Origin of the sequence: Pseudoclavibacter sp. CFCC 14310 (genome assembly GCF_008831165.1) — a bacterium.
Classification (GTDB): domain Bacteria; phylum Actinomycetota; class Actinomycetes; order Actinomycetales; family Microbacteriaceae; genus Pseudoclavibacter_A.
Window position 1 is genome coordinate 230687 of record NZ_WBKC01000001.1, and the last position, 57036, is coordinate 287722.

The 57036-nt window shown below is 66.6% G+C and carries 50 protein-coding genes and 5 tRNA genes (2 of these 55 only partly in view); 33 read left to right on the plus strand and 22 right to left on the minus strand.

All coding sequences use genetic code 11. From position 1 onward, the window contains the following. Positions 1–695: the 3' portion of an IspD/TarI family cytidylyltransferase gene (locus F8O06_RS01015; protein WP_192496785.1), read on the plus strand. Its footprint begins 73 nt before the window's first position; the window shows 695 of its 768 coding nt (coding positions 74–768); its start codon lies off the left edge, out of view; the stop codon is at positions 693–695. Positions 696–701: 6 nt separating this feature from the next. On the opposite strand, the gene F8O06_RS01020 is transcribed toward F8O06_RS01015, so the two are convergent. After that, positions 702–1991: an isochorismate synthase MenF gene (locus F8O06_RS01020; protein WP_158037070.1), complete on the minus strand. Its 1290-nt coding sequence runs from the start codon at positions 1989–1991 to the stop codon at positions 702–704. A gap of 92 nt (positions 1992–2083) precedes the next feature. Here F8O06_RS01020 and F8O06_RS01025 point away from each other — a divergent pair, with 92 nt between their 5' ends. From F8O06_RS01025 to F8O06_RS01035, 3 genes are read left to right on the plus strand one after another with little or no spacing between them, the layout of a single operon-like run. Then, entirely contained in the window at positions 2084–2794 is a 711-nt protein-coding gene (locus F8O06_RS01025; RefSeq protein ID WP_158037071.1) for a demethylmenaquinone methyltransferase, read from the plus strand. Continuing rightward, positions 2794–3828: a polyprenyl synthetase family protein gene (locus F8O06_RS01030; RefSeq protein WP_158037072.1), complete on the plus strand. Its 1035-nt coding sequence runs from the start codon at positions 2794–2796 to the stop codon at positions 3826–3828. The genes F8O06_RS01025 and F8O06_RS01030 overlap by 1 nt, the downstream gene beginning before the upstream one ends. A gap of 29 nt (positions 3829–3857) precedes the next feature. Beyond that, positions 3858–5255, plus strand: coding sequence for an FAD-dependent oxidoreductase (locus F8O06_RS01035; protein ID WP_158037073.1), 1398 nt, complete (start codon positions 3858–3860; stop codon positions 5253–5255). A 9-nt stretch (positions 5256–5264) separates the two neighbouring features. Here the strand turns inward: F8O06_RS01035 and F8O06_RS12320 are convergent, their stop codons facing one another. Beyond that, positions 5265–5741, minus strand: coding sequence for a DUF4190 domain-containing protein (locus tag F8O06_RS12320; protein ID WP_225733311.1), 477 nt, complete (start codon positions 5739–5741; stop codon positions 5265–5267). A 146-nt stretch (positions 5742–5887) separates the two neighbouring features. Between F8O06_RS12320 and F8O06_RS01045 the strand changes: the two genes are divergently transcribed. After that, entirely contained in the window at positions 5888–7087 is a 1200-nt protein-coding gene (locus tag F8O06_RS01045; RefSeq protein ID WP_158037074.1) for a hypothetical protein, read from the plus strand. Positions 7088–7115: 28 nt separating this feature from the next. Here F8O06_RS01045 and F8O06_RS01050 read toward each other — a convergent pair whose 3' ends face one another. Genes F8O06_RS01050 through F8O06_RS01060 form a run of 3 tightly spaced genes read right to left on the minus strand, consistent with a single transcriptional unit; the run spans position 7116 to position 8662 of the window. Further along, positions 7116–7370, minus strand: coding sequence for a hypothetical protein (locus F8O06_RS01050; RefSeq protein WP_158037075.1), 255 nt, complete (start codon positions 7368–7370; stop codon positions 7116–7118). Further along, on the minus strand, positions 7367–8161 hold the full coding sequence (locus F8O06_RS01055; protein WP_158037076.1) for a tetratricopeptide repeat protein: 795 nt from the start codon (positions 8159–8161) through the stop codon (positions 7367–7369). Before F8O06_RS01055 ends, F8O06_RS01050 begins: the two co-directional genes overlap by 4 nt. A 12-nt stretch (positions 8162–8173) precedes the next feature. Then, complete coding sequence (locus F8O06_RS01060; RefSeq protein ID WP_192496786.1) at positions 8174–8662, minus strand: YajQ family cyclic di-GMP-binding protein; 489 nt, start codon at positions 8660–8662, stop codon at positions 8174–8176. Positions 8663–8762: 100 nt separating this feature from the next. Between F8O06_RS01060 and F8O06_RS01065 the strand changes: the two genes are divergently transcribed. The 4 genes from F8O06_RS01065 to F8O06_RS01080 all read left to right on the plus strand — a co-directional run bounded on the left by F8O06_RS01065 (position 8763) and on the right by F8O06_RS01080 (position 15318). After that, positions 8763–8844, plus strand: a tRNA-Tyr gene (locus F8O06_RS01065). 130 nt (positions 8845–8974) lie between these two features. Beyond that, positions 8975–9046, plus strand: a tRNA-Thr gene (locus F8O06_RS01070). A gap of 282 nt (positions 9047–9328) precedes the next feature. After that, positions 9329–14998, plus strand: a complete 5670-nt coding sequence (locus F8O06_RS01075; RefSeq protein WP_192496787.1) for an SdrD B-like domain-containing protein — start codon at positions 9329–9331, stop codon at positions 14996–14998. A gap of 246 nt (positions 14999–15244) precedes the next feature. Next, positions 15245–15318, plus strand: a tRNA-Met gene (locus tag F8O06_RS01080). Positions 15319–15435: 117 nt separating this feature from the next. Here F8O06_RS01080 and F8O06_RS01085 read toward each other — a convergent pair. Then, positions 15436–18264, minus strand: a complete 2829-nt coding sequence (locus F8O06_RS01085; protein WP_192496788.1) for a cation-translocating P-type ATPase — start codon at positions 18262–18264, stop codon at positions 15436–15438. Positions 18265–18331: 67 nt separating this feature from the next. Here F8O06_RS01085 and F8O06_RS01090 point away from each other — a divergent pair, with 67 nt between their 5' ends. The 4 genes from F8O06_RS01090 (at position 18332) to F8O06_RS01105 (ending at position 23266) form a co-directional block, all read left to right on the plus strand. After that, positions 18332–19186: a helix-turn-helix transcriptional regulator gene (locus F8O06_RS01090; RefSeq protein WP_158037080.1), complete on the plus strand. Its 855-nt coding sequence runs from the start codon at positions 18332–18334 to the stop codon at positions 19184–19186. Positions 19187–19287: 101 nt separating this feature from the next. Continuing rightward, positions 19288–20145: an ABC transporter ATP-binding protein gene (locus F8O06_RS01095; protein WP_158037081.1), complete on the plus strand. Its 858-nt coding sequence runs from the start codon at positions 19288–19290 to the stop codon at positions 20143–20145. Then, positions 20142–21197, plus strand: a complete 1056-nt coding sequence (locus F8O06_RS01100; RefSeq protein ID WP_158037082.1) for an iron-siderophore ABC transporter substrate-binding protein — start codon at positions 20142–20144, stop codon at positions 21195–21197. Before F8O06_RS01095 ends, F8O06_RS01100 begins: the two co-directional genes overlap by 4 nt. After that, a complete protein-coding gene (locus tag F8O06_RS01105; protein WP_158037083.1) occupies positions 21194–23266 on the plus strand; it encodes an iron ABC transporter permease in 2073 nt (690 codons plus the stop codon). The genes F8O06_RS01100 and F8O06_RS01105 overlap by 4 nt, the downstream gene beginning before the upstream one ends. Before the next feature lie 34 nt (positions 23267–23300). On the opposite strand, the gene F8O06_RS01110 is transcribed toward F8O06_RS01105, so the two are convergent. From F8O06_RS01110 to F8O06_RS01120, 3 genes are read right to left on the minus strand one after another with little or no spacing between them, the layout of a single operon-like run. Then, positions 23301–24176 (minus strand): alpha/beta fold hydrolase, encoded by an 876-nt coding sequence (locus F8O06_RS01110; protein WP_225733312.1) that lies wholly within the window; start codon positions 24174–24176, stop codon positions 23301–23303. Between the two features lie 17 nt (positions 24177–24193). Then, a complete protein-coding gene (locus F8O06_RS01115; RefSeq protein WP_158030303.1) occupies positions 24194–24508 on the minus strand; it encodes an AzlD domain-containing protein in 315 nt (104 codons plus the stop codon). Beyond that, positions 24505–25284 (minus strand): AzlC family ABC transporter permease, encoded by a 780-nt coding sequence (locus F8O06_RS01120; RefSeq protein WP_158037084.1) that lies wholly within the window; start codon positions 25282–25284, stop codon positions 24505–24507. The genes F8O06_RS01115 and F8O06_RS01120 overlap by 4 nt, the downstream gene beginning before the upstream one ends. Positions 25285–25329: 45 nt before the next feature. Here F8O06_RS01120 and F8O06_RS01125 point away from each other — a divergent pair, with 45 nt between their 5' ends. Genes F8O06_RS01125 through F8O06_RS01135 form a run of 3 tightly spaced genes read left to right on the plus strand, consistent with a single transcriptional unit; the run spans position 25330 to position 27529 of the window. After that, positions 25330–25845: a MaoC family dehydratase N-terminal domain-containing protein gene (locus tag F8O06_RS01125; RefSeq protein WP_158037085.1), complete on the plus strand. Its 516-nt coding sequence runs from the start codon at positions 25330–25332 to the stop codon at positions 25843–25845. Then, positions 25842–26348 (plus strand): MaoC/PaaZ C-terminal domain-containing protein, encoded by a 507-nt coding sequence (locus F8O06_RS01130; protein ID WP_158037086.1) that lies wholly within the window; start codon positions 25842–25844, stop codon positions 26346–26348. Before F8O06_RS01125 ends, F8O06_RS01130 begins: the two co-directional genes overlap by 4 nt. Continuing rightward, a complete protein-coding gene (locus F8O06_RS01135) occupies positions 26345–27529 on the plus strand; it encodes a UDP-N-acetylmuramate dehydrogenase (protein ID WP_225733313.1) in 1185 nt (394 codons plus the stop codon). Before F8O06_RS01130 ends, F8O06_RS01135 begins: the two co-directional genes overlap by 4 nt. 7 nt (positions 27530–27536) lie before the next feature. On the opposite strand, the gene F8O06_RS01140 is transcribed toward F8O06_RS01135, so the two are convergent. Genes F8O06_RS01140 through F8O06_RS01150 form a run of 3 tightly spaced genes read right to left on the minus strand, consistent with a single transcriptional unit; the run spans position 27537 to position 29379 of the window. After that, positions 27537–27761 carry a DUF3618 domain-containing protein gene (locus F8O06_RS01140; RefSeq protein ID WP_158037087.1) on the minus strand — a complete coding sequence of 75 codons (225 nt, stop codon included), beginning with the start codon at positions 27759–27761 and terminating at the stop codon, positions 27537–27539. Then, positions 27758–28144, minus strand: a complete 387-nt coding sequence (locus tag F8O06_RS01145) for a phage holin family protein (RefSeq protein WP_158037088.1) — start codon at positions 28142–28144, stop codon at positions 27758–27760. Before F8O06_RS01145 ends, F8O06_RS01140 begins: the two co-directional genes overlap by 4 nt. 29 nt (positions 28145–28173) lie before the next feature. After that, entirely contained in the window at positions 28174–29379 is a 1206-nt protein-coding gene (locus F8O06_RS01150; RefSeq protein WP_225733314.1) for a pyridoxal phosphate-dependent aminotransferase, read from the minus strand. A 291-nt stretch (positions 29380–29670) separates the two neighbouring features. Here F8O06_RS01150 and F8O06_RS01155 point away from each other — a divergent pair, with 291 nt between their 5' ends. The 7 genes from F8O06_RS01155 to aqpZ all read left to right on the plus strand — a co-directional run bounded on the left by F8O06_RS01155 (position 29671) and on the right by aqpZ (position 33986). Then, positions 29671–30117 carry a hypothetical protein gene (locus F8O06_RS01155; protein WP_158037090.1) on the plus strand — a complete coding sequence of 149 codons (447 nt, stop codon included), beginning with the start codon at positions 29671–29673 and terminating at the stop codon, positions 30115–30117. A 207-nt stretch (positions 30118–30324) separates the two neighbouring features. After that, a tRNA-Trp gene (locus tag F8O06_RS01160) sits at positions 30325–30397 on the plus strand. 62 nt (positions 30398–30459) lie between these two features. After that, positions 30460–30732 (plus strand): preprotein translocase subunit SecE, encoded by a 273-nt coding sequence (gene secE, locus F8O06_RS01165; RefSeq protein WP_158030296.1) that lies wholly within the window; start codon positions 30460–30462, stop codon positions 30730–30732. A 57-nt stretch (positions 30733–30789) separates the two neighbouring features. Further along, the gene (gene nusG, locus F8O06_RS01170) at positions 30790–31605 is read left to right on the plus strand and encodes a transcription termination/antitermination protein NusG (protein WP_225733315.1); all 816 of its coding nucleotides are present in this window, start codon (positions 30790–30792) and stop codon (positions 31603–31605) included. Positions 31606–31702: 97 nt separating this feature from the next. Next, complete coding sequence (gene rplK, locus F8O06_RS01175; RefSeq protein WP_158030294.1) at positions 31703–32134, plus strand: 50S ribosomal protein L11; 432 nt, start codon at positions 31703–31705, stop codon at positions 32132–32134. 126 nt (positions 32135–32260) lie between these two features. After that, positions 32261–32965: a 50S ribosomal protein L1 gene (gene rplA, locus F8O06_RS01180; protein ID WP_158030293.1), complete on the plus strand. Its 705-nt coding sequence runs from the start codon at positions 32261–32263 to the stop codon at positions 32963–32965. A gap of 298 nt (positions 32966–33263) precedes the next feature. Further along, positions 33264–33986, plus strand: a complete 723-nt coding sequence (gene aqpZ / locus F8O06_RS01185; protein WP_158037092.1) for an aquaporin Z — start codon at positions 33264–33266, stop codon at positions 33984–33986. Between the two features lie 3 nt (positions 33987–33989). On the opposite strand, the gene F8O06_RS01190 is transcribed toward aqpZ, so the two are convergent. Both F8O06_RS01190 and F8O06_RS01195 read right to left on the minus strand, forming a co-directional pair. Then, complete coding sequence (locus F8O06_RS01190; RefSeq protein ID WP_158037093.1) at positions 33990–34592, minus strand: YqaJ viral recombinase family protein; 603 nt, start codon at positions 34590–34592, stop codon at positions 33990–33992. A gap of 101 nt (positions 34593–34693) precedes the next feature. Beyond that, positions 34694–35143, minus strand: coding sequence for a DUF6882 domain-containing protein (locus F8O06_RS01195; protein ID WP_158037094.1), 450 nt, complete (start codon positions 35141–35143; stop codon positions 34694–34696). Positions 35144–35707: 564 nt separating this feature from the next. Here F8O06_RS01195 and rplJ point away from each other — a divergent pair. The 3 genes from rplJ to F8O06_RS01210 all read left to right on the plus strand — a co-directional run bounded on the left by rplJ (position 35708) and on the right by F8O06_RS01210 (position 38124). Beyond that, complete coding sequence (gene rplJ, locus F8O06_RS01200; protein ID WP_158030289.1) at positions 35708–36226, plus strand: 50S ribosomal protein L10; 519 nt, start codon at positions 35708–35710, stop codon at positions 36224–36226. Positions 36227–36296: 70 nt separating this feature from the next. Then, positions 36297–36680, plus strand: coding sequence for a 50S ribosomal protein L7/L12 (gene rplL / locus F8O06_RS01205; protein WP_158030288.1), 384 nt, complete (start codon positions 36297–36299; stop codon positions 36678–36680). A 247-nt stretch (positions 36681–36927) separates the two neighbouring features. Continuing rightward, complete coding sequence (locus tag F8O06_RS01210; RefSeq protein ID WP_158037095.1) at positions 36928–38124, plus strand: cystathionine gamma-synthase; 1197 nt, start codon at positions 36928–36930, stop codon at positions 38122–38124. A gap of 30 nt (positions 38125–38154) precedes the next feature. Here F8O06_RS01210 and F8O06_RS01215 read toward each other — a convergent pair whose 3' ends face one another. The 3 genes from F8O06_RS01215 to F8O06_RS01225 all read right to left on the minus strand — a co-directional run bounded on the left by F8O06_RS01215 (position 38155) and on the right by F8O06_RS01225 (position 42233). Then, entirely contained in the window at positions 38155–39150 is a 996-nt protein-coding gene (locus F8O06_RS01215) for a DMT family transporter (RefSeq protein ID WP_158037096.1), read from the minus strand. A 96-nt stretch (positions 39151–39246) separates the two neighbouring features. Further along, on the minus strand, positions 39247–40656 hold the full coding sequence (locus tag F8O06_RS01220) for an MFS transporter (RefSeq protein ID WP_158037097.1): 1410 nt from the start codon (positions 40654–40656) through the stop codon (positions 39247–39249). After that, positions 40656–42233, minus strand: coding sequence for a glycoside hydrolase family 30 protein (locus tag F8O06_RS01225; protein ID WP_158037098.1), 1578 nt, complete (start codon positions 42231–42233; stop codon positions 40656–40658). The genes F8O06_RS01220 and F8O06_RS01225 overlap by 1 nt, the downstream gene beginning before the upstream one ends. A 23-nt stretch (positions 42234–42256) precedes the next feature. Here F8O06_RS01225 and F8O06_RS01230 point away from each other — a divergent pair, with 23 nt between their 5' ends. Together F8O06_RS01230 and F8O06_RS01235 are read left to right on the plus strand one after the other, a co-directional pair. Beyond that, positions 42257–44317 carry an esterase-like activity of phytase family protein gene (locus F8O06_RS01230; RefSeq protein WP_158037099.1) on the plus strand — a complete coding sequence of 687 codons (2061 nt, stop codon included), beginning with the start codon at positions 42257–42259 and terminating at the stop codon, positions 44315–44317. Between the two features lie 124 nt (positions 44318–44441). Further along, on the plus strand, positions 44442–45983 hold the full coding sequence (locus F8O06_RS01235; protein WP_158037100.1) for a DUF222 domain-containing protein: 1542 nt from the start codon (positions 44442–44444) through the stop codon (positions 45981–45983). Positions 45984–46034: 51 nt separating this feature from the next. On the opposite strand, the gene F8O06_RS01240 is transcribed toward F8O06_RS01235, so the two are convergent. Further along, on the minus strand, positions 46035–48254 hold the full coding sequence (locus F8O06_RS01240) for a M3 family metallopeptidase (RefSeq protein ID WP_158037101.1): 2220 nt from the start codon (positions 48252–48254) through the stop codon (positions 46035–46037). Between the two features lie 88 nt (positions 48255–48342). Further along, positions 48343–50397, minus strand: coding sequence for a DEAD/DEAH box helicase (locus F8O06_RS01245; RefSeq protein WP_412973457.1), 2055 nt, complete (start codon positions 50395–50397; stop codon positions 48343–48345). Between the two features lie 468 nt (positions 50398–50865). On the opposite strand from F8O06_RS01245, the gene F8O06_RS01250 reads away from it, so the two are divergent. Then, positions 50866–51432, plus strand: coding sequence for an HdeD family acid-resistance protein (locus F8O06_RS01250; protein ID WP_158037103.1), 567 nt, complete (start codon positions 50866–50868; stop codon positions 51430–51432). A 101-nt stretch (positions 51433–51533) separates the two neighbouring features. On the opposite strand, the gene F8O06_RS01255 is transcribed toward F8O06_RS01250, so the two are convergent. The 3 genes from F8O06_RS01255 to F8O06_RS01265 form a co-directional block, all read right to left on the minus strand. Next, positions 51534–51607: transfer RNA gene (locus F8O06_RS01255), tRNA-Pro, on the minus strand. Positions 51608–51660: 53 nt separating this feature from the next. Beyond that, positions 51661–52653 carry a metallophosphoesterase gene (locus F8O06_RS01260; RefSeq protein WP_158037104.1) on the minus strand — a complete coding sequence of 331 codons (993 nt, stop codon included), beginning with the start codon at positions 52651–52653 and terminating at the stop codon, positions 51661–51663. Continuing rightward, positions 52653–55037, minus strand: a complete 2385-nt coding sequence (locus F8O06_RS01265; protein WP_158037105.1) for a penicillin-binding protein — start codon at positions 55035–55037, stop codon at positions 52653–52655. Before F8O06_RS01265 ends, F8O06_RS01260 begins: the two co-directional genes overlap by 1 nt. 40 nt (positions 55038–55077) lie before the next feature. Here F8O06_RS01265 and F8O06_RS01270 point away from each other — a divergent pair, with 40 nt between their 5' ends. From F8O06_RS01270 to F8O06_RS01285, 4 genes are all read left to right on the plus strand, one after another. Beyond that, positions 55078–55239, plus strand: a complete 162-nt coding sequence (locus F8O06_RS01270; protein ID WP_158037550.1) for a DUF4177 domain-containing protein — start codon at positions 55078–55080, stop codon at positions 55237–55239. Beyond that, entirely contained in the window at positions 55236–55709 is a 474-nt protein-coding gene (locus F8O06_RS01275; RefSeq protein ID WP_158037106.1) for a RidA family protein, read from the plus strand. Before F8O06_RS01270 ends, F8O06_RS01275 begins: the two co-directional genes overlap by 4 nt. 218 nt (positions 55710–55927) lie before the next feature. Continuing rightward, entirely contained in the window at positions 55928–56998 is a 1071-nt protein-coding gene (locus tag F8O06_RS01280; RefSeq protein WP_158037107.1) for a TadA family conjugal transfer-associated ATPase, read from the plus strand. After that, positions 56995–57036, plus strand: the 5' portion of a protein-coding gene (locus F8O06_RS01285) for a type II secretion system F family protein (protein ID WP_158037108.1). Its footprint extends 927 nt past the window's final position; 42 of the gene's 969 nt are visible here — the first part of the coding sequence; it begins with the start codon at positions 56995–56997; its stop codon lies beyond the right edge, outside the window. The genes F8O06_RS01280 and F8O06_RS01285 overlap by 4 nt, the downstream gene beginning before the upstream one ends.

The window sequence follows — 57036 nt, forward strand, 5'->3', positions numbered from 1 at the left end:
GCGCCGGCCTACCGAAGCAGCTGGCCCAGGTCGCCGGGCGGCCGCTCATCGAGCACACCATCGCGACGTTCGAGCGCAGCGGCCTGTTCGACGAGCTGCTCGTCGTGATGCATCCCGACCATGTGGATGCGGTGCGCGCGCTGGTCGGCGACGACGGGTCGGGCGTTCGTCGGCATCCGCTGGTGCGCGCGGTGATTCCCGGCGGTGCCGAGCGCAGCGACTCGTCCCGTCTCGCCCTCGAGCATCTGGCCGGTCGGCTGCCTGACGACGCGCGCGTCTTTCTGCACGATGCCGCACGTCCGTTCGTGAGCGCCGAGGTACTCAGGCGAGTCGACGCCGGCCTCGAACGTGCAGACGCGGTGGTCACTGCGGTGCCCAGCGCCGACACCGTGATCGAAGTGCGCGACGAAGAGGTCGGCGGGTGCCGTTCAGAGGTGCTGGCGGTGACGCCGCCGCGGTCGCACATGAGACTGGTGCAGACCCCGCAGGCGTTTCGTCTCGGGGTGATCCTCGACGCGCATCGACGTGTGCGCAACGACCCGGAGTTCGCTCCCACCGACGACGGCTCAGTGGTGCGACATGCCCGACCCGACGTCGCTGTGCTGGTCGTCGCCGGCGACGCGGCGAACGGCAAAGTCACCACGGCGGCCGATCTGGCCGAGGCGCGTCGTCGTCTCGCCGATCCCGAGGGCTGAACCTGCTCAGCCGGCGAGAGCCTGCCGAATCGGCTGCAGCTTGGCGCTGGTCTCGGCGAACTCCTGCTCGGGCACAGACCCGGCCACGATGCCGCCGCCCGCCCATGCCGTGATCGTCGAGCCGATGCGCTGTGCCGAGCGCAGCCCGATGGCCCATTCGCCGTCGCCGCTCGCATCGATCCAGCCGACCGGGCCGGCATAGCGTCCCCGATTCACGCCTTCGATCTCGCTGATCGTCTGCAGCGAGGCCTCACGCGGAACGCCGGCGACCGCAGCCGTCGGGTGCACTGCGGCGACCAGGGTGAGCACGTCTGCGCCGTCGGCGAGCTCGGCGTCGACGTCGGTGGCCAGGTGCAGCACATTGGGCAGCTCGAGGACGAAGGGGCCGTCGGCCCCGAGATCGCCCACATGCGGGGCCAGCGTATCGAGCAGGCTCTGTGCGGCGAGCGCGTGCTCGTGCTGGTCCTTGGACGACGTCAGCAGGTCGCGGGCGAGGTCGTCGACGGCGGGGTTCGCGTCACGCGGTCGCGTGCCGGCGAGCACCCGCGCATGCACATGCCCGTGATGCGCTTCGACGAGCGTCTCGGGGCTGGCGCCGAAGAACCCGTCGACGCAGAAGTTCCAGCATGAGGGGTAGGCGGCCTCGAGCCGCTCCAGCACGGAGGGCAGATCGAAGGCCTCGGGCAGATTCGCGTGCTCCGACCGCGCGACGACCACTTTCTGCAGCGTGCCGTGTTCGATCAGGTCGAGTGCCCGGCGAACTGCGTGCGCGTGCCGTTCGGGCGCGTCGGCATCGGCGTGCAGCGTCGCGACCGAGTCGGCGGCGAGGGCGGCTGCTCGGTGTGCGCGGCGGTCGGCGGATGCGGCCAGCAGATGGTCGACCTCGGCTCTGATGCGATCGGGGTCGAGCCGGTCGTCGACGGAGGCTCCCGCACTCGAGTCGATCACCCGGGTGGCCCAGGTGCGCCCGCCGCGCTGTGTGATCAGCAGGCTCGGCACCACGAGCACGCTGGGCACGGCTGCGGCGTCGTCGAAGGCGAACGCTCCGAAGGCGGCCAGACCGGTTCCCGGCTCTGCTGCGGCACCCAGCTGGTGGGCCGAGTCGGCGACTGACTTCCAGACGCGACGGGCCTGATCGAAGCGCTCCGGGCCCGAGAACGTGAGGGTCAGCGCGCGGCCGATGCCCAGCATCCCCTCGCCGTCTCGCCACCAGAGCAGGGGGTCTGCGGCGTCGAGCAGAGGGAAGGGAGTGTCGAAGGCGTGCACCTGGACTGTGCGGGTGGTGAGTTGGAACACGTGCAAGATCCTAGCCCGGAGCCGTCCGCTGTCGGCGATATGACGAGACGCCGTCGTGCCCTGCTCGGGGAAAGTCAGTACACTGGGGCGTTGTGACGAGCGCAGATCTCAGCAAACGACCCGAAGAGGTCTCGGCGATGTTCGACCAGGTCGCGCCGGGATATGACCGCACCAACACGGTGATGACGTTCGGGCAGGTCGGGCAGTGGCGACAGGCCACGACGCGTGCCGTCGCCCCGAGGCCGGGAGAACGTGTTCTCGACCTCGCGGCAGGCACCGGCACGTCGAGCGTGCCCTTTCATCAGGCCGGCGCCGATGTGGTCTCGGCAGACTTCTCCGAAGGCATGCTCGCCGAGGGCCGCCGCCGCTACCCGTTCCTGACGTTCGAGTGGGCCGACGCCACGGCGCTGCCCTTCGACGATGACAGCTTCGACGCGGTGACCATCTCGTACGGGCTGCGCAACGTGGTCGACATGGACAAAGCGATGAGCGAGGCGCTGCGAGTGCTGAAGCCAGGCGGCCGATACGTCATCTGTGAGTTCTCGACGCCGACGTGGCGTCCGTTCGCCAAAGTCTACGACTGGTGGCTCGGCAACGTTCTGCCTCGTCTGGCACAGCTGGCCAGCACCAACGACGCTGCCTACCCGTATCTGAGCGAGTCGATCGAGGCCTGGCCCGATCAGCGCTCGCTCGCCCGGCATCTGCGCGCTGCCGGGTTCAAGCATGTGCAGTGGCGCAATCTCAGCGGCGGCATCGTGGCCCTGCATCGTGCATGGAAGCCGGCGGCGAAGGACGAAGACTGATGGCACGCGGCAACGACACCACCCGACTGGTCAGCGGACCCAAACGGTTCTTTCTGCGCTCCGAGGATCGCCAGCTGGTCGGCCGCATGGAGCAGGGGCTCGAAGACGTCGAGCGGCGTATCGTCAAGGAGTCGACCTCGGCCGACTCGGTGACCAATGCAGCCACCCGGTACCTGGTCGAGGCAGGCGGCAAACGCGTGCGGCCGCTGCTCGCGCTGCTCGCCTCGGAGCTCGGCGAGGGTGTGAACGACGGCGTGCTCGAAGCGGCCACCGGAGTCGAGCTGACCCACGTGGCGAGCCTGTACCACGATGACGTCATGGACGAGGCCGACACCCGCCGCTCGGTCACCAGCGCCCACCGCATTTGGGGCAACAACGCCGCCATTCTGGCCGGAGACATCCTGTTCGCACGCGCGTCGATGATCGTCAGCGAGCTGGGCCAGCAGGCGATCATGATCCAGGCGCACACCTTCGAGCGCCTGTGCCTCGGGCAGCTGCATGAGACGCTCGGCCCGGACGAGGGCGCTGACCCCATCGAGCACTATCTGCAGGTGCTCGCCGACAAGACCGGGTCGCTGATCGCCGCCGCCGGCGAGCTCGGCGTGCTGCTCGGCGGCGCCCCAGACGAGTACCGCGTCGCGGTGCGTCGTTTCGGCGAGTGCATCGGCGTGGCCTTCCAGCTCGTCGACGACGTGATCGATCTGCGCAGCACGAGCGACGAGCTCGGCAAGACGCCGGGAACCGATCTGCGCGAGGGCGTGCCGACGCTGCCGTGGCTGCTGCTGCAGCGACAGGCTGAGACCGACCCCGAGGCCGCGGCCGTGCGAGACGAGGTGAAGCGTCTGCTCGCCGACGACGACACGCTTGACCAGGCTCTCGCAACGCTCGCCTCGCATCCGGTCACCGATGAGGCGCTCACACAGGCGAAGGCCTGGGCGAAAGACGCGACCGACGCGCTCAAGGCGCTGCCCGCAGGCCATGTGCGCGACCTGTTCGTACGGCTGGCCGACTACATCGTCAGCAGAAGTCACTGAGATCCCAGATTCAGCAAGGAGCATCGCGCATGTCAGAGTCGTCAGCGAGACAGCCGGCGCGCATCCGGGTCGCCGTCATCGGCGCCGGGCCGGCCGGCATCTATGCATCCGACATCCTGCTGAAGGCCGAGCGCGACTTCGACGTGTCGATCGATCTGTTCGAGCGGCTGCCCGCCCCGTACGGGCTGGTGCGCTACGGCGTGGCCCCCGACCACCCGCGCATCAAAGGCATCATCAACGCGCTGCGTGAGACGCTCGACCGCGGCGACATCCGCATCTTCGACAATGTCGACTTCGGGCGCGACATCACGCTCGACGACCTGCGCTCGCATTACCACGCGGTGATCTTCGCGACCGGTGCGGTCGAGGATGCGCCCCTGCGCATTCCGGGCATCGACCTGCCCGGGTCGTATGGTGCTGCCCGTTTCGTCAACTGGTACGACGGGCACCCCGACTTTCCTCGGGAATGGTCGCTGGACGCGCCCCATGTCGGTGTGGTGGGCAACGGCAACGTCGCGCTCGATGTGGCGCGCATGCTCGCCAAGCACGCCGACGATCTGCTGCCCACCGAGATTCCGGCGAACGTCTATGCCGGGCTCAAGGCCTCGAAGATCACCGACGTGCACGTCTTCGGGCGACGCGGCCCCGCCGACGTGAAGTTCACGCCGCTTGAGCTGCGCGAACTGGGCGAGGTTCCCGACGTCGACATCGTGCTCGACCCGGCCGACTTCGTCTACACCGAGGCCGACGAGGCCGCGATCGCGAAGAACAACCAGAAGAAGGTCATCCGGCGCATCTTCGACAAGTGGCTGCAGCGTGAGCCGGGCACGGCATCGCGACGGCTGCACCTGCACTTCTGGCAGCGCCCGGTCGAGGTGCTCGGCGTCGAGCGCGTCGAGGGGCTGCGCCTCGAGCGCACGCAGGTCGACGCCGAGGGGTGTGTGGTCGGCACCGGTGAGACGCACGACGTCGAGCTCGGTCAGCTCTACCGTGCGGTCGGCTACTACTCGTCGCCGCTCGAGCAGGTGCCCTTCGACGAGGTGCACGGCGTGATTCCGAACGAGGGCGGTCGCGTCGTCGATGAGGGTCAGACCGTACTCGGCGAATACTCGACCGGCTGGATCAAACGCGGCCCGGTGGGGCTGATCGGCTCGACCAAGTCAGATGCGCTCGAGACGGTCACCAACCTGATCGAAGACGTGCATGCCGGTCGCATCTGGCAGCCGACCGTCGCTGCCGAAGAGACCATTCCGGAGCTGCTCGGTGAGCGTGGCGTCGACTTCACTACCCTGGAGGGCTGGCACAACCTCGATGCCGCTGAGCGTGCGCTGGGCGAGGCAGCAGACCGCGAACGTGTGAAGATCGTCTCGCGTCAGGGCATGCTCGATGCGAGCCGAACTGCGAAGAGCTCTGACTCGATCGAGTGACCGCAGGCCTCAGTAGCTGTATGAGGCAGTGCTCGCGACGATGATGAAGATGAACGCGAGCCAGAGCAGCGTCAGTCCGAGACTGGCGTAGCTCACGATCAGCCCGGCGAGGGCGAGACCTCTGCCGCCTTCGCCACGAGTCTTGATCTGGTTCAGCGCGATGTGCCCGAAGACGACGCCCAGCACGTTGAACACGAATGCGAAGATCAACGAGAGAATCGCCATCGTGTTGGTCGGCGGTGCCGGCGTGTAGCCGTACTGCCCCTGGCCCGCCGGTGCGGCAGGATACGCCGGTGAAGCAGGATACGCCGGTGCTGCGGGGTAGCCCGGAGCGGCAGGATAGGTCGGCGTGCCTGGGTACGTGGGAGCGCCGTTGGAGACCGGCGGCGCGTCGTATGCGGGAGGATTCTGCGGCGGCGTGCCGTAGGCCTCGGGGCCAGTCTGGTACCGGTGCTCATTCGGGTTCGGGGTGGACGGATCGGGCATGTCTGCTCCTCGTTCAAACGATCAGCTGGTTCTCTGACTGTAACGTGTGTGGCGGCCTGTGCCCGCATCAGGGGTGCCTGTCGTCAGTTGGCCGCCCCGGCTAGGCTTGAGCTGCACGCCCGAACACCTGAGGTCAGGAGAGAACGATGAACGCCCCCAGCCCGCAGGATCCCAATCCCGCTCAGCAGCCGCCTCTGCCACCTGTGGAACCGCGCTCTGCAGGCGCAGAGCCGCAGGCATCGGCGCCGCCTTCGGGCCCCTATCCGACGGCTGCCGGTTTCGGAGAGGCGCTGCGGCCGCGATCCAATCGCGTGGCTCAGAAGATCCCGACGAACCTCTGGATCGCCATCGGCGCGCTCATCGCCGTCACACTCTTCGTGATCGTGTCGCTGTTCTTCGGAGACGTTCCGGCCAAGGGCGGCAAGGTCACGGTCACGGTGATCTATTTCGCGGCGTTCATCGGCATCACGATCGGCGAACTGAGCATCGCCGACCGAGATCGCTTCTATCCCGTGCCGCTGGCGATCGTGAGCAGTGTCTACGTCGTGGCATTCGGCGTGATGCTCACCTGGATAGAGCCGGCGCGTCAGATCAGCGACGTCTACTCCTACCGAAGCAGCGTCTCGACCGCCGGGCAGAACGCTGCGCTGGCGCTCGGGCTGCTCATCCCCTTGATCATCGCGGCCAAGGCACCGGTCGCCGCGGCTCGGTTCACGTTCAAGCAGGCCGGTGAGAACGCTGTGCTGAAGTTTCTCGCCGTCGCCTCGGCGGGGCTGTTCTCGCTGCTGGCCGTGATCCTGTTTCTGCCGACGCTGCTGCAGCGTTCGTTCCGTGTCGACGCAGGCGAATGGTTCGGGCGTCTCATCGTGATCGTCCTGATGCTCGCGTTCCTGGCGATCAGCGTGTTCATTCTGCTGTCTTGGACGTTCAACGCAGACGAACGGCGTGCCCGCCGCCTGGAACGTCAGCAGCGTCTGGCTCAGTCCCGGCAGCGGCCATACGGCTCAGAGACGGCTCAGTGGGCCGCTGAGAGCGCTCCCATCGCGCCGGTCGCCATGCCTGCAGCCGCACCAGAGGCGCCTGCGTACCCAGCGGCTTCTGTGTACCCAGCGGCTTCTGTCCACCCCGAGCCCGTCGTCTCACCGGCCGCTACCGAGGAGCCCACGCCGCATCTGCCGTGGCCCGTCTTCGAAGACGGCATCACTCCGCTGCCGGTGGGAGCCGATGGCCGGCCGGCGTTCAGTGTGCTGCAGCCCTTTCCCGGGCGCACCGAGCCGGTGGTCGAGGGGTCGCCTGAGGCTGATGCGGCGATCGAACGCGCACGGCAGACGCATCCCGGGTACTGAGGCGGCAGGGGCCGCGTCGGTGCGCTGATCAGCGCCGGCGCTGGGCCCCTTTGCCGTTCTTGCCGTCTTGATCGTCTTTGACCTTCGACGGCTGAATGACGAGTCCGCTGATCAGGCCGATGCCCACGCCGACCAGTGAGTAGAGCCATTCGCCGGTGATCGCGAACATGATCAGCCCGACGATCGCGCCGATGATCAGCCCGCGGATGATCTGCCGCTTGCCGAGCGCGCGCTCTTTTTCGGTGGGCTTCGCCGCCGGCTGTCTGTTCTTGCCCTGGCTCATTTCGCTCCTCGGTTCTTCGAACCGTCGTCGGCATCCGCGTCGGGTTTCGAGTGCTTCGGCGTCGCGGTCGACGCGTGGTCGTCTCGCAGATCACGGCGGCGCACCGGTGCAGACGCCCGGCGGCCGGTTCGGCGAGCGGCCCGCTGAGGGTCGGCGTGACTGGCGGATGCCGTGGCCGACGGGTCTTGGTCACAGGCGGGCCCGCCCGGTGCAGACCGACGAGAGGTGACATCCATCGACTGCAGGCGCAGGTCGCGACGACGCAGGGTCGCGCGCACCCGGTCGGTCGGATCGGTCTGGGGCGGCACCGAGTCTGACGGCTTGGGCGGCTGACGCAGCTCAGCGGGCATTCCGAGGAGGCCCAAGGCCATGTCGACGACTTCGTCGTGCCGCCCGAGGTCGGCGAGCGTACGCACCTTGAGAGCGGCGAACCAGCGGCCGGGCTCTTCGCCGGGATACTCGGCGAGACCGAAGTCGAGCCAGCGCAGAGCGTCCTCTCCGCGGCCGAGCGAGCGCAGCGAATCGGCCATCTGCAGGATGGCCAGCGGGCGGTTCTCTTCGCTGAGACCGCGCTTGATCACGAACTCGAGAAAGAGCTGCGCCTTGAAATGGTTGTTGGCGTAGTAGTACGCGCTGGCGAGCTGGAAGACATCGTCAGGATCCTGGGCGTCCATGAAGGGCACGAGCTCTTCGAACAGGCGCACGGTCGACTCGGGGTCTGAGTCTTTCGCGACGTTCCACGCCTGTTCGGCGATGCGCCTCCACAGATGCTCCGTCGGCTCACTATGCATATACAGGAACCCCTAGCGGTAGTTCGTGAACTGCAGGGCGACGTCGAGATCGGCACCCTTCAGCAACGCGATGACCTCTTGCAGGTTGTCGCGACTCTTCGACGACACTCTCAGCTCATCGCCTTGGATCTGCGCTTTCACGCCTTTGGGGCCGTCATCGCGAATGAGCTTCGCAATCTTCTTCGCCTGGTCTTGGGCGATGCCTTCGACGAACGAGCCCTGGATGCGGTATTCCTTGCCGCTCGCAGCAGGCTCGCCAGCGGTAAAGGCTTTGAGCGAGATGCCGCGTTTGATCAGCTTCGTCTGAAAGACGTCGAGCACCGCGCTGGCGCGCTCTTCGCTGTTGGCGATGATGAGCACGTCTTCGCCGCTCCAGGCGATGGATGCTCCGGTGCCGCGAAAGTCATAGCGCTGCGAAATCTCTTTTGCCGCCTGATTCAGGGCGTTGTCGGCCTCTTGACGGTCGATGGAACTGACGATGTCGAAAGAGGAGTCTGCCATGTGACCGATCATACAGAGAAGAACTGTGGATTTGTTTTGCGAGCGGTCGATACTGCTAGTATCCTTATCTGGTTGCGGTCTTCTTGAAACACTGCAGCACGGCGGGTTACCCGAGCGGCCAAAGGGAGCTGACTGTAAATCAGCCGGCACAGCCTTCGCAGGTTCGAATCCTGCACCCGCCACGCCGAGCAGCGAATTCGGCATGCACGACGCAGTCGCGCAGTCGATTCGCCGCTCGCACTCCGGTTTGTCGACCGGGGCCCTGAAGATGTTATTGTCTTATGGTGCCTCGGCCGGTCGGTCAGAGTGCATGCCTCGATAGCTCAGTGGTAGAGCACTTCCATGGTAAGGAAGGGGTCGCGAGTTCAATCCTCGCTCGAGGCTCTCCGGTTCTTCCTCTCTTCATTTCTCCTCCGTCTGCTGCGGCCACCTCATGCACTGAGGGCGGCCATGACTAGAGCATCCTTCCCTCTTCTCACGGCCAGGAATCCGCACGATTCTCGCGTTCTTTCGTCTTCAGGGTGACTCGGCGAGGTGAAAGAGGTCTCACAGCCCCAGAACATGTCTCTGACAGATGATCGTGCCTCTTTCGGTGCATAGGCTGTTGTAGCCGGTGTGCTGTCTGCGCCCCGGGTTCGCACATACATAAGAGATATGAGGATGGTTATGCAGAATCCATCGTTGTTCTCTGGGGGGATCGTCACCGAGCCGTCCCAGAGCAAGACGCGGTTCCGCTGGAGGAGTTCGCTCGCCGTACTGGTCAGCGGCGCTCTGGCGCTGGGAGGTCTTCCTGCCGCAGCCACTGCTGCCAGTGCCGACAGCACGGCCAAGATGACGTATACGACGACATCGACCAGCAAAGACGACGCAGTCAGCACCGGCGGGCGGCTCAGCTACGAGCTTCGGGTCGAATGCTCGAACATGATTCCCGGTGACTGCGCGCAGCCGGTCATCTCGTTCCCCGCGCCCAAGAACGACGACGGCTCGGTCGTGGCGCACACTCCGGTCGTGAGCTCGCCGGCGGTCAAGTCGCAGAACTACGACGAGAAGACCGGTCTGCTCACGGTCGCCCTCAACGACATGAAACCGGGTGAGTCGCAGCAGCTCAGCATCAGCTGGGCCGTCGACAACTTCACGGTCAAGCCCGGCGAAGAGCTTAAGACCGATCCCACCGTGGTGTTCAAGGCCGACGGCACCGACACGCAGGCTGCCAAGGTCGGTGACGATCCCGCACCGATCGTGACCAAGACCTCTCCGCAGATCTCGGTCACCAAGACGCTCGTCTCGCCGAAGGTCGTCAGCGGAACCGGTTTCGACGACCAGGGCAACCTGCCCGCCGTCTACGATCTCTCCGTCTGCGTGCCCGGCAACACCGAGGGCATGGAGAACCTCTCACATGTGACGATCACCGATACCGTGACCGACTCGAAGAAGCGCATCACGGCTGACACGATCAAGGTCGAAGACCTCTCGAAGCAGGCCGGTGACACGGTCACACAGCCGTCCGTCATCCAGCTCGACGGGCAGAATGCCGTACAGATGAAGTACGACATCGATCTTGACGGCCAGACCCTCACTCGCTGCGGGCAGTCGTCTGAGCCGGTGACGCGGCGTGTGCAGGTCACCTACTCGAACGATATTCTGGCGCCGGCGAGCCAGGATGACCCCAACCCAACCAATGACGTCACCAACACCCTGGATGCGACTGCGCAGACGATCAGCGGCACGATGATCAGCGGCCAGTCGGCTTTGAAGCACGCCTTCGCTCGGCCCGGCGGTGGCTCATATGGTCAGCTGATCGCTGTCACGTGGAAGCGCACGAACGACGAAGCAGGGGCCGGTACCGACTCGAACAACACGACCGTCGGCAAGGTCCCCACGACGAGTACCACCAAAGAGTGGGGCTGGACGATGGCCGGCTCATGGCAGGGCGACTCCAAGGTCTACCCTGACTACGATAAGGAGCTTCGGTGGGTAAGCGATATGGATCGCCTTCCCTGCCTGGCCCCCGACCAGAACGGCAACACCGAGGCGAAGTCACCTCTCGGCAAAAAGGGCAACGAGTCGCTCGCCTACGCCTGGGGCGGTGACACCTACCAGAGCCCCTATAACTTCGGCGCCGACGGCAGACTGACGCCGTGGGGCATGCCAGACAAAGATGCCGACGCCCCGTTGTGCAACAACCCCTCGTACAGACTCGACCGCATCTTCTTCCGTAACAGCACGTTGCAGCCCGAGTCGATCTCGAACGTCGCAGCGGTCGAGATCACCTATCTCGAGAACGGCCAGCACAAGTCGAAGATCGAGTACTTCGATCAGGGGCTGTCGCAGCAGGGCACAGTCAACGTCGGAGACAGCGGCAGCAAAGGCTACGCATATCTCTACATGTACGGCAGCACGGCTGCGCAGGGTGCGCCCTCCTTCGGACTCGCCGATGACGCAATCGTGACCGACTTCGTGGTGCACTACCGCAATCAGCCGAACAACATGGGTGGTAATAACTACTCGCTGTGGGGCACCAGCACGTCTGCGTTCGCGCAGTCCGGGCTCAAGGCGCAGACGAACACCGAATCGGTGATTGCGTCGAACGATCCGCAGAAGATGACTGACGCATCTGACCCAGCTTCGGCCAAGGGGCAGAACCCCGTCGGCAACGGCAAGACTTCGGCCGGCTCCGAGCCTCGAGTGCAGCAGTTCGACGATGCCACTGTCGACATGCAGATCAGCAAGTCAGCTCAGGGCGACGTCTCGAAGCTCGCGATCGGCGACACCGTGACCTGGAAGATCGATGCCAGCGTCAATGCGACCATTCCCGAAGACCGCAAGATCAAGCCCGGCATCACCGATGTGCTGCCAGTAGGGCTCGACTACGTTCCCGGCAGCACAAAGTGGGCATCAGTGCCCGCGGGGGTGACCGCGCCCGGCGAGCCAGAGATCGGTCAGAAGACGGTCAACGGCCAGCAGCGCACCACGCTTTCATGGAAGTTCGACAGCGATTTCCCGACTCAAGAGACGGCATCGCTGACGTTTGACACCAAGGTGAGCGTGGCGGCTTCGGCCGGTGCCCACTCTGCCGAAGACGCGCAGTATGTCGCGCTCTACGACCAGAATGCGTCCATCTCAAACGGCGGCAACGACAACGACAAGTACGACGTGAACGGCGACGGTCAGACGTCCGACAGAGTGGCTGCCTCGACGACCACCTGGACGGTTCAGGCGACCAGCGGAGCCACGATTCAGAAGCAGGTCAAGGGCACCGTCGGCGAGGACCACGGCATCGACAACCAGCCTTCGGGCCAGGACTGGTCGAGCGCAGCGGTCTCAGCCGCCAGCACTGACAACTCGGGCACCGCGGTCGACTATCGCCTCAAGGTGAACAATGGCGGAACCACTCCTCTGCAGAACACGGTCGTCTACGACGTGCTTCCGTATGCAGGTGACAAGGCCATCGGCAGCACCCTGGCAGGTCAGGATCGCGGCTCGCAGTTCGACGTGAAGTTCCGCGAGCTCACCGGTCAGCTTCCGGCTGGTGTGAAAGTGCAGTACTCCACGTCGAACAACCCGACTCGTCCAGAGCTCGGGGTCTCAGGCGGCGATGACAACTGGAGCGACCAGCTGCCCGCCAACCCTGCTGACGTTCGTGCTCTGAAGTACACGATCGATGAGCTGACGCCGGGTCAGGAGCTCAATCTCGACTACCGGGCTGACATTCCTCAGTTCCAGTTCGGGGTTCCGCATCCTGCGCAGCAGACGGGCAGCGACACCGAGTACGCATGGAACAACCTCGCCTTCCGCACCAGCACGAGCGAACGTGATCTGCTGCCTGCAGAGGCACCCAAGGTCTCCATTCGCTCTGTGCTCGGCGAGATCGGTGACTACGCCTGGTACGACGCGAACCGCGACGGCATCCAGGATGCCGGCGAGAAGCCGGTCGAGGGTGTGAAGTTCCAGCTGCTCGACGGCAACGGCAACGAGGTGAAAGACGTCGACGGCAACCCCGTCACGGCCACGACCGACTCGAACGGTCTGTACAAGTTCGAGGTTCCGGTCGGCGACTGGAAGGTGAAGGTTGTCGAAGGTCCTGAGGGCTACGTCACGACCAAGGCTGACCAGGGCGGTGACAACGAGAAAGACTCAGATGTTCCCGGCTTGAACGTGCCGTCTGAGACGGTCAAGATCACGACCGACCACCTCGTCGATCACAGCCTTGACGCTGGATTCGTCAAGCCGGCTGTCTCAGTGGGTGACTACGTCTGGTTCGACCAGAACGGCGATGGCATCCAGAACGACGGCGAGAAGGGGATCCCCGGAGTCAAGCTGACCATCACCGACCAAGACGGCAACGCCGTCAAGGACGTGAACGGCAAGGATGTCTCCGAGGTCACGACTGATGCCAACGGCGCCTACGACTTCAGTCTGCTGCCGGTCCTGACCGACGGCAAGAAGTACCAGGTGCACGTCGACAATGCGCAGGACGCATTGAAGGCCTACCAGCCGACGAAGAAGGCAGTCGGAGACGACCGCGCCAAGGATTCGTCCACGGCACAGGCGACCACAGGCGAAGACGGCCAGCCCGCACTCGACCAGAACGAGCAGCGTGACTCGTCGCTCGACTTCGGGTTCGTCGGCAGCGTCAGCGTCGGTGACTATGTCTGGCAGGATGACAACCGCGACGGTCTGCAGACCGAGGGTGAGCCGGGCATTCCCGGCGTGCTCATCGAGCTGTTCGTCGAGGGGCCTGACGGCACGCTGATTCCGGCCACGTACCCTGACGGAACCCCGGTCGCTGCGCAGCGCACAGACGACAAGGGTGCCTACCTCTTCCCGAACCTGCCGAGCCTGCCGTCACCGGCTGGCAAGTACGTCACGAAGATCAAGTCCGACGACGAGCAGACGAAGTCCGTCCTCGACAAGTACCTTCCCACCAAACCAGGTGCGGGGTCAGACCGCGAGAAAGACTCATCGACGGGCCAGGCCTCTTCGATCAAGGATCTCTCGACGCCGGGCGCCGAAGATCGCAGCCTTGACTTCGGCTTCATGCCCAAGGTCAAGATCGGTGACTACGTCTGGTTCGACGCCGACAAGAACGGCAAGCAGGACGATGGCGAGAAGGGCATTCCGAACGTCACCCTGACGTTGGTCGGCCCTGACGGCAAGCAGGTGACTGACGTCAACGGCAACCCGGTCGGTCCGGTCAAGACGAATGACGACGGGTACTACGAATTCGCGAATCTTCCGACGCTCGCTCCAGGCCAGCACTACACTGTGGTGCTCGACAAGGACGGACAGCCAGAGACGCTGGGCAAGTACTCACCGACGCAGCCCAACGCTGCTGGCACTGATCGCGCTGACGACTCCTCGACAGGGTCTGCTTCTTCAGAGGGGCTGAACGCCCCCGGCGACGAAGACCTCACACTCGACTTCGGTTTCGTCCCGACGACGCCGACCGTCGAGATCAAGAAGTACGACGTCAACGGTAACGACGCAGACACAGCCCAAGACGCTGCTGCTCTGCCGAGCGGAGACACCGACCTGCGCTTCACCATCACCAACACCGGTGACGAAGAGCTGGTCAACCTGAAGATCTCTGACGCCATCACCCAGGGAGATGCGACCGTGACCGACTTGGTCTGCACCTTCCCCGATGGCACACAGGGAACCTCATGGGCCGGGCCGCTGAAGGTCGGCGAGAAGTTCGACTGCACGGCAAAGCTCTCGGGAGTCAAATCGGGTGACGATCACGCAGACGCGGCGACCGTCGTGGGCGACGGCCGTTGGTCGGGCGTGCCCGTGACCGATGTGAACGAGTACCACGCTCGCACGCCGAAGCCGAGCATCGATCTTGAGAAGACCGATACCGACGGCAACGACGCAGACACCGAGTCTGACAAGGTGATCGTGAACGCAGACACGCGCGACCTGAAGTTCACGGTGACGAACAACGGCGACGAGGGCCTGAAAGATGTGAAGCTCTCTGACTCGGTCATCAAGGGCGGCGCGAAGGTTCAGAACATCGTCTGCACCTTCCCCGACGGCAGCACTGGCACCTCGTGGGCCGGCGTCTTCGAGGTTCGTGCATCGTTCGAGTGCCGTGGTCAGATCACCGGTCTTGTCGCCGGCGACCTGCACGCTGACAGCGCTACCGTGACGGGAGTCGGCGTGATCACCGGTCAGACGGTGACTGACGAGGATCCCTTCTATGCCGAGCGTCAGCAGTCAGGGCTCGCACGTACGGGTCTTGACGGCATCGGCGGCATCGCTGGCATGATCCTGCTGCTGCTGGGCGGCGGAGTCGTGGCGTTGGCACGGCGCAATCGCAGCAAGTCGGCCAACTGAGCAGTATCCAGCAGGTGAGTCTGTGAGCTGATCGCAGACAGCGTGGGGCCGGTTCCGTCGAGGAACCGGCCCCACATCTGTGATGTGCCTGCGGCATCGAGCTTTCTGAGTGTGGGTCAGGGCTCTGCGGCGACAGAGTTCGCTGCTCGCCAAGGGGCCGAGACTTGCCTGCACTGAAAGCCGAATGCTAGAGTACTTTGGTTGCGATCAGGCGTGTCATCGTGCCGCTGAGATCACCGTATCCATGGCTGGGTAGCTCAGATGGTAAGAGCGCACGACTCATAATCGTGAGGTCGAGGGTTCGATCCCCTCCCCAGCTACAGCACATGCAAGGCCCTGCACCCCGCAGAATCACTGGGGAGCAGGGCCTTCGTCATTCCCATCAGATTCGCCCGTGACAACGCTGCGGCAACATCTGCCGAAGACGCAGACGGCGCTCACACCCGATGTCCGCTGACACGAGCGAAGCCCTCGCGGGCCAGGCCCATCACGATCATCGCGGCGATCGGCGGCAGCCAGAGCAGCGGTGACAGCGGCGCGGTGCCGAAGAAGGCGCCGACGAACGGTACGTAGACGATCACGAGCATCACGGCGATCGCGAGCAGGCATGACAGCCAGAACCATCGGTTGGTCAGCTGGTGTCGGCTGAAGATGCCGTGCACGCTGCGACGATGCATGATGTTGACCAGCTGCGTGAGCAGAATCGTGGCGTAGGTCACCGTTGTGGCCGCAGCGATCTGCGTCGCGCTGCCCTCGCCGAGTCCGAGGCCCTGCAGCGGGTAGGCGACCAGATAGGCGAGCGCGGCGAGCACGCCCATGACCGTGCCGCTGAACACGACATCGGTGATCGAGTGCCCCTGCAGAATGCGGGCCTTCGGGTCGCGCGGCGGCCGGCGCATGTTCTCGCCCTCGGCGCGGTCGGAGCCGAGCGCCGAGATCGGGATGATCTCGCCGAGCACGTCGACTGCCAGGATCTGCAGCACGTTGATCGCGAGCGGCATGCCCAGCAGCGTCGTCAGCGCCAGGCTGATCATGTTGACCACGAACTCGCCCACGTTCGAGGTGAGGCAGCTGAGCACGCCGCGAGAGATGTTCGTGTAGATCGTGCGTCCCTGCCCGATGGCGTGCACGAGGGTGGCGAAGCTGTCGTCGAGCAGCACGACCTCGGCCGCCTGCTTGGCCACGTCGGTGCCGGTGCGTCCCATGGCCACCCCGATGTTGGCGCTGCGCAGTGCGGGCGCGTCGTTGATGCCGTCGCCGGTCACCGCGACCACGTGTCCGCTGTCGCGCACCAGGTTCACGATGCGCATCTTGTCTTCGGGAGCCACCCGGCTGAAGACCACGCCTCCGCCCAGTGCGTGCCGCAGCACCTCGGCGTCGGGCATGGCGTGCAGCTGGTCTCCGGTCACCACGGCGAGGTGGCCGGTCTGGTCGGCGAGTCCGGCCATCTTGGCGATCGCGCCGGCAGTGAGCGCCGAGTCGCCGGTCACGATGCTCACATTGATGCCGGCGGCTCGTGTCTCGGCCATCGCGTCGGGCACCTCGTCGCGCAGCGGGTCTCGCATGCTCACGAACCCGAGCAGCAGCAGGTCGTGCTCGATGTCGTCGATGCCGAGCGTCGAGAACGTCGAGTCGGCTGAGTCGGCCGGGTCGGCGGATGCCGCTGCGACGAGCGAGGTCACGTCGCGCACGGCGAAGGCCAGGTTGCGCAGCGCCTGCCCGGCGGCCTGACGCTGAGCGTCGAGAAAACGACGCCGATCGTCGTCGGTGAGCGGGCGCACGGTGTCGCCGTCGAGCACCCGCGTGCACACATCGAGCAGCGACTCCGGCGCGCCCTTGACGTAGGCGATGTGGCGGGTCGGGCTCGCCCCGACCACGCGACGCACCGAGGTCATCCGTTTGCGTTCAGAGTCGAAGGGCAGCTCGTGCTCTTCGACGCGGTCGTGCTGCAGCTGGTCGAGGTCGACACCGGCCTTGACGGCGAAGGGCAGCAGCGCGCCCTCGGTGGGGTCGCCGAGCACGTGCCAGTCGGGATGCTCGTCATCGGGCGGCAGCAGGCGAGCGTTGCTGGCCAGCACGCCGGTCTCGGCGAACGTGCGCTGCCAATGCGTCGGGGTGAGACGGGCGCCGTGCGCGTCGTGGACCTCGCCGGTGGGCGCGTAGCCGCTGCCGGTGACCGTGAACGGCGCGAAGCCGATCTCGGCGCTGACCACGGTCATCTCGTTGCGGGTCAGCGTCCCGGTCTTGTCCGTGCAGATGACGTGCGTCGCGCCCAGCGTCTCGACCGCGCTGAGCTTCTTGACCAGCGCACGGCGACGCGCGAGCACCTCTGAGGCCTGCGCAAGGGCTGTGTTCACCTCGGCGGGCAGACCCTGTGGCACGAGCGCACAGGCGAGCCCCACGGCGAACAGCAGCGCCTCGCGAAAGGGCATCTGTGCGATCACGGCGAAGACCAGCAGCACGGCTGCGAGTACGGCGACCGTGATTCCGATCACGCGTGCGATCGTCGACATCTCACGCTGCAGCGGGCTGGGGGTCGTCGGAGCCTGATCGCTCAGCTGGGCGATGCGCCCGAGCTCGGTGCGCATGCCGGTGGCGGTCACGACGCCGAACACCTCGCCGGTGCCGATGTCGGTGCCCGTGAAGAGCAGGTTGCGCCGGTCGGCCAGCGGCACCGGATACTCCAGTGTGGCGACGGTCTTGCGTGTGGGATTGCTCTCGCCGGTCAGTGCGAACTCGTTGGCGCTGACCGCCTGCGCCTCGATCACCCGCATGTCTGCGGGTACGGAGTCGCCCTCGGCCAGATGTACGACGTCGCCGGGCACCAGCGTGGCCGTGTCGACCTCGGTGATGCGCCCGTCGCGCAGCACGTCGGCCGTGGGCGTCACCAGTGCTTCGAGCGCCTGCATGGTGCGTTCGGCGCGAGCCTCTTGGGCGAACCCGATCGTGGTGTTGATGAGCACCAGCACCACCAGCACGGCGGCGGTCGACCAGTCGCCCAGGTAGCTCACGACGACGGCGCATGCGAGCAGCAGCAGCACGAGCCAGTCGCGAAACTGGGCGAGATAGCGCATGACCGGGCTGACGCGACCAACCTGAGCGATGCGGTTGGGGCCGTTCTCGGCCAGCCGGCCGGATGCCTCGGTCGAACTGAGCCCGGAACGCGACGTGTCGAGCGTCTGCAGCGCCGCGTCGGCAGAGATCGTGGAGAAATCGGTGGGTGCGGCGGTCATCGTGCCGACCGTTGGGGAATCGTTGTTGCCCATCGAACAGAACCTCTTTCCCAAGTGTCCTCTTCTCATGCTAGTGAGCCGAATGACGTATTCTGCAACGATGGTCAGTACACAGACGGCGCATCCCCCGTCGCGTCGATCGATACGCGGCACCTGGCGTCGGGAGCCGAGCACCCACGTGCGCACCGGAACGACGGCGCCGCCGACCGTACCCGGCTCGTTCACGATTCTCGCTGAGACCGAGGTGGCGCACTCTCCCCAGGAATGGGCCCCGCACTCCCACCCCCACCACGAGCTGGTCTGGAGTCACGGCGGCACGGTGACGGCACGTGTCGGCGACGCCATGTTCACGGTGTCGGAGGGCTGCGGGTTGTGGATTCCGGCCGGTATGGTGCACGCCGGGCGGCTGACCGCCGAGGTGGAGTTTCACGATGCCTTCTTCGCCGCAGGGCGCACCCCCGTGGCGTTCGCAGAGCCGACGGTGATCGAGATGAGCCCGCTGCTGCACGCCCTGCTGTCACACCTGGTGAGTCCCGGTCTGACCGAGGCGGCGCGGGCCCGGGCAGAGGCAGTGGTGTTCGACGTGCTGCGACCGGCGAGTCGACAGCTCACCCTGCGCCTGCCGGCCGACGAGAGGATCGCCCCAGTCGCCGAGGTGCTGCTGCACGACCCCGCCGACGGGCGCTCGCTCGGGGAATGGGCGCTCGCACTGAACATGAGCGTGCGCACGCTCTCGCGCGCCTTTCGCGCCTCGACCGGGCTGTCGTTCGGCCAGTGGCGGCAGTCGCTGCGCATCCATCATGCGCTCGCGCTGCTCGACGAGGGGCACGACGTGCAGCGGGTGTCGGCCCGACTCGGGTATGCGCAGCCGAGCACCTTCATCGCGACGTTCCGTCGTCTGATGGGGGTGACGCCGGGCGTCTACGTGGCCGAAAAGCCGTACTCGCTGTCGTGAAGTCCTGATTGCGGCCAGCTCTTCGCCGTCTCTATTCTTTTGTGCGTGCAGGCAACCCTTACCTCCCTCAGATGCAACCACGTTGCGGCTGTGATCTGCGGATGAGGCCAGCGAGGAGCCTGCAGGGCGATCGACTCGTGCTGCAGTACGGCCGTTCGGTCGCGGTGCACGGCGTCTCGGTGCGGCTGCGGCCGGGCCGGGTCACCGCGTTCGTCGGCCCGAACGGCAGCGGCAAGTCGACGCTGCTGCGCTCGCTGGCCCGGCTGCACGACGTCGCAGAGGGGCAGGTGCTGCTCGGTGACGAGGATGCGCCGGGCACCCCCGTCTCGCTGCTCACCCGTCGCGACTTCGCCCGTGAGGTGACGCTCTTCGCGCAGACCCATGCCGCCCCGGAAGGGCTCAGCGTCGCCGAGATCGTGGCTTTGGGCAGGCACCCGTACCGCCGCCGACTCGGTGGACTGAGCGATGACGACCGGCGGGCGATCGACCATGCCATGCAGGTGACCGGGCTGCAGGGCAAGGCGGGTCGCGCCGCTGCAGAGCTCTCGGGCGGCGAGATGCAGCGTGTCTGGCTGGCCGCGTGTCTGGCGCAGAGCACCGGTGTGGTGCTGCTCGACGAACCCACCAACCACCTCGACCTGCGCTATCAGGTCGAGACGCTCGATCTGATGCGTGAGCTCGCCGAAGCGCATGACGTGGCCGTCGGCGTCGTGCTGCACGACCTTGAGCAGGCGGCGAGCGTGGCCGACGAGCTGCTGCTGCTCGACCACGGGCGGGTGCATGCCGAAGGCGAGCCCGACGAGGTGCTCACCGCCGAGCACATCCAGGCGGTCTACGGCATCCCCGTCGACGTCGGCGTCGACCCGGGCAGCGGTGCGCTGCACATCGATCCGGTCTCCAGACGCCGTCGGCGTCGTGCCTCCATCCCCCGAGAAGAAACCCGAAAGGATCACGAATGATCTCCGCCCCCAGAATCGCCGCTGCGGCGGCAGCGCTGATCGCGGTGTCGCTCACCGCGGCCGGCTGCGGCACCACGACGGTCGATCAGAGCGACGCAGCCGCGTCGCCGGCCTCGCAGAGCTGCGCCGACGACACGACCACGACATCCACCGGCCCCGTCGATCTGACCGACGGCGTCGGCCGTCAGGTGCACCTCGACAAGCCCGCCGAACGCGTCGCCGTGCTCGAATGGCAGCAGACCGAAGACCTGCTGAGTCTGTGCGCCTCGCCCGTCGCGGTCTCAGACCCGGACGGTTACAAGACCTACGTGAGCGCCGAGAAGCTGCCCGACCAGGTGACCGACATCGGCGAGCGAGGTGAGCCCGACCTCGACGCGCTCTACGGGGCGAACCCCGATCTGATCGTGATCGAGGCGTTCAGCGCCGACGACGAGCTGATCGGCAAGCTCGAGCAGCGCGGTGTGCCCGTGCTCGCGACACTGGGCGCCGACGCGGCAGACCCGATCGGCAACATGAAGAAGGTGTTCTCGCAGATCGGCGAGGCCACCGGGCGCACGGAGCGCGCCGACCAGGTGATCAAGGAGTTCGACGACCACCTCGCTGCGGCGAAAGACAAAGTGGCCGACGTCGATCTGCCCACCAAGAGCTTCCTCTTCTTCGACGGCTGGATCGAGGGCGGCAACGTCGCGATCCGCCCCTACGGCAAGGGCGCGCTCTTCACCGCACTCGGCCAGCAGCTGGGCCTCGAGCCTGCCTGGACCGACGAGATCAACGCGGCCTACGGCAGCGGCGGCGTCGACCCGGCCTACGGCCTGGCCCAGACCGACATCGAAGGCCTCACCGCCGTGGGCGACGCGAACCTGTTCTACTCCAGTGACGACACGCCTGACAGCTATGTGACCGAGCTCGAGAAGAGCCCCATCTGGTCGTCGCTGCCCGCCGTGCAGCAGCACCGTTCGCATGCCTTCCCCTCGGGCGTCTGGGGCGCCGGAGGGCCGCGCTCGAACGAGCAGGCGATCGACGCCTTCGTCGACGCGATCACCCAGGGGTGACCGAGCCGCGTCAGCACACGACGACCCCGTCCGGCATCGCCGGCGGGGTCGTCGTGCTGGGCGGGCTCGCCGTCGCGGTCATGGCGGTCGGCGTCTGGCACCTGACCCAGGGCACCTCGGGTGTCGGCGCCTGGGAACTGCTGCGGGCGCTCGCCGGGTCTGGCGAGACGGTCGGCGGGGTGCCGCTCGTCGACGTGCTCACCGGGTCACGCCTGCCCCGACTCTTCGCCGGCATCGCGGTGGGCTTCGCGCTCGGCGTCGCCGGCGCGCTGCTGCAGTCGATCACCCGCAACGCGCTCGCCTCGCCTGACACCCTTGCGGTGACCGCAGGCTCGTACTTCGCGCTCGCCGTCGTCGCCGCATTCGGCATCGCCGTGCCGCTGTGGGCCTCGGGGCTGGTCGCATTCACCGGCGGGCTGCTGGCTGCGGCAGTCGTGCTCGGGCTGGCCGGCAGCGCGTCGGGCGCGGCCACCACACGGCTCATTCTGGCCGGATCGGCCATCGCCATGGCCCTCGACGCCGCGACCGGCATGCTGCTGATCCTCTTCAAAGAGAGCACGACCGGGCTCTTCGCATGGGGGAGCGGCTCGCTGGCGCAGCTGAATCTCGACGCCGCGATGCGTGCGATGCCGATGATCGTCGTCGTGCTCGTCGCTGCGCTGCTGCTCGCTCGGCGCCTCGACGTGCTGCGGCTGGGTGACGACACCGCCGCGTCGCTCGGCGTCTCGGTGCGTGGCACGCGCAGCGTCGCAGTGGCCTGCGCCGTGCTGCTCACCGTTGTAGCCGTCACGCTCGCCGGCCCGATCGCCTTCGTCGGTCTGGGGGCGCCGGTGGTCGCGCGGCTGATCTCGAGCCGGATGCCGACGTTGCGTCGACACGCGCTGCTGCTGCCCGCCTCGGGGCTGCTCGGCGCGTTCCTGCTGCTCGCAGCCGATGCGCTGCTGCGGGCCTTGATGGGGGCCCAGGCGGCGGCCTCGATCCCGACCGGCGTGCCCACCGCACTGCTGGGAGCGGTGGTGATCGTCGTGCTCGCGCTGCGGCTGCGCGATGCCGGTGCCTCACGGCCGCATCAGCGTGCTCGCTCCGGGCTGTGCAGCAGCCGGCGGTTCGCAGCGGTCATGGTCGGCAGCCTGGTGCTGCTGGTCGTGGTGGCGGTCGTCGGGCTACTGGCCGGCAGCCTCTGGCTTCGGCTGGGCGACTTGGTGCTCTGGGTCCAGGGAGCCGCACCCGATCTGATCGAGCGCGCGCTCGACGAGCGGTTGCCCCGGGTGGCCGCAGCAGTGCTGGCCGGCGCCGCCCTCGCGCTCTCGGGGTCGGTCGTGCAGGCCACCGTGCGCAACCCGCTCGCCGAACCCGGCATCCTCGGCATCACCGCCGGTGCCGGGCTGGGCGCGGTCTGGGTCGTGACCAGCGGCGCCGGCGGCCGACCGCTGCTGATCGGCATGGCCGTGCTCAGTGGTCTGGCCACGTTCGCACTCATCGCCGTGCTGGCCTGGCGCGGCGGTCTGCGCCCCGATCGGTTCGTGCTGATCGGCATCGGCTGCGGCTACGGACTGACCGCGATCACCACGTTCCTGCTGCTGCGGGCGGATCCCTGGGACACCCCGCGCATCTTCACCTGGCTCTCGGGCACGACCTACGGGCGCACGCTCGTCGACGTGCTGCCGGTCGCGATCGCACTGGTGCTGCTGACGCCGGTGCTCTTCGCCATGCGTCGGCAGCTTGACGTCGTGTCGATCGACGACGACACTCCCCGTCTGCTCGGCATCGGGCTCGAACGAACGCGCCTGACGCTGCTCACGATGGCTGCGGTGCTCGCGGCCGTCAGCGTGGTCTCGATCGGCGTGGTGGGATTCGTCGGTCTGGTGGCGCCGCATCTGGCGCGCTCGATCGTGGGCGCGCGGCATGGCCGCATCATTCCCGTGACGATGGTCTTCGGGGCACTGCTGGTCGCGATCGCAGACACGCTCGGTCGCTCGCTGATCGCCCCTTCGCAGATTCCGGCGGGGCTCATGATCGCGCTGGTCGGAGCGCCCTACTTCGCCTGGCTGATGCGTCGGTCGCGCTGAGCGACGCGCTGGGCGGAGGAGCGGGGCCGCAGGCTCAGCGCTCGTGCAGAAAGTCGCCGATGACCGTGCTGATCAGCTCGGGGCGTTCGGCGACCAGCGCATGTGTGGCTCCCGGCACGATGCACAGCTGGGCGCCGGGAATCGACTTCGCGATCAGCAGGGTGTGCTCGACGGGAACGGCATCGCGATCTGCGGCCATGACGAGTGTCGGGGCAGTGACGGCGCCGAGGTCGGCCGCAGCGATGTGCGGCTCGGTGCTCCAGAGCTCCATGAGCTTGTCGAGCACCACGTCGACGTGCTCCGGGCCGTCTGGCGAGAGCCGCTGATACCAGTCGCGCTCGCTGCCCGGTTCGACCGTCGGCTGCTCAGGCTGCGCTTCTGGCTCTGGCTCTGGTTCTGGTTCTGGCCCTGGCTGTGACTCTGGCTCTGGCGACGAGCCCGCCTCGTCGCCCATATGGAAGGCCGAGGGGTCGAGGTTCGCGCTGATGGCCACGAGCGAGCGCACCCGCTGCGGATGCCGCATCGTGAGCAGCAGCCCGATGATCGCGCCGTCGCTGTAGCCGACGACATGCGCTTGGTCGACGCCCATCGCATTGAGATAGGCGAGCACGTCGTCCACGCCTCGGTCGTAGTCGAACGCTTCGGCAACATCGGCGCTTCGGCCGTGACCGGGCCGCTCGAACGCGAGCACGCGATGTTCCGCGGCCAGAGCATCCGCTTGTGGGCGCAGCGATTCGAGCGAGCAGAACCCGCCATGCAGCAGAAGCACCGGGGCGCGCTCGGCAGAACCGGCGTCTTCACCCTCGACGTCGTGCGGGCGGGTGTCTTCGGCATACATCTCGCGGCCGTTGATCGTGAGATGGCCGCTTGTCGTGCGAGCCGCTCGAACGAGCTTTCCGGGCATAGCCATGCTCCGAAGTCTAACGGTCACATTCCCAGCCAGAGCCGCAGCAGCGCCGCGACCGCCGCACCTGCGACCACGACCACGATGAAGGGCGCTCGCATCCACAGCAGCAGCGCGGCGACGCCGAGGGCGACCACGCGCGCGTCGAACACCACCGCACCGTTCGTGGTGAACGCCTGCACGGCGACCAGTGCACCCAAGAGCGCCACGGTGACGCCGCCGAGCACCGACTGCACACGCGGTGACGAGAGCACTCCGGCCGGAATCAGATAGCCGGTCAGCTTGAGCCCGAAGGCGATCACGGCCGAGACGAGGATGATGACCCAGGCGATGCTCATCGTGTCATGCCCCGATCTGTCTGTCGGTCACGCGGTCGGCGTCGAGGGTTGACGCGTCGCGCCTCGCCGATGGAGGCGATGGCGAGCCCGACCGCGGCGGCGACGAGCACGGGGATGCCGGCGGGGGTCGTCGGCGTGAGCACCAGCGCGACGACTGCGGCGGCGATCGCGATCGCAATCGGTTCGCGTCCGCGAAGGCGCGGCCAGAGCAGCCCGAGGAAGGCCGCGGCCGCGGCCGCGTCGAGACCCCAGACGCGGGGGTCGGGAATCTGTTCGCCGATCAGTGCGCCGACCAGCGTCATGGCCGCCCAGCCGAGGTAGACGCCGACGGCGGTCACCCAGAACCCGAGGCGTTTCGCCGCCCTCGTCGGCTGCGCGAGTGCGACGGCGGCCGTCTCGTCGATGGTGAACTGCGCGGCGGCGAGACGACGGAGCCCGGGCAGATCGAGGATCGGCGCCAGCTGCAGACCGTAGAGGCTGTGCCGCATGGCGAGCAGCGACGAGCTCGCGACGGCGCTCACCGCGCTGGCCGGGGTGAACCCGCCGGTGGTCACGACGCCCACGATCGCGTACTGCGAGCCGCCGGTGAAGAGCAGCAGACTCATCACGAGCGACTGCACCGTGGTGAATCCCGCGGCCACCGAGAGCGCTCCGAAGCTGATGCCGTAGAGGGCCGTGGCGATCGACACAGACAGTCCCATGCGCCACGCCTCGCGGCGATCGTCGGCCCCGGAACGACTGGGGCGCTCGTCGGTGAGCGGGTCGTGTTCGGGCATGGCGACCATTATCGCGTGCCGGGCCGGCATCGGTACACTGAAGGCGTGGTGAATCTCAACATTGCCGGCAAGACGTATCCGGCCACAGAGCCCTATCTGGTGGCACGCGAGAAGGTGCGCGAGTTCGCCTCCGCGGTGTTCTCGAACAGCGCGCTGAGTCGTGATCCGCGGGTCGCCCTCGACAGCGGATACAGCGGGGTCGTCGCACCGCCGACCTTCGCTGTGATCATCTCGCAGCGCGCCGAACAGCGCCTGCTCTTCGACCCCGACGCGGGCATCGACTTCACCCGTCTGGTGCACGGCGACCAGCGCTTCATCCACGAGCGGCCGATCGTCGCCGGCGACGAGCTGACCGCTCAGCTCACCGTCACCGCGGTGCGCAGGCTCGGCCACAACGCCATGGTCACGACGGTCACCAAGATTCGAGACCGTGACCAGCAGCTGGTGTCGACTGCCATCGCGACCTTCGTGATTCGCGAGGAGCCGGCCGAGGCCGCGCCTGAGACAGCACCCGAGACGGTGCCTGAGCCGGCGCAGGGCAGCAAGGAGGACGCACGATGAGCGACGCAGAGCAGACACCTCAGGTCGAGCCGCACACAGAGTCGCAGCTTGCCGCAGACACCCGCGATCTGCCTGCGGTCGAGGTCGGCGCGGAGTTCGGCCCGAGAACCGTGCACCTCACGCGAGACAGCCTGGTGCGCTATGCCGGGGCGTCCGGTGACTTCAACCCGATTCACTACCGTGACGATGCGGCCAAGCAGGCAGGCATGCCCAGCGTGCTGGCCCACGGCATGCTCACCATGGGTCTCGCGATTCAGCCGGTCGTCGACTGGGTCGCCGCGGGCGATCCCAGCCGCGTCTTCGACTATCAGGCGCGGTTCACCCGCCCGGTGCTCGTCGACGTCGAGACGGGTGCCGACGTGCAGGTGAGCGCCAAAGTCACGGCGATCGAGACGATCGAGCAGGGCGTGCACACCGGAAAGCGTGCCGCGAAGGTCACGATCACCGCGACCTTCGAAGGTCGCACGGTGCTCGGCAAGGCGCTGGCGCAGGTGCTGCTGTGACGTTCCGCTTCGCCGACGAGACCACGATGGGCGTCGGCGGCGGGGTCGAGCGTGTCTTCGACATCACCACACCGGCCGAGGCTCTGGAGGCACTCGGCGAGGTCGACGGCGTGCATGACGAATTCGTGGTGCTCGGCGGCGGGTCGAATCTGGTCGTCGCCGATGAGGGGTTCGAGGGGGCCGTGCTTCGGGTGCGCAACGAGGGCACCGACGTTCGCGTGCACGCCGAGGGCGTGCTCGACCTGCATGTGGCCGCCGGCGAGGTCTGGGACGACCTCGTGGCCCGAACGGTCGAGTCCGGCCTGGGCGGCATCGAGGCGCTGAGCGGTGTTCCCGGCCGCGTCGGGGCGGCGGTGATTCAGAACATCGGCGCCTACGGGCACGAGGTGGGTGAGGCGCTGGTCTCCGTCGACTTCGCCGATGCCGCCACCGGTGAGCTGCGTACGATCTCAGCCGCCGACCTGGGGCTCGGCTACCGCACCAGTGCCTTCAAACGCGGAGAGCTCGAAGGCGTCGTGACAGCGATCACCCTGCGGCTGCACGGCGACGGGCTCTCGGCCCCGTTGCAGTATGCCCAGCTGGCAGCGGCACTCGGCGTCGAGGTCGGGCATCGCGCACCGGTGCAGCAGGTGCGTGACACGGTGCTGAGCCTGCGTCGCAGCAAAGGCATGGTCTACGACCCGGCAGACATCGACTCGCACGGGTGCGGGTCGTTCTTCACGAACCCGATCGTGCACGCCTCGTTTGCGAACGGGCTGCCGGCGGATGCCCCGCGCTGGCCCGTCTCGGAAGAAGCGTTGAACGGGCAATCGTCGACCGGCTCGGCGAGCGCGCCCGCGAGCGACGCAGGGGATGCCGCTGTCGCAGCGGTGATCCCGCTCGATCGCTTTCGCGGCGACGAGCTGTACGCAGCCGGTCAGCAGGGGCGACAGAGCGGTCGGCGTCTGGTCAAGCTGAGTGCCGGATGGCTGATCGAGCACGCAGGAGTGCACCGCAGCTTCGCGCTGCCAGGGTCCCAGGCGGGCATCAGCTCTCGGCACACGCTGGCGATCACTAATCGCGGTGGCGCGACCGCCCGACAGGTCGTCGAGCTCGCCACGTTCGTGCAGACGCGGGTGGCCAACGAGTTCGGCATCGCGCTGCAGCCGGAGCCGATTCTGCTGGGATTCGGCGAGAACTGAGTCGGTCTCAGCGGCGGCGGAAGATCCGCGCTGCCAGCAGCACGCCCAATGCCGAGCTGCCGACGATCGCTGCGGTCTTGCCGAAGCGCTTCAGCTTGCGCGAGTACTCTGACGGATTCGCACGAGCAGTGAGTTCGGTGATGTCTGCCGAGAGCAGACGCTGGGTGTGCTCGATCTTCGCCTGAATGCGCTCGATCTCTGAGAGTCCCTGGCCGAGGTCGGTGTTGCTCATCGCTCGCTCCTGTTCGGGGTGATGGTGCTGACGATGCCGCGCACCGACTCGACGGTCTTCGGTGCGCCTTTGACCTTCTTGAACCGCTTGACGCCGATGAGCACGGCGAGTCCTGCGACGATCAGCCAGAACACCCCGAGGATCAATCCCGACCAGCCGTTGCCTACCAGCAGCCCGAGCCCCCACCAGGCGCCGAGCGACAGAAAGAGCAGAGCGAAGACGACGATGGCGCCCGCGCCGATGAACAGCGCGCCGCCGATGCCTGCGTTGCGACCTGAGTCGCGGAGTTCGGCCTTCGCCAGCTCGATCTCCTGGTGAACGAGATCCTGCACGCCGGTCGAGATGTCTCCCAACAGAGTGCTGATCGGGCGTCTCTCAGTCATGATCGTGTCGCCTTCCTTGAGTCCGGCCCTCAGTCTACGCTGAAGAATCGCTGCAGGCGGTGCACGCCCTCGAGCAGCGACTCGTCGTCGAGCGCGTATGAGAGACGCAGGTAGCCGCTGCGCCCGAAGGCCTCGCCCGGCACGACCGCGACGTCGGTCTGATCGAGCAGCAGATCGGCCAGCTCGAGCGTCGTGGTGGGAGTCACGCCGTGCCATTCGCGGCCGAGCACTCCGGTCACATCTGGGTAGGCGTAGAACGCACCCTCGGGCACCGGAACGACGAATCCGTCGATCTTCGACAGCTCGTCGACGATGAGGCGGCGGCGGCGGTCGAACGCCGCGCGCATCTCGGCCACGGCATCCTGCGGGCCGGTCAGGGCCTCGACGGCCGCGCGCTGCGACACGTTCGAAACGTTCGATGTGAGGTGCGACTGCAGGTTCGAGACGGCCTTGGCCACCCGCTGCGGGCCGACCAGCCAGCCGACTCGCCAGCCGGTCATCGCGTAGGTCTTGGCGACGCCGTTGACCAGCACGGTGTTGTCGGCGGCCTCGGGAATGACTGAGGCGATGCTGGTCGCGGTCACTCCGTCGTAGGTCAGGTTCTGATAGATCTCGTCGGCGAGAATCCAGATGTCGTGCTCGACCGCCCAGCGTGCGATCGCCTCGGTCTGCTCTCGCGTGTACACCGCGCCCGTGGGGTTCGAGGGCGAGACGAAGAGCACGAGTCGGGTGCGCTCAGTGCGGGCCGCTTCGAGCTGGTCGACCGTTACGCGATAGCCCTGGTCTGCGCCGGCGAAGACCTCGACCGGGGTGCCGCCGGCGAGCCGGATCGCCTCGGGGTAGGTCGTCCAGTAGGGCGCGGGAAGGATGACTTCGTCACCCTCGCCGACGAGCGCAGCGAACGCCTCATAGACGGCCTGCTTGCCGCCGTTGGTGATGACCACCTGTGAGGGGTCGACCGTCAGGCCGCTGTCGCGCTGCGTCTTCGCCACGACTGCTCTGCGCAGATCGGGCAGACCGGCCGCGGGCGTGTAGCGAAAGTTGCCGGGGTCGTCGAGTGCGCGACGTGCGGCGTCGACGATGTTGGCCGGTGTCGAGAAGTCCGGCTCGCCGGCTCCGTAGCTGATCACCGGTCGGCCGGATGCCTTCAGGGCCTTCGCCTTTGCGTCGACCTTCAGAGTGGCTGATTCGTTGATGGCCAGGATGCGTGGGGAGAGAGGAAGTTCAGTGCTCACGGCCTCCAGTCTACGAGCAGGTGGTCGGTCGCGGCCACAGTCGACGCGCGCAGAATGCGCTGAGTTGCAGAATGCACTTGAGTTTCTGCGCGCACCGTCGTCGGGTGCGGGCGATGGCATACCTGGTGAGAGAGGGAGCGTCCATGAGAGAATGTCCCAACCTCGTGGCGGCGTCGCTCCTGGCCTCGCCGCACAGCGCGAGGCGAAGCAGTACACAGAAGACAAATGAAGACTCTGAGCAGGTGAGGGTCAACAGCGTTCAGTCGAACGCTGACAGCCAGAGGAGCAGCCATGAGAAACCGATTCATCCAGACCGGCGCCGCCGCCGCTGTCGCGCTCGCAGCCGTGCTCTCGCTGAGCGCCTGCAGCACGGCGCAGTCGAAAGACGACGCCTGCACGCAGCTGCGCAACATCGACGGCAGCGACATTCAGACGCCGAGCGCGTCAGAAGTGCGCTCCGGTGCGGCCAAAGATTCGCTCTCCGATGTGGCGAGCACGCTGGAGAACGCTGCCTCCGGCATCAGCAACGAAGAGGTCAAACCGTTGGTCGACGACGCTGCGACTTCGGCTCGCGGTGTCTCGGACTACTATTCCGAGAACTTCGCGAACGGCATCGACACCAATGTCACTGACCTCGAGGCAGCGAAGCAGCTGCAGACCAAGGCGACTGAGTTCAGCGACAAGACGAAAGACTTCACCGACAAGCTCAAGACTCTTCGCGACACCTGCGAACTCTGAGCAGCGCAACGGGTGAGCGGGCTGCGGCACAGTCGATCGGAAGTGCGACCCACCCCACGGCAGAGGCCGGAGCAGCCGTATGGACATGATGCGCGCAGCCCGCTACACTGGCAGACGGTATTGACAGATACCAAGCTGAACTGTGCCTTCGACGTCAGCGCACCGCGTGTCGGTGAAGATCGAGGGCCTCACGTGTGAACCACGTGAAGGGCGGTGGCTCAATTGGTAGAGCAGCGGTCTCCAAAACCGCAGGTTGCAGGTTCGAGTCCTGTCCGCCCTGCACATCTCGTGTGAACGGGGTGCTGTGCACACCGGCACGGTTGATGAGAGGGATGGAACCACATGGCTGCAGCGTCGAGCGACGAGCTGAACGCGCACCTGGTCGAGAACGCAGAGACTGACCGGGCCAAGGCTCGGGGCATCTTCGGGCGTCTCTTCCTGTTCTTTCGTCAGGTCTTCGGCGAGCTGAGAAAAGTCACCACACCGACTCGCAAAGAGCTCACCAACCAGACGCTGGTCGTGCTCGTGTTCGTGCTGATCATGATGGCCATCATCACTCTGCTGGACTTCGTCTTCGGCATGGGCGTGGGCTTCCTGTTCGAACGCAGCGCCTGAGCGCCTGTCGTCTGACAGCACCGGCACATCCATAGCAGCAAATCGAGGAAGACGAACGTGGCAGAAGAAGAGACTGAACAGGCCGTGACCGAGACTCCGCAGGTCGACGAGGCGACAGCCGAGACCGCGGCGACGGCTGACGCTGCTGAGGCGACTTCTGCCGATGAGACGGCGGCTGTCGAACCGGCCGAAGCGGATGCCGCCGAGGTCAGCGACGAGGAACGCGTCCTGGCTGACTTCCGTCGTGAGCTGCGGCGTGCCGCAGGCGACTGGTACGTCATTCACTCGTACGCAGGCTATGAGAAGAGCGTCAAGAACTCGATTCTGAAGCGCCGTGAGTCGCAGGCCGGTGGCGACGACGTGCTCGAGGTGCAGGTGCCGATCGAGACCGTGCGCGAGGTTCGCAACGGCCAGTACAAGCTCGTCAAGCGCGTGCGCATCCCCGGCTACGTGCTCGTCCGCATGTTCCTCAACGAAGACTCATGGGAGCTGGTGCGCCGCACTCCGGGCGTGACCGGCTTCGTGGGCAACGCGCATGACCCGCTGCCGCTGCGCCGCAAAGAGGTCTTCGACATGCTGAAGACCACTGTGGTGCAGGAGGCGCAGGCCGAGGCAGAGAAGGCCGCCGAAGCCGAACAGGGCGCCGCACCCAAGTCGAAGAAGTCGAAGGCACAGCCCGCTCGGGTCATCCCGGTCGACGTCGACTTCGAGATCGGTGAGACCATCACCATTAAAGAAGGCTCGTTCGCGGGCCTGCCCGGTACGATCAGCGAGATCAACACGACCAGCGGCAAGCTCACCGTGCTCGTCTCGCTCTTCGAGCGCGAGACTCCGGTCGAGCTTTCGTTCGACCAGGTCACCAAACAGCTCTGAGACGGCGCAAACGCGGCGCATCCTGATGCGTCGTCGCCGACTCGTCCCAGACTTTCCGTGCAGAACGCGGAGAGAACATAGGTAAGAAGGAAAGAAAATGGCACCGAAGAAGAAAGCGGTGGGTTTCATCAAGCTTCAGATCGAAGCTGGTGCAGCGAACCCCGCACCGCCCATCGGCCCGGCACTGGGTCAGCATGGCGTGAACATCATGGATTTCTGCAAGGCCTACAACGCCGCGACTGAGTCTCAGCGCGGCAATGTGGTCCCGGTCGAGATCACCGTGTACGAAGACCGTTCGTTCACGTTCGAGCTCAAGACCCCGCCTGCAGCGAAGCTGATCCTCAAGGCAGCAGGCGTGCCCAAGGGCTCCGGCGTGCCGCACACCGACAAGGTGGGCTCGATCACGCACGAGCAGGCCAAAGAGATCGCTCAGACCAAGTTCGACGACCTCAACGCGAACGACATCGAGAACGCGGCGAAGATCATCGAGGGCACAGCGCGCTCGATGGGCATCACCATCAAGAAGTAGTTCCCACCGCCGTCGGCTCTCGACGGCGCACCAGACAGGAGTGGGAGGGTCACGCCGACCCGATGAACCACGACTGCACCAAACACTGCAACGGGGAGCCATCCCCGAGACATACAGGAGAAGCAGATGACCAGGCGTTCAAAAGCCTATGTGGCCGCGGCCGAGAAGATCGAGCCCGGCAAGTTCTACACTCCGGCGGAGGCTGTCGCCCTCGCCCGTGAGACCGGATCGGCCAAGACCGATTCAACCGTCGAGGTGGCGCTGAAGCTCAGCGTCGATCCTCGCAAAGCCGACCAGCTGGTGCGTGGCACCGTCAGCCTGCCGAACGGCACTGGTAAGACCGCCCGCGTGATCGTGTTCGCCAACGGCGACGCGGCCGACGCAGCTGCAGCCGCCGGCGCCGACGAGGTCGGCAGCGACGAGCTCATCGCCAAGGTGCAGGGAGGCTGGACCGACTTCGACGCGGCCGTCGCAACCCCTGACCTGATGGGCAAGGTCGGTCGCCTCGGTAAGGTGCTCGGCCCCCGCGGTCTGATGCCGAACCCCAAGACCGGTACGGTCACCACCGACCCGGCGAAGGCCGTCACCGACATCAAGGGCGGCAAGATCGAGTTCCGCACCGACAAGCACGCCAACGTGCACTTCATCGTCGGCAAGGCGTCGTTCACCCCCGAGGCGCTGACGCAGAACATCCAGGCCGCACTCGACGAGATCATTCGTCTGAAGCCGTCGGCTGCCAAGGGCCGCTATGTGACCAAGGGCGTCGTCTCGACGACCTTCGGCCCGGGCATCCCACTCGACGTCAACGCACTGGTCGTTCCGGCCAAGTAGTCGCACCGGTCGTCCTGACCTGCGCATTCGCAGAAAGCCCCGCACCCTCACTGAGTGTGCGGGGCTTTCTCGATGATGTGCGCCGGATGCGTCCTGGCATCGTCGGCCCGCATCTCGTCAGCCGTTCGTGGGCGCGGATGCATCGAGACTCTCTGCACGCTGCGAGTGGGCAGACCTCGTCGACTTCGCCATACTTGAGGTGGGGGGACAGCATTACTGGGCCCTCCCAATCGCATGGAACGCTCCAGAGGGCGTTCTGCAGTTTGATCCAGAGCACGATCCATAGGAGGATCCAGTCATGAGTGACACCACCACACTTCCCGCGCCGAAGCTCGGCAATCAGCTCGGTGCGGAGTTTCTCGGCACGTTTCTGCTCGTCTTCGGAGGCACCGGCGCAGCCGTGCTGGCGGCGACGGTCGACCACGGCATCGGCTATCTCGGTGTGGCCCTGGCGTTCGGCCTGACCGTAGTGGTCGGCGCCTACGCCTTCGGCCCGGTCTCCGGCGGCCACTTCAACCCGGCGGTCACCATCGGTCTCGCCGCAGCCGGCCGATTCTCCTGGAAGCATGTGCTGCCCTACGTCGCCGCCCAGATCGTCGGAGGCATCGTCGGTTCGGCCGTGCTGCTCGTGATCGCTTCGGGCCGCGCCGGCTTCAGCCTGAGCGACGGCTTCGCCACCAACGGGTACGGAGCGCATTCGCCTGAGGGGTATGGCATGCTGCCGGCGTTCGTGATCGAGTTCGTACTCACCGCGATCTTCCTCTACGTGATCATCGGCGTGACCGGAAAGCGCGCAGCGGCAGGATTCGCACCGCTGGCCATCGGCCTGACGCTCGCCCTCATCCACCTGATCTCGATCCCGGTGACCAACACCTCGGTCAACCCCGCGCGTTCGATCGCTCCGGCGATCTTCGTGGGCGGTGACGCACTGGTGCAGCTCTGGCTGTTCATCCTGGCACCTGTTCTCGGTGCGATCTTCGCCGGTGTGACCTACGCGCTGGTCACCGGCGAGCGCAAGTAGCGGTCAGACGAAGTCGGGCTCTGGCACGGCGTCGAGCCGGGCCAGAGTCTCGTCAGCGAGCTGCACGAGCTTCGCGATCTGCTGATCGTCTCGATCGACCCAGCGGGTGACCGGGTCGCCCAAGGGGCGGAAGTCCTCGTGCTGCTCCCAGACCAGCAGCGTGCGCTGGGCGCCCATCACGTACTGCTGCCACCAGATCTGACGCAGGTAGGTGCGGGGCAGCTTCTCGATCGGCTTCGTGCTGGTCTTGATCTCGGCCAGCAGCAGGTCGCTGCATCCGCTGCATTCGTTGATGCCGTCCGGCGTCGCCAGATGGCGGGCGTTGCCGTCCGAGCGAAAGAGCACCGTGCTGGTGTGCAGCCCGAAGTTCTGGCGCATCCACTCGGCGATCACCGGCTCGCGTTCGCGACCGTAGTCGGTGTAGGCGTTCCCCGAGAACCCGTGCGGGTCGCACTTCGACCGCACCACTCCATCCACCGATCGCGGGGTCGCGAGGTGCGCTGCGTCGGTCGCGGTGATGCCGAAGCTGCGGGCCTTGAGCCAGCTGATGCGATCGTGGCTGTCGGCGAGCACGCGGGAGCGCAGAAAGTCGGGAACGTGAGTCACGCCCTCCAGCCTAGCCACCGCTCTCGCAGACTGACGCAGAACCGGCGCACTGGCACAGATCGGCGCACTGACGCAGAACCGGCGCACCGGCACGGAACCGGTCAGCCCAGGCCGCGCAGGCTGAACACGGTGTACCACGAGGTTCCAGGCGTAGCCGGCGCCTCCTGTACGCCGTGGGCTCGGCAGAGCACCATCGCTGCGGCAGAGATCGCCTGCGCTTCTCTGTGGCTGCAGGGCAGCGGCTGCCGCAGAAGTCGAGCCCAGTCGTCGCAGTGCGCCCAGCGGGCGATCCGCTCGCTGACCTGGGTCGACGCGCAGGAGAAGCCCAGGGCCGACCCCCAACAGAAGACGCCCTGGGCGGCCCGATAGAGCCCGATGACCTGCGCGGGTGCTCGGAACCTTCGAGCGTCGTCGAACCACCAGGTCAGCTGCCCGGTGGCGATGTCGAACTCGACGTGACGCTCACCCCCGATGCCCCAGCGCATCAGGTGCGCACGCGATGCACGGTCGAGATGTCTGAGCCCGATCTGTGCCAGCCGATTCAACGACAACGAGCTCGCCTCGGGAGCGGGGCAACCTCGCTCATGCGCACTCAGCGGCAGATGGCAGCGTGGACAATAGGCATTGATCATCAGCGTTCCCCCCTAAGCCGCGTCCGCGGCTCCACTGGCCGTCAGAGTGACCAGACCAGAACGGGTCGGCTCCTTTGACGACCGCGTCAGTCCCATTCCACCGGAGTTCGTGCAGACTGCAACTGGAATCAGACGACTGTGGATAACTTCCCTTGCTCACAAGGGTAGGGGTATGCGCTCTTGTGTCGGTACGTGCGTGCGGCGGAGTGCTCTCATCGATACGAGGATCGAGCGTCTGGGGAAACGCCGGTCGAAGACCCGCTTGTGTCGACTCCTGACAACCGGTAGGCTAGTCGACGGCCAAAGACCGCCGGTTCCTGTCTAGTGACAGGCGAAGGTCACGAGAGTGACGACCTGCGTAGGTGAACGAACAACATGCACGACCGTGTCGAACGCGCCGTGCATCGAGCTCCGACATCTACGTCGGAGCTTTTTTCATTCTTGTGGGCATCGGGCCGCCGGCATGACATCACGAGGAGTGCAATGGCGAACAAGGAAGCTGCAGTCGCCGAGCTGACGGAGGAATTCCGTAGCTCAAGCGCAGTGCTGCTGACCGAGTATCGCGGCCTCACGGTTGCAGATCTGAAGAAGATCCGCGATTCAATCCGTGAGAATGCCACGTTCTCTGTGGTGAAGAACACGCTCGCGAAGATCGCCGCGAAGGAGGCGGGCATCGACGCATTCGACGATGCTCTCGCCGGCCCGAGCGCGCTGGTGTTCGTGCACGGCGACGTGGTCCCTGTGGCCAAGGCGCTGCGTGACTTCAGCAAAGAGAATCCTCTTCTGGTGCTCAAGAACGGCTACTTCGATGGCGCCGCTCTGACTCCCGAAGACGTGCAGAAGCTTGCCGATCTCGAGACCCGCGAAGTGCTGCTGGCAAAGCTGGCCGGCGCGTTCAAGGCCTCGCTGTTCGGTGCCGCATACCTGTTCAACGCACCGCTGTCGCAGGCCGCTCGCGCGGTCGACGCGCTGCGTCAGAAGAAAGAAGAGGCCGAGGCGTAAGACCTCTTCGGTCTTCACTACGGTTTCATCCGCAAACCACACATCAGACATCTGAGATAAAGGAACCATCATGGCAAAGCTGTCAACTGAAGAGCTCATCGCGGCCTTCAAGGAGCTCACCCTCATCGAGCTCAACGATTTCGTCAAGGCATTCGAGGAGACCTTCGAGGTCACCGCTGCCGCTCCCGTCGCCGTGGCTGCTGCCCCGGCTGCCGGCGGCGACGCCGAGGCTGCCGAAGAGAAGACTGAGTTCGACGTCGTTCTCGAGGCTGCTGGCGACAAGAAGATCCAGGTCATCAAGGCTGTTCGCGCCCTGACCAGCCTGGGCCTGGGCGAGGCCAAGGCTCTCGTCGACGGCGCTCCTGCGACCGTTCTCGAGGCTGCCAACAAGGAGACCGCCGAGAAGGCCAAGGCCGACATCGAGGCTGCAGGCGGCAAGGTCACCCTGAAGTGAGTCGATCGCTCGACTGAGTGAGCGGCCGACTTCGGTCGCCTGCACACAGCGAGCATCGGTGACGAGCCGGGGCTGACCCCGTTCCGAGCCGAGTCTCTGAAAGACCGCCAGGACTGTCATTCGTGACAGCCCTGGCGGTCTTCTCTGTCTCTGGGCGCAACTGCGCCCAAACGGTTCAGTCACCGGTAACATCCCCCTCGACCGGCCTAGACTGGCAGGGCACGATCTTCCGAGCACAGGAGCGCAGATGGCACAGCACGCTGAGGGATTCTTCGACAATCGCGAACGATTCCGAGACGCCGACATGGCGACGCGCGCTGTGCACGTGGGGCTCGACCCCGACAAAGAGACTGGGTCGGTGGTGCCGCCCATCTACCAGACGTCGACCTATGTGCAGGACGGCATCGGGCACGGACGCCACGGCTATGAGTACGGCCGCATGAGCAACCCGACTCGCGACGCCCTGCAGGTGAGCCTCGCTTCGCTCGAGAACGGAGCAGCGGCGTTGAGCTTCAGCTCTGGTCTGGCAGCCGAAGACGCCCTGCTGCGCACTCTGCTGAAACCCGGCGACACCGTGGTCAGCGGCAACGACGTCTACGGAGGCACGCATCGTCTGATCTCGAAGATCTGGGGCGAATGGGGTGTGCACTCAGTCGAGACCGATCTCTCTGACGTCGACCTCGCCCGCGGCGTGATCGAAGAGGCCCAGCCGCGCGTGGTCTGGATCGAGACACCCACGAACCCCATGATGCAGATCAGCGATGTCGCCGCACTCGCCGAGATCGCCCATCAGTCGGGCGCTCTGGTGGTCGTCGACAACACCTTCGCATCGCCGGTGCTGCAGCAGCCCATCAGCCTGGGCGCCGACTTCGTCGTGCACTCCACGACGAAGTACCTGGGCGGGCACTCCGACGTGGTCGGAGGTGCGGTGGTTCTCGCCACGGACGAATACGAAGACCGGCTCTGGTTCAGCCAGTACGCTCTGGGTGCGATCTCGTCGCCCTTCGACTGCTGGCTCACGCTGCGCGGCATCAAGACGCTCGGCCTGCGTGTGCAGCGCCACTCCGAGAACGCGCAGCAGCTCGCCGAATGGCTCTCATCGCATCCCAAGATCGAGCAGGCTTTCTATCCGGGGCTACCCAGCCACCCCGGCCACGACGTCGCGGCGAAACAGATGCACGGAGGCTTCGGCGGCATGGTCTCGGTGGCCGTCGCCGGCGGCGAGCAGGCCGCCCGCACCTTCGCCGAGAGCACGAAGCTGTTCGTGCTCGGCGAGAGTCTCGGCGGTGTCGAGTCGCTGATCAACTACCCGTCAGAGATGACCCATGCCTCAGTCAAGGGCACGCCCCTCGCGGTGCCGCTGAATGTCGTGCGCCTCTCGGTCGGCATCGAGGGCGTCGACGACCTGCAGGCTGATCTCTCCCAGGCGCTCGATCAGATCTGATCGGCTCGAGCCTGGTCTCAACTGCCGTCTCTACCGTCGCCGCCGCACATCAGGCAGCGCAGACAGTGCGATGGCGCCGAACGTGAGCACGGCGCCGCCGATCGCTGCGAACGAGACACCGGCCGTCGACGTCGGCCAGACCCAGTCGAGCAGCAGCGAGCCGAGCAGCTGCCCGCCGATCGCGGCGATGGTGAAGCTCAGCACGCCGATGCGTGGCACCATATGCGCACCGGTGAAGATGAAGACGATGCCCATGGCACCGCCGAGATACATCCACCACACGCCTGGCAGCTGCGGCACGATTGCCAGCCCGCGCGAGGTGCGTTCGATCAGCGTGACGACGAGCAGGGCGACGCTGCCGGCCACGAAGTTCATGTAGGTCGCGCTGAAAGGTGCTCTGGCGATCGTGGCGATGCGCCCGTTCATGGCCTGCTGGAACCCGCTGAGAATGCCGGCGCTCAGCGGCAGCAGCGCGGTGAGCAGCATCGTGCCGACGGCGAGCCCGGCGGGAATGCTGCCCGACACCGACCACACCACCGCCACGATGGTGACGGCGGCAGAGATGACTCGCAGTGGCGTCAGGGGCTGCCTCCGGTCGGACAGAAAGCCGAGTCGGTCGACGAGCAGCCCGCTCACGGTCTGCCCCGCGATCAGAGAGATCATGAACAGCGCCACGCCGAACACCCCCACGCTGATGCTCTGCGCGATCACCAGCCACGCACCCAGCGCGCCGGCCACGATGAGCCACGGCTGCATCCGTCGACTGCGGATCGCCGCCCACAGCGCACTGAGCGCACGCCGGTTGCCGGGCAGCACCAGCAGCACCGTCAGCAGCACGAATCCCGACCCGAAGCTCACGAACGCCGCGAAGACGGGGTCGCTGATCTCGCTGGCCAGGGCGCCGTTCATGCGGGACTGCACGGGCATGGTCAGGCCTGCGGCAACGGTGATCAGGGCGTCGAGAACCAGCCGTGCTCGCGATGGTGCGGCGGGCGGCGTGGATGATGGCTTACCGAGGGATGCCATGGGAGCTCCTGTTCACTGCGTCGGGGGCGCCGTGAAGAACGCTCGCAGTCTCGTGCCCGGTGGCACGTGGCCGCGGGGACGTTCATACGGTCGTGGTCAGCGTGCGACGTGCACCCTGGTGAAGAGCACGAGCCCGACCAGCAACACTGCCGCGATGCCCAAGATACCCCAGATCTGCGCACCGAGCAGTGCGACGGTCACACTGAACGCGGCCGGTGCCAGAAAGCTCACCGCGCGGCCGGTGGTGGCGTAGAGCCCGAAGATCTCGCCGTGGCGCCCAGCCGGGGTGATCGAGGTGAGGAACGAGCGCGACGCCGACTGCACCGGCCCCACGAACACGCACATCAGCATGCCGAAGATCCAGAAGAAGGTCTTGCCGCCGCCCGAGGTCAGCAGTGTGAGCAGCGCCGCGGCGATCATGCCGATCAGCGAGACTGTGATCAGCACGCGGGGGCCGACGCGGTCTTCGACCATTCCCAGCAGCATCGTGGCGATGCCAGAGACCACATTCGCGGCGATCGCGAAGACGATGACCTCGCTGCTCGAGAAGCCGAAGGTGCCGGCCGCGAGTACGCCGCCGAAGGTGAAGACCCCGGCGAGGCCGTCGCGGTAGACGGCGCTTGCGATGAGAAAGACGAGAGTGCTGCGCGCGCTGCGCCAGAGTCGTGCGATGGTGCGGCCGAGCTCGCGGTAGACGCCGAAGAACGAGGTGCGCGGGCCGGATGCGCGGGCCGGCTCGGGCAGCCCGTCTCTCTGCAGCAGCGTGGGCAGCGCGAAGACGGCGAACCACAGCGCGGCAAGCAGCGCGACGGCGCGGTAGCGGGTGCCGTTCTCGTCGCCGACGCCGAACCAGCCGACCGCCGGGTTGATGAAACCGACCAGCACGATGGCGAGCAGCACGATGCCGCCGATGTAGCCCATGCCCCAGCCGATGCCAGACACCCGGCCCACGTCTTTGGGCGACGAGACGCCGGGCAGCAGCGCGTTGTACTCGGCACTGGCCAGCTCGAAGAAGATGTTGCCGACGGCGATCAGCGCGATGCCGAAGAACAGCCAGTCGGGGTCGGGCTGCACGAACCACATGGCGATCATGCAGACCACCGTGCCGAAGGTCATGATGCCGAGGTTGCGGCGGCGATTGCCCGACTCGTCGGAGCGATGCCCGAGCACCGGCGCGAGCAGGGCGACGATCAGCCCGGCCAGAGACAGTCCCAGACCGAGCCAGGAGGAGTGCTGCGCCAGAATGGCCTCGACCTGATCGATGGCGGGGCTCGACGTGAGACCGGCGGCTCTGTCGGCGTTGCGCTGCTCGACGAGCGCGTGGTCGCCGATGAAGGCGGTGCTGGTCAGCCAGACGGTGTACACGAAGGTCGTGGTCACCGCGTTGAACGCTGCGGAGCCCCAATCCCACGACGCCCAGCGCAGGATGCGACCTCGCGTCGGCGGGATCGTTGCGGTTGCGGTTGCGGCCGCGTTGCCGTCGGCGCGGTGCAGATCGTTCGACATCACTGCAGACTAATGGCCCGAGGTGAACGAGAGATGACCATGGTGACCGTGTCACCCGGATCGAGTGAGAGTTCGGCGTGCCAGCCCGAGACGGCGATCGTCGTCGTGCGTCGCTCGCGGGCGTCGCTGGCGATGATCAGGACGAGCGAGTCGTCGGGGTTCTGAAAAGCGGCGTTGAGCGTGTACCCGGTCTCGTGTCCGGTCGAGGTGAGGCATCGGGCCCCGGGCCGTACGGCGCTGAGGTGGGCGAGGCTGTAGTAGCCCACGTTGCGCCGAACGGTCGTCTGTCCGCTGCCTGCTGTGCCGACTGCCGGGCTGCCTGCCGGGTTCGTTTGCGGGGAGGCGATCACGTCGACCACACCCTCCATCTGCGAGCCGTGGCGTCTGCCGGGAACCGCGCCAGGCCCGAGGAACGGGCCGCCGTGGCCGTCCAGCGCAAGGTTCCAGTAAGTGATCGACTCCGCCCAGTTGCGCGTCGCCCCGAGGGCGATCATCCGCATGTGCCAGCGCAGGTCGTGCGCAATCGGCTGGGCGAGCAGCGTCTTCGGATCGCGAAACGAGGTGATCTCGGTCAGATGGGCGCTGCGCTTGGGGAACGCACGGTGCACGACGCTCTGCGCGTCGGGTTCGCCCTTATACCCGTGCCAGGCCGTGCCGTCGAGAAAGCGGCCGGACGCCGGGTCGCCGAGCAGTCGCAGCACCTTGGAAGCGGCATCCCAGTTGTGGTCGTGGGCGAGCAGCCGGGTGTGCACCGACGAGGCGGCCAGCGCCGGCCCGAGGTGGTCGGCGATGAGCCGAATCTGATCGTGCACGCTCATCACCATGCCGGGATACCCCGGTGCCAGGCCGGGCTCGTTCTGCAGAGTCAGCAGGTCGACGGGATGCCCCAGCTCGGCCATGCGCTCGCAGTAGCGCACGAGGTAGTTCGCATAGTCGCCGAAGTGGCGGCGATCAAGTCGGCTACGCCGTCCGAGCCAGGTGAGCCATGGGCGTGCGGTGCGTCTGGCGAGTCCCGGACCCAACCGACCGAACATGGTGGGTCGGGTCTTCATCCACGGTGGTGCCGACCAGGGCGATGCGATCAGGCGCAGGTCGGGCTGGATGCTGCGGATCTCGTCGAGCAGCGGCACGATCCGCCGTTCGTCGTGCTGCAGAGTGAACGCGCCGGGGCGCGGTTCGTAGTTGTAGATGCTGTTTGAGAAGTCGCTCGACCCGATGGTGAGTCGCAGTGTGGTGAGCCCCAGCGTCGGGATGTCCTGCGTGGCACCCTCCAGCGCGGTGGCCTCCCGCCTGGAGAGATCCCGCGTGGCGAAGAGTTCGTGCAGCAGCGCGCTGCGATGGCTGCTGGGCATGCTCAGCAGCACCTCGGCCGAAGCGTCGGTCAGCGCCGCGCCGAATCCGAGGATGCGCTGGCGTGGCGAGTCGGCGTCGATGACGATCGCGTGGTCGGGAACGAACGCGCCACGCTGCCAGCGCAGGTCGGCGGCGATGCCGGCGGTGGCATCCGCATACAGGCGTGTGCCGTCGCCGGAGGACACTCGCGCCGCGAGCAGCTCGGGCGGCTGGTCTGGGAGCATGAGTCTCAGCGTAGTCTGGCAGAGTGCTGAACATCGATCTTCATCCCGATCTCACGTTGGTCGTCTCGGAGGTGCGTGACGGCACCATGAAAGCCGCAGCCCCCGGGGCGAACGGCGACGACGCCCAGACGTGGGCTGAGGCGCGGCGAAATCGACGTGCGCTGCTGCGTCAGGCCGGTCTCGACCCCGAGCGCGCGGCCTACGTGCGCATCTCCTACGATCGATCCGACTTCTGCGAGTACCGCGAGGTCGACGAGGTGACTGCCGACGGGGCAGACGACGGTGCAGCCGACGGCGCGGGCGACGAACGAGACGCGACCCGCCACGAGACGATCAGCGCTCGGTTCGCGGATGACGCGTCCACCGCCTGCGACGCGCTCGCCACCGGACTGCCGGGCACACCGCTGCTGCTGCCGGTCGCCGATTGTATGCCGGTCGTGGCATATGACCCTGAGCATAAGGTGGTCGCGCTGACGCATCTCGGTCGTCACAGCGTCGAGCAGCTGGGCGGGCAGCGCACGGTCGAGTGGATGCAGCGGCGGTTCCGCAGCGACCCTGCTCAGCTGGTCGTGTGGCTGGGGCCGTCGCCGAACGGTCAGAGCTATCCGCTGCACGCGCTGGGTGATCGGTCGTTCGCCGAAGTGGTGCCGCAGCAGCTGCGCGATGCCGGGTTGAAGCGGCGCCATATCGTCGAGAGCGGCATCGACACGGTGAGCGATGCGCGGTTCTTCTCGCACAGCGAGTTTCTGGCCGGGCGGCAGCCGGTGGATGGACGCTATGCGGTGGCCGTCGCGCTGCACGGCAGGTCGGTGTCCGGGAGCATCGGAGATGGGCAGTCTGGGCAAGCCGGGCATTTCGGGCAGCTTGGGCGATCCGCGCAGTCTGGGCGATCCGGGCGGCCTGCGGAAGGTGCGTCGGAGGTCTCTCAGCCGCCGGCTGCCGAGCCGCACCGGGTCACGACCGTCGTCTCCGATGTGCTTGTCGAGGAGGGCGTGATCAGGGCGGGGGAGTGCACGGCGCTCAGCGGCCTCTCGGCTGACCCGGCGCATCCCGGGCTGCTCTATGCGGTGAACGACGACTCGGTCGGACTCACTCGTGTGTTCACGCTTGACGCGACCAAGACTCCCGTCGAGGCCGTCGCGGCGCTGACCGTGACGCAGGCTGACGGGTCGCCGGCGCATCTCGACGTCGAGGGCGTCTTCGCACGGCCGCAGGGCGGGTTCTGGCTCGCCGACGAAGGCGCGACCGGGCCGGGCAACGCCGTGCACAGAGTCGATGCCGCGGGGCGCATCCGTGCGACGGTGCGTCTGCCCGAGGCGGTCTCGCGTCACCTGGGCAAATGGGGGTTCGAGGGCGTCACGGCGTTCACCGACCCGCGCGGTCAGGAGTGGCTGTTCGTCGTGATTCAGCGGCCGCTCTGGAAAGACCCGGCGGCGAAGCCTCGTGAGGCGGGCGTCGACGGCCCCGACGTGATCCGCATCGGCTGCCTTCGTGTGGATGCTGCGCTGGGCGGCACAGGCGGCACAGGCGGCACAGGCGGCACAGGCGGCACAGGCGGCGCGGGTGATGGCGCTGGTGGCGTGGGCGATGACGGTGGCGTGAGCGATGAGAGAGGTTCGTCGGACGCCGCATGGAGCTGGCACGGCTACGGCCTCGACCCGGCGTCGGATCGCAAGAACGACTGGGTCGGCGTCTCCGAGATCTCGGTTGCCACGGTCACCGGCGAGGGAGGGTTTTCTGACGATCCCGGCTGTCGTGTCACGCTCGTGCTCGCCGAGCGCGACAAACAGGAAGGCGACCGCGCGCGCACGAAACGCATCTATGCGGTCGATCTGGAGCATCCGGGGCAGGTGACGACCGACAGCACCGGCAGCCTGGTGCCGATCACCGTGCCGGTGCCGAAGCGGCTCGTGGCCGATCTGCTGCCGTGGCTGCGCGAACCGGGTGGACAGGTGCAGGAGAAGCTCGAGGGCGTCACGGTCGATGCTCGCGGGCGGCTCTTCGCGCTGACCGACAACGCAGGCGACAGCCATGCGCCCTGCGCGACGGTGTTCGTCGATCTGGGGGTGCGTGACTTTGGCTGAGCGCGGCTGTGGCTGAGCGCGGCTGTGGCTGAGCGCGGCTGTGGCTGAGCGCGGCTGTGGCGTGTAGGGCAGGGCTCGGTCAGGCCGGTGCCGCAATGTCGGTGGGTGCTGTCAGACTCTGACCATGCACACGAGAAGCCAGATTCCCAGCGCAGCGGCACTTGCCGATCTGGTTGAGTCTGCGTGCTCGGGGCAGCGCGACCTTTTCGCCGCCGAAGGCAGGCAGGCCGCCGAGCTCGTCGCCGTGCACGCTGCGTCAGTCGATGCGGCGCGGCAGCATCGGGTCGACCCTGGCGTCTACCTGCGCGGAGTCTACGCAGACATCGGCACGCGCCTGGGCTGGTCTGAGCGCACGGTATCGCGGCTCATGAATCTGGCCGAGAGCCTGCAGCGTCAGCTGCCCGCCACCCTCGAAGCCTGGCAGCGAGGCGAGCTCGGGCGTCAGCACGCCGAGGTGTTCAACGCCGAGCTCGGCGGCCTCGACGAAGACCGGCGCCGTGAGACAGAGCAGGCCCTGTTGCAGCGCATGGTCGATCGGCCGATGCCTCCGGCGCGACTGCGCGATCTGGCTCGCCGCCTGGCCGAGACGTTCGAGCCTGAGACCATGGCCGAGCGTCATCGTGCCGCCCGAGCAGAGCGCTTCGTGACGATCGAGCCCGACCGTGACGGCATGGCCTGGTTGAGCGTGCGTCTGCCTGCGGTAGATGCAGTGGCCGCCCACCAGCGCACTCGCGCGATCGCCCGTGGTCTGCAGGCGGCGGCCAAGACGATGCCACAGGGCGATCAGACGCAGGCCGCGCCCACTGTCGACCGGCGCACATTCTCGCAGCTGCACGCCGATGTGGTGCGTGACCTGCTGGTGCACGGCATCTGCGAAGCCAAGGCGCTCGAAGGCGGTTCCGTCGCTTTGGGCACCCCGGGCCGAGATGCCAGCGGTGCATACCGAGACTCCGACAGTTCGGGTCGAGACTCTGGCAGAGCCCACGACCTGCCGAGACTGGGCGAAGGCGTGCGCGCACAGGTGCAGGTGGTCGTTCCGGTCGATCTGCTGATCGACGAGATCGCCGGCCACCCCGTCATCAGCTCGGGCGCGACGGCAGAGCTGCGCGGCTACGGTGCGATCGACCCGGTGACCGCACTCGAATTCGCCGCTTCTGCAGATGGTCTGGGCCGCATCCTCACTGACCCGGCCACCGGGCAGGTGCTCGAAGTCGGGCGCAGTGTCTATCGGCCGCCGGCAGCGCTCGCAAGGTTCGTGCGCGAGCGTGACCAGACCTGCCGATTCCCGGGGTGCGCGGTGCCGGCGCAGAACTGCGAGATTGATCACACGCTCGACTGGCAGTGGGGCGGGCCGACCGATGCGAGCAACCTGGCGTGTCTGTGCCGGCGACATCATGTGATGAAGCATCATTCCAGCTGGAGCGTGATGCACGTCAACGACGATGCCGACCTGCTGTGGACGAGCCCGACCGGCGCAGTCCACCAGACTTTCGCACCGTGCACTGGCCCTATCCGCCATGGGCCGGGCTTTGAGGAGCCGCCTGATGCCGTCGATGTCGGGAGCCTGATCGATCTCGACCCGCCCGACCTGCCTGATGGCGGTGACCCGGTGCCGTTTGAGAGCGGGTTCTGGGCGTGTCTCCGAAGCCGGGCTGAACGCGGCTGAGAAGCGAGGCTCCTGAACGGCAGCCAGATGCGCTCCAGTATCAGCGACACCTCAGTCTGCGACGCTCGCAGTGAGACCGCGACGTTTCAGCAGCGGCTCGATTGCGGCATCCGCACCCCGAAACTCGACGTAGGTCTTCTTGGTGTCCTGGCTGCCGCCACGTGTGAGCAGCTCGCGACGGTAGTGTTCGCCGGCAGAACGCGACAGACCGCCGTGTTCGGCGAACCACTGTTCGGTGTCGGCGTCGAGCACCTCGCTCCAGATGTAGGAGTAGTACCCGGCCGAGTAGCCGCCCGAGAAGATGTGCTGAAAGAAGCTCGTGCGGTAGCGCGGCAGTACGAGCTTCGAGGCCAGCCCCCGCTGCAGCAGGGCCTGCTGCTCGAAACGCGACACGATCTCGCCTTCTGACGTTGAGTCGACGCCGTCACCACCCGCTGCAGCGGGCTCGACCAGCGCATCCGCCTCAGCGGTCGACAGCGAGTGCCATGCCAGGTCGATGACCGAAGCCTGCAGATACTCTGTGGTCTCGTAGCCCTGGTTGAACGTGCTGGCCGCCTTCAGACGGTCGATCAGCTCCTGCGGAATCACCTCGCCGGTGCACACGTGCTTCGCATAGTGCGGCAGCACCGCAGGATGCAGTGCCCACGTCTCGTTGAACTGGCTCGGCAGCTCGACGAAGTCACGCGGCACGTTGGTGCCCGAGAACTGCGGGTAGCGCACGTCGCTCAGCAGGCCGTGCAGCCCGTGTCCGAACTCGTGGAAGAGCGTGTGCACCTCGTCGAGCGTCAGCAGCGTCGGCTCGCCCGTCGGCGGCTTCACCAGATTCAGCACGTTCACCACGATCGCACGCTCGTCCAGCAGTCGTGACTGGTCGACGAATGAGCTCATCCACGCACCGCCGCGTTTGGTCGGTCGGGCATAGAGATCGAGCAGGAAGAGGCCGACCGCCTCGCGCTGCGGAGCATCGCCGGCTTCAGCGACGGGCGTGCGCGAGACCTCGAACACACGAACGTCGGGGTGATAGCCGTGCAGGTCGGGCCGCTCTTCGAGATGCACGCCGTACAGCTGCTCGGCCGCGTAGAACACGCCGTCGCGCAGTACCCGCTCCACCTCGAAGTACTCGCTCAGGGTCTCGGCGTCGATGTCGAACTCTCGTTTTCGACGCAGCTCGGTGTAGTACGGCCAGTCCCAGGCCTGAAGCGTGAACCCCTCGCCTCGCTCGGCAGACGCGGTCTCGGCGGCACCGTTCGCCTCGCCGCTCTCACTCTCTTCGTCGATCAGCTTCTGCAGCTCACGTGCTTCGTCCTGGGCGTTCGCCATTGCTGCCGGAGCGAGCCGCTGCAGCAGGGTGTCGGCAGCCTCCAGGCTGCCCGCTGTCTCGTCGGCGAGCACGTACTCGGCATGATTCGCATAGCCGAGCAGCTCGGCACGATGTGCCCTGAGCTGAGCGATGCGCACCGCAATCGTCCGGGTGTCGTTGGGGCCGCCATGTGCGCCGCGTTCGAGAGAGGCCCGCAGAATGCGCTCGCGCGTCGCACGCACCGTGAGCTTCGACAGCCATGGATGCCCGCTCGGCAGCACGAGGGTCACCATGTGCTTGCCGTGGTAGCCCGCCTCGTCGGCGGCGGCGGATGCCGCGGCCAGTTCCGTCGCATTCAGGCCGTCGAGCTCGGCCGGGTCATCGAACACCACGCCGAGTGCATTGGAATCGTCGAGCAGCCTCGCGCCGAAGCGCGTGCTCAGCGTCGAGAGCTCGGTGTTGATCTCGCGCAGGCGCTGTTGCGCCTCAGGCTCCAGCCCCGCACCCGCACGCACGAACCCGAGATGTGTGCGCTCGATCAGCCAGCGCGATTCGGCATCCAGAGACAGCTCGTCGCGCTGGTCGTAGACCGCCTGCACCCGCTCGAAGAGACGCGGGTTCAGTGAAATCGCGTCGTAGTGCTCGCTGAGCACGCCCGAGATGCGCTCTTCGAGCTCGAGCAGTGCCGGGGTGCCGTCGGTGCTCGTCAGGTTGAAGAACACCGAGAGCACCCGATCGAGAGCCCACCCGCTGCGCTCGAGCGCCACGATCGTGTTCTCGAACGTCGCAGGTTCGTCGCTGTCGGCGATGTGCACGATCTCGCGGTCGTGCTGCACGAGCGCGTCGGCAATCGCCGGCTCGTAGTCGTCTTCGCCGATCGTGGCGAAGTCGGGCAGTCCGTAGGGAAGACCGGTGTGCAGCAGTCGCTGTGAGAGCAGGTCAGACGAAGGATGCGATGCGTGCGAAGTCATGCGGCCAGCGTACCGCGCCGGGCAGGTCGAGAGGTCCTGCCCGGCGTTCGGCAGCCGTCACCGGGTCTGCATGATCACTGAGTCCGGGCTACCAGGTCTGGTTGCCGTCGCCCTTCGGGCCGCCCTTGTGCCCGTCGCGGCGGTCGCTCTTGTATGCCGGGCGGTAGCTCTTGCCCTTGCCGCCGCGGCCGTTGTCCCGGCTGTCGCGGGCGGCGCGGTCGTCAGCCGTCCAACGACGTTTGGGCCCGCTGTGACCGTCGCGCCTGAAGTCGCCCTCGCCGCGATTGTCGCGATGCTCATGCCGGCCGCCGTTATCGCGGTTGTCGCGTCGGTCGTCACGGTTCCAGTCCCGACGGCCGCCGTCATGGCGGTCGTCGCGGTTCCAGCCGCCGCGGCCGCCGTCACGTCGGTCGTCGCGTCGGTTGTCGAAACGGTCGCCGTCGCGCCGGTTCCCTTTGTACCCGCCGCGGTCATTGCGATCATTGCGGTCGTTCCGGTCATTCCGATCGTTGCGCCAGCCCCCGCGTCCGCCGCGGTCGTTGCGATCACCGCGACCGTTTCGGTCGCCACGCTCGCTGCGATCGCCACGGTACCCACCGCGGTTGTCGTGCCCGCCCTGGTAGCCTCCGCGGCCGCCCTTGTTGTAGCCGCCCTTGTTGTAGCCGCCCTTGTTGTAGCCGCCCTGACGGTCGTCGCGGTTGCGGTGCGGCACGGCCTCAAGGTGATCGCGCTCGGGATCGAGCAGCAGCGGGCGATCGCCCTGGGCGACCAGAGCCAGCGCCGCGGCGACGTCGGCCTCGGGCACGTCGTTGTGACGCACATAGTGGTCGATCACATCGCGCAGTTCGCTGATCTCAGACTCGCGTTCGAGCGCCTCGGTGATGCCGTCGTCGAAGCGGCTCAGCCGCGACTCGTTGACCTCGTCGACGCTCGGCAGCGACATGCGGTCCATCTTCTGACGAGTGGTGCGCTCGATCTGCTCCTGCAGACGGCGCTCGCGCGGGGTGATGAAGCTGATCGCAGCCCCCGTGCGCCCGGCACGACCGGTGCGCCCGATGCGGTGCACGTACGACTCCGGGTCGCTCGGGATGTCGTAGTTGATCACGTGTGTGATGCGTTCGACGTCCAGCCCGCGAGCGGCGACATCGGTGGCGACGAGCACGTCGATCTGGCCGTTCTTGAGCTGCTCGACGGTGCGCTCACGCTGTGCCTGCGGCACGTCGCCGTTGATCGCGGCGGCCGAGAAGCCGCGTGCTCGCAGCCGCTCGCTGACCGTCTCGGTGTCGCCGCGGGTGCGCACGAACACGATCACGCCGTCGCTGCCCTCGACCTCGAGCACGCGTGCGAGCACGTCGAGCTTCTGGCGGCCGGCGACCACGAGAAAACGCTGCGACACATTGGTGTTGGTCTGCGTCTTGGTCTTGACCGTGATCTCTGCCGGGTCATGCAGGTGCGTCTTGGCGAGACGACGGATCTGCTGCGGCATGGTCGCCGAGAACAGTGCGATCTGTCGGGTGTCGGGGGTGCTGGCGAGAATCGTCTCGACGTCGTCGACGAAGCCCATCTGCAGCATCTCGTCGGCTTCGTCGAGCACGAGCATGCGCAGCTGCGACAGGTCGAGGGTGCCGCGCTTCATGTGGTCCATGATGCGTCCCGGGGTGCCGACGACGATGTGCACGCCCTTGCGCAGTGCTGAGAGCTGCATGCCGTAGGCCTGGCCGCCGTAGACCGGCAGGATGCGCACGCCGGGCATCTTCTGCGCGAACCGCTCGACGGCCTCGCAGACCTGGAGCGCCAGCTCGCGGGTGGGTGCGAGCACCAGCGCCTGAGGTGCGTTCACCTGTGGGTCGACGGATGCCAGCATCGGAAGTGCGTAGGCCGCGGTCTTGCCGGTGCCGGTCTGCGCCTGGCCGACGACGTCGCGTCCGGCGAGCAGAGTCGGAATGGTGGCTGACTGGATCGGCGAGGGAGTCTCGTAGCCGATGGCGTCGAGCGCGTCGAGCAGCGGCTTGGGCAGCCCGAGATCGGCGAACGCGTTGTCCGTCGTCTCGTCGGTCTTGGCCTCAGCTTTGGTCTCGGTGACCGTTTCGGTGGCAGGCTCAGCAGACTCGGACTCAGCAGGGCGTTCGGAAGGGGTGTTCACAGGGGTGTGCTCCTCAGCTGCTGGCGTGTGCTCGGCAGCGGTGTCGATGGCAGCTGACGCGTCGCTCGCGTCAGCAGATGGTGCAGAAGAAGATGAAGAAGATGTGGGAGAAGACGAAGAACCAGCGGCAGAATCAGAAGTCACCAATTGATCGTAGTCGCTGGCAGGGTGTCGCGTCCACAGCGCAGGGTAGTCCTCTGCCACGACACATGCTATCAGCATCCACTGATGTTCGTCACAGTGAGGGCTCCCTCTGCTCCTTACGCGCCCCGGGTGGCGGGGCGGATGGTCCCGGGTGGCGGCATGGAGGGTAGCGGCGCGTGATGAGTTCCCAAGTATTGACCAGTGGATAAACAAGCCTTCGCCAGCGGCTTCACTGACCTTAGACTGGAAGTCGGACATCACGCGCCGGCGAGTGCACAGGGAACCTCCCGAGCTGCAGACTGGTGCGACGTTGAGAGGAACCTCATGTCAAACAGCATCGATTCAGATCTCGTCAAGAAGGGCATCGGGTCGATTCGTACCGCACTCGGCATCAGCGGTGTGCTGACACTGCTCGCCGGTATCGCCATCACGTTCTGGCCAGGGCGCAGCGCCGAACTCGCCGTGGCGATCGTCGCGATCTACACGATCATCGGCGGTCTCGTCTACGGCGCGATCTCGATCTTCGGCAAACTGCAGTCGGGCTGGGGCCGAGTCGGCGACATCCTGCTGGCCGTGTTCATGATCATCGTCGGCATCGTGGCGTTCGCGAACCTGGGCTCGGCCGCTGCAGCCTTCGGCATCGTGCTGGGCATTCTCGTCGGCATCGCCTGGTTCGTCGAGGGCATCGTAGCCCTCGCCTTCGTCGGAGACTCCGACTCGAAGGCCTGGAGCATCATCTTCGCCGTGCTCAGCATCATCGCCGGCATCACGCTGCTGTTCTCTCCGCTGTGGGGCGCCGCCGTGCTCTGGCTGCTGCTGGGCGTCTCGGCGATCGTGCTCGGCGTCGCGCAGATCATTCGCGCGTTCCAGTTCGGCAAGTCGCTGCGCTGAGCGGATGCCTGCGCCTGACAGCGCGGGCGGCACCTGAACGTTCGGGTGCGACATGAAAGAAGCCCCCGAGAAGATCGTGAGACCTTCTCGGGGGCTTTCTGTCGGGGTAGCGGGATTTGAACCCACGACCTCCTCGTCCCGAACGAGGCGCGCTACCAAGCTGCGCTATACCCCGTCGCTGAGAATCAGCGGCAACTGCTATAGCTTAGTCCATTCTGAGGCCCAGTTTCAATGTGCGGTTGTCGCATCCTCGTCTCGCGCCACCAGAGTGAGGAGCGTGGCCTCGGGACGGCAGTTGAAACGCACCGGTGCATAGATCGAGGTGCCCAACCCGGCACTGACGTGCAGCCACGAGCTGCGATCGCCGGTCGTCCACTCGTGCAGCCCCTTCACAAAAGGCCGCGGCAGGTCGCAGTTGGTCGTCAGCGCGCCGAAGAACGGCACGCACACCTGGCCGCCATGCGTGTGGCCGGCGAGCATGAGCTCGGCACCCATCGAGGTGAAACCGTCGAGCACGCGCTGGTAGGGGGCATGCGTCACACCGAGCGTCAGATCGACGTCTGCAGGCATTCCGGCGATGCGTCGGCGCAGCCCTTCGGGATCATCGTTACCGAGGTGTGCGTCGCCGGTGCCGACCAGACCGATCCGGCTGCCGTTCACGGTCAGCTGCGCGGTTCGATTGTTCAGGTTGCGCCAGCCGGCTTCGACGAGACGGTGGGTGAGTGCGGCGGTGTCGATATCCGGCGTCTCACGTCGGACGCGGCTGGAGTGCAGCAGGTACGAGAGCGGATTCTTCGGAGTCGGTGTGAAGAAGTCGTTCGACCCGTAGACGAAGGCGCCAGGTACGTCCACCAGTGGCTCCAGGGCGTCCAGAATCGCCGGCAGTGCCTCCGCATGGCCGTAGTTGTCTCCGGTGTTGATGACCAGATCGGGCTTCAGCGAGGCCAGATCACGGGTCCACGCGACGCGCGCACGCTGCCAAGGCGCCAGATGCAGGTCGGCGACGTGCAGCATCCGCAGAGGCCGACTGCCCTCGGGCAGCACAGGCACCGTGAACTGACGCAGCGCGAAGCTGTTGCGTTCGATCAGCGAGCCGTACGCGAGCGCGCCGACTCCAGCCAGCGCGGCGATGCCGAGCGAGGATGCGAACGTGCGCAGACCCGGCAGCCTCGCGTCGTTCTCTGCGCTGGGCGCCGACGACCCTGATGCCGCAGCAGTCATCACTGTGCTGACGGACTCGGCGAGGCACCCGACCCGTCTGCGGGGGCGTTCGATGCGCCTTCCTTGCCAGAGCTGAGGTAGATGGTCACCAGTGCCCCAGCGTCGGCCGAGCCGGCAGCGGGATCAGTGGCCACGACCTGGCCTGCAGGCACGGAGTCGGAGGGCCGACGTTCAGGCGAGATGGCCACCTGGAAGCCGGCGTCCTCGAGCTGCTGCTGCGCCTCTTCGGGCGTCTTGCCGGTCACATCGGGCAAATCGGTGCTGCGGAAGGTCAGCGAGGTGTCGTCGGGAGCCGGGAACGATGCCGCGCCCGGGTACCTGTTGTGCACGCCTCGCTGGATGTCCTTCCACATGGAGTAACGGACGTTCCAGCCGGCCACGCCCTTGATGCGGTAGTACCGGAGGTCGGCCTTGTTGTTGGTCGTGCCGGTGTTGCCGATCCAGGTCGCCTGCACCGTCGAAGTGGTGTAGCCGACCAGCCAGGTCTGATGGTAGCTGTCGGTCGAACCGGTCTTGCCAGCGACCGCCGAACCGTCGAAGGGATTCGCCTGACCGGCGGTGCCGTCGCGATCGAACACCCCTTGCAGTGCAGAAGTGGCGGTGCGGGCGACCGTCGGCGTCACTGCTTCGGAGCACTGGGAGGCCGGTGTCGGGCGCTCGCTGCCGTTGTTGCCGTCGACGACGCTCAGAATCGCCTTGGGCGTGCAGTATGTGCCGTCGTTCGAGATGCCGGCGTAGGCGCCTGCGATCTGGATCGGTGCGATGGTGTTCGCCGAACCGCCGATGATGCTGGTCGGCACGTGGTCGAGGTCTTTGCCGTTGGCCGACTTCGTGATGCCGAATGAGACCGCGGTGTCTTTGATGTCGCAGAGGTCGAGCTGCTGCGCCATCGCGGCGAAACCGGTGTTCACCGAGTTCTTCGTGGCGTAGCGCACGTCGAACGACGAGGGCATGTTCGACACAGCGTTGTCGAGCTGCCAGGTGCCGACATAGCCGCCGGGCTGGCATCGATCGGGAAAGTCTTTCTGCCTCAGCGTGGCCGGCGCGGGTGCGTTCAGTCGCTCATTGAGAGAATGGCCCTGTTTCAGCCAGTCGAGCAGGGTGAACACTTTGTATGTCGAACCAGGCTGGAAGCCTGATGACCCGCCTTCGTCTTTCGTGGTGCTGTAGTTGATCGCGGTTCGGCTGGTGTCGCCGGCGGTGTCATCCGTCTGCGAGAAGGTGCGGTTCTGCGCCATGGCCAGCACATTACTGGTACCGACCTGCAGAACCGTGGTGGCCGCCCCGATCTTGTCGTTGCGGTTGATGCTCTTGTCGATGGCTGCCTGGGTGTCGTCCTGCAGCCCGAGGTCGATGCTGGTGTGAATCTGCAGGCCTCCGCGGCGCAGCAGAGCCGTGCGGTCTTCGGGAGTGTCGCCGTACGCAGAGTCGTTGCGAATCAGGTTCACGACGTAGTCGCAGAAGTAGCTTGCGTTGTGGGTGGCCGCCTCACAGCCTCGAGGCTGTTGAGTGATGTGCGGCTCGATCGGGGTCGCGATCGCCGCATCGGCGGTCGGCTGGTCGATGTAGCCGTGTTCGACCATACGGTTCAGCACGAGATCACGGCGGGCCTTGGCGCGATCGAGGTTCTCAGGCGCGTCGACACGGTAGGCGTTGGGCGAGGGAAAGACGCTGACGAGCTGGGCCGCCTCGGGCAGCGTCAGGTCTGAAGCGTTCTTGCCGTAGTAGTACTGAGCCGCGGCGCCGATGCCGTAGACGTTGCCGCCGAACGAGGCGTAGTTCAGATAGCTGGTGAGGATCTGCTCTTTCGAGTAGTTCTGCTCGAGGCCGATCGCGTAGCGCATCTCGAGCAGCTTGCGCGAGGCGCTCTCTTCACGGGCCTCGTTGATGGCCGACTCGTCGTTCTCCCACTCGGCTGCCTCGATGCGCAGGTTGCGCACCAGCTGCATGGTGATCGTCGAAGCGCCTGACTGAGTCGAGCCGCTCGACTGGTTCTGCAGCACCGCACGGGCGACGGCGGCGAAGTCCACGCCGCCGTGGTCGTAGAAGCGCGGGTCTTCGATCGAGACGACCGCATTCTTCACGAGGTCAGGCATCTGGTCTGCGGTCAGCGGGATGCGGTTCTTCTCGTAGAACGTGGCGAAGGCCACGTCTTGGCCATCGAGCTTGCCGTACAGGGTCGACGGGCTCTGCAGCTCGACGTTTGCGAGTGAGGCGGGCAGGGTTTTCGCGATGTTGACCGCGTCGGCGCCGAACACGCTAGCGATGGCCAGAGCAGGTGTCGACATGCCGACTGCGACGAGGCCGAGGGCGGCGGACGCGGCGATGAACCGCACGATCGCGCGGCTGGAACGTCGCCGGTTTGCGGGCAGGTGAGAAGACATAGGCTAGATGCTACGCGATTATCCTATGAATGGAGCAGCCATGGTCAAGTGGGAGTACTTCACCGCCCCTCTCATCATCCACAACACCCAGCAGATTCTCAACAACTTCGGATCCGAAGGGTGGGAGCTGATCCAGATCGTCGAGGGGCCCACCGGCGGCCTCGTCGGCTACTTCAAACGACCCATCGAGGAGCAGGCATGAGTTTCACCAGCAGGCTGAACGAGCTGGGCATCACCCTTCCCGCGGTCGCAGCCCCGGTCGCCGACTACGTGCCGGCGCTGCGCATCGGCAGCCTGGTGCACACCTCGGGGCAGCTGCCCTTCATCGACGGCGAGCTGCCGGCGACGGGCAAGGTCGGCGTCGGCGAGGGGCTGGTGCCGCCTGAAGAGGCGAAGACCCTGGCGCGCACGGCAGGTCTGAACGCGATCGCGGCGGCGGCGGATGCCGCGGGCGGCATCGACCGCATCGCTCGCGTCGTGAAAGTGGTCGGCTTCGTCTCGTCGGCACCCGATTTCACCGGGCAGCCCGGCGTGATCAACGGCGTCAGCGAGCTGCTCGGCGAGGTCTTCGGCGAGGCCGGAGCGCACGCACGCAGCGCCGTCGGCGTCGCGGTGCTGCCGCTCGACTCCCCGGTCGAGGTCGAGATCACGGTCGAGCTCGTCGCTGACTGATCTCTGCTGGCTGGTCTTGATCTCTGCCAGCTGGTCTGCGTCGACTGATCTGTGTTGCCTGACCTGTGCACAGGCTCATCTGCGCACAGACTGTTTCATACCGTGAGGCTGTGCACAGGTCGCCTTCGTCTGTGGCGGACGCGGTCAGACCACTGCACGATGGGCGCATGCCGCACAGACACAGAGTCTCTCTCACCGCCTCAGCAGCACGTGGGCAGATGGCGGAACTCGCGACCACAGCGCTCCCGTCGCCGTCGCAGTTGCAGCCAGCCGCATCCGCCGCCTGCGATGCCGAGACGCTCGGCGCGTTCGGTCCGCTGCGCACGCTGATCACCCGCGCCGGAGTGACCGACGTGCTCGTCACCGCTCCCGATGAGATCTGGATCGATCGGGGCAAGGGCGTCGAGCGGGTGCCTCTGCGTCTCAGCGGTCAGCGTCAGCTGCGGGCACTCGCGGTCTCGCTCATCGCCGCGGGAGGTCGGCATCTCGACGATGCGACGCCCTTCGTCGACGTGCGGTTGGGCGAGCTGCGCGTGCACGCGGTGCTGCCGCCCGTGGCGGTCGGCGGCGTCCAGCTCTCGGTGCGTGTGCCCCAGCGAGGGCTGCACGACTTCGGCTCGCTGCTTGGCACCGGCATGATCGTCGCCGGGCACGAAAGGCTGCTGCGCGACGCCATCGAGTCAGGGGCCAATCTGCTCATCACGGGGGCGACCGCCAGCGGCAAGACGACGCTGCTGCGGGCGCTGCTGCAGCTGGTCGAGCCTGATCAGCGCATCATCTGCGTCGAAGACGTCGCCGAGCTCGATGTGCGGCACCCGCACGTCGTGCAGCTCGAGACGCGGCAGCCCAATGCCGACGGTCTCGGCGCAGTAGGCCTCGACGTCCTGCTGCGCCAGGCGCTGCGTATGCGTCCCGACCGCATCGTCGTCGGCGAGTGCCGTGGGCCCGAGCTGATGCTGCTGATGACCGCGCTGAACACGGGGCATCGAGGTGGGGCGGGCACGCTGCATGCCAACTCGGTCGCCGACGTGCCGGCTCGGCTCGAGGCACTGGCGCTGATGAGCGGCATCAGCGAACGAGCCTTGGCGCGTCAGGCGGCCAGTGCCTTCGACCTCGTCCTGCACCTCGGGCGCAGTGCCGGTGTGCGGCGTCTCGAACAGGTCGGGCGCTTCGAAGTCGACGCAGACGGGCTGCTCGTCGCACGGGTCCTGACCGTCGACTCTGAACATCCGGGCCTTCACCGGCGTCCGTGGGCCACTGACCGCAACACGCACGCACCGGGCCGATGACCGAGTCGCTCGGCAGCACGGCAGAGGCGCTCAGCGCA

Bases quoted from the DNA above. Each gene is read 5' to 3' on its own strand.
- F8O06_RS01030 (WP_158037072.1), top strand. From the start codon at position 2,794: ATGGCACGCGGCAACGACACCACCCGACTGGTCAGCGGACCCAAACGG.
- F8O06_RS01035 (WP_158037073.1), top strand. From the start codon at position 3,858: ATGTCAGAGTCGTCAGCGAGACAGCCGGCGCGCATCCGGGTCGCCGTC.
- F8O06_RS12320 (WP_225733311.1), bottom strand. From the start codon at position 5,741: ATGCCCGATCCGTCCACCCCGAACCCGAATGAGCACCGGTACCAGACT.
- F8O06_RS01045 (WP_158037074.1), top strand. From the start codon at position 5,888: ATGAACGCCCCCAGCCCGCAGGATCCCAATCCCGCTCAGCAGCCGCCT.
- F8O06_RS01050 (WP_158037075.1), bottom strand. From the start codon at position 7,370: ATGAGCCAGGGCAAGAACAGACAGCCGGCGGCGAAGCCCACCGAAAAA.
- F8O06_RS01055 (WP_158037076.1), bottom strand. From the start codon at position 8,161: ATGCATAGTGAGCCGACGGAGCATCTGTGGAGGCGCATCGCCGAACAG.
- F8O06_RS01060 (WP_192496786.1), bottom strand. From the start codon at position 8,662: ATGGCAGACTCCTCTTTCGACATCGTCAGTTCCATCGACCGTCAAGAG.
- F8O06_RS01075 (WP_192496787.1), top strand. From the start codon at position 9,329: ATGCAGAATCCATCGTTGTTCTCTGGGGGGATCGTCACCGAGCCGTCC.
- F8O06_RS01085 (WP_192496788.1), bottom strand. From the start codon at position 18,264: ATGGGCAACAACGATTCCCCAACGGTCGGCACGATGACCGCCGCACCC.
- F8O06_RS01090 (WP_158037080.1), top strand. From the start codon at position 18,332: ATGGTCAGTACACAGACGGCGCATCCCCCGTCGCGTCGATCGATACGC.
- F8O06_RS01095 (WP_158037081.1), top strand. From the start codon at position 19,288: ATGAGGCCAGCGAGGAGCCTGCAGGGCGATCGACTCGTGCTGCAGTAC.
- F8O06_RS01100 (WP_158037082.1), top strand. From the start codon at position 20,142: ATGATCTCCGCCCCCAGAATCGCCGCTGCGGCGGCAGCGCTGATCGCG.
- F8O06_RS01110 (WP_225733312.1), bottom strand. From the start codon at position 24,176: ATGGCTATGCCCGGAAAGCTCGTTCGAGCGGCTCGCACGACAAGCGGC.
- F8O06_RS01115 (WP_158030303.1), bottom strand. From the start codon at position 24,508: ATGAGCATCGCCTGGGTCATCATCCTCGTCTCGGCCGTGATCGCCTTC.
- F8O06_RS01120 (WP_158037084.1), bottom strand. From the start codon at position 25,284: ATGCCCGAACACGACCCGCTCACCGACGAGCGCCCCAGTCGTTCCGGG.
- F8O06_RS01130 (WP_158037086.1), top strand. From the start codon at position 25,842: ATGAGCGACGCAGAGCAGACACCTCAGGTCGAGCCGCACACAGAGTCG.
- F8O06_RS01140 (WP_158037087.1), bottom strand. From the start codon at position 27,761: ATGAGCAACACCGACCTCGGCCAGGGACTCTCAGAGATCGAGCGCATT.
- F8O06_RS01145 (WP_158037088.1), bottom strand. From the start codon at position 28,144: ATGACTGAGAGACGCCCGATCAGCACTCTGTTGGGAGACATCTCGACC.
- F8O06_RS01155 (WP_158037090.1), top strand. From the start codon at position 29,671: ATGAGAAACCGATTCATCCAGACCGGCGCCGCCGCCGCTGTCGCGCTC.
- secE (WP_158030296.1), top strand. From the start codon at position 30,460: ATGGCTGCAGCGTCGAGCGACGAGCTGAACGCGCACCTGGTCGAGAAC.
- rplK (WP_158030294.1), top strand. From the start codon at position 31,703: ATGGCACCGAAGAAGAAAGCGGTGGGTTTCATCAAGCTTCAGATCGAA.
- rplA (WP_158030293.1), top strand. From the start codon at position 32,261: ATGACCAGGCGTTCAAAAGCCTATGTGGCCGCGGCCGAGAAGATCGAG.
- aqpZ (WP_158037092.1), top strand. From the start codon at position 33,264: ATGAGTGACACCACCACACTTCCCGCGCCGAAGCTCGGCAATCAGCTC.
- rplJ (WP_158030289.1), top strand. From the start codon at position 35,708: ATGGCGAACAAGGAAGCTGCAGTCGCCGAGCTGACGGAGGAATTCCGT.
- rplL (WP_158030288.1), top strand. From the start codon at position 36,297: ATGGCAAAGCTGTCAACTGAAGAGCTCATCGCGGCCTTCAAGGAGCTC.
- F8O06_RS01210 (WP_158037095.1), top strand. From the start codon at position 36,928: ATGGCACAGCACGCTGAGGGATTCTTCGACAATCGCGAACGATTCCGA.
- F8O06_RS01215 (WP_158037096.1), bottom strand. From the start codon at position 39,150: ATGGCATCCCTCGGTAAGCCATCATCCACGCCGCCCGCCGCACCATCG.
- F8O06_RS01220 (WP_158037097.1), bottom strand. From the start codon at position 40,656: ATGTCGAACGATCTGCACCGCGCCGACGGCAACGCGGCCGCAACCGCA.
- F8O06_RS01225 (WP_158037098.1), bottom strand. From the start codon at position 42,233: ATGCTCCCAGACCAGCCGCCCGAGCTGCTCGCGGCGCGAGTGTCCTCC.
- F8O06_RS01235 (WP_158037100.1), top strand. From the start codon at position 44,442: ATGCACACGAGAAGCCAGATTCCCAGCGCAGCGGCACTTGCCGATCTG.
- F8O06_RS01240 (WP_158037101.1), bottom strand. From the start codon at position 48,254: ATGACTTCGCACGCATCGCATCCTTCGTCTGACCTGCTCTCACAGCGA.
- F8O06_RS01250 (WP_158037103.1), top strand. From the start codon at position 50,866: ATGTCAAACAGCATCGATTCAGATCTCGTCAAGAAGGGCATCGGGTCG.
- F8O06_RS01260 (WP_158037104.1), bottom strand. From the start codon at position 52,653: ATGACTGCTGCGGCATCAGGGTCGTCGGCGCCCAGCGCAGAGAACGAC.
- F8O06_RS01265 (WP_158037105.1), bottom strand. From the start codon at position 55,037: ATGTCTTCTCACCTGCCCGCAAACCGGCGACGTTCCAGCCGCGCGATC.
- F8O06_RS01270 (WP_158037550.1), top strand. From the start codon at position 55,078: ATGGTCAAGTGGGAGTACTTCACCGCCCCTCTCATCATCCACAACACC.
- F8O06_RS01275 (WP_158037106.1), top strand. From the start codon at position 55,236: ATGAGTTTCACCAGCAGGCTGAACGAGCTGGGCATCACCCTTCCCGCG.
- F8O06_RS01280 (WP_158037107.1), top strand. From the start codon at position 55,928: ATGGCGGAACTCGCGACCACAGCGCTCCCGTCGCCGTCGCAGTTGCAG.